The sequence below is a fragment of the Sphingobacterium haloxyli genome (assembly GCF_002980525.1).
Taxonomy (GTDB): domain Bacteria; phylum Bacteroidota; class Bacteroidia; order Sphingobacteriales; family Sphingobacteriaceae; genus Sphingobacterium; species Sphingobacterium haloxyli.
Genome location: NZ_PVBQ01000006.1, coordinates 115343 through 173013, shown reverse-complemented (window position 1 = coordinate 173013; position 57671 = coordinate 115343). Strand labels below are relative to the sequence as shown.

Here is a 57671-nt window from a genome sequence, read left to right as displayed (position 1 = left end):
TTGTGATGAAAATGGAAGCCTCAACACTTCACTCCCACGAAATAAATGGGAAAATAATTTTCAAGACAAGGGAGACGAAACCATTGTCAATGTTCTGTTAAGCTTCGACTCTTTAGAAGACCTTGAGAAGGTTATTGAAATGGGCTTCAAGGAGGGATTTACTGCAGGCCTTGAAAACCTTGACCAATACATAGAGTCACAATTCAGATTACGTAAACAGAATAAAACAAACAATATGGCACGAGTATCAAGCTATCTTAACTTCCCGGGCAATACGGAAGAAGCATTTAACTTTTACAAAAACGTTTTCAAATCAGAGTTTATTAATGGCATTCAGCGATTTGAAGAGGTCCCCGCTGACCCCAGTCAACCACCTATGGCCGAATCAGTAAAAAAGATGGTTCTCCATGTAGAGTTACCTATTCTTGGTGGACATGTCCTTATGGGAACAGATGCCCCCAAAGAATTTGGAATGACTGTAAATAAAGGCAATAATATGCACATTAACCTGGAACCCGAATCAAGGGAAGAAGCAAAACGACTGTTTGACGAACTATCCGAAGGTGGTAAGGTGGAAATGCCGATTCAGGATATGTTTTGGGGAGCCTATTACGGAAGCTGTCAGGATAAATATGGCATCAATTGGATGATTAACTTTCAAAGCAAATAATTGTGAACACTCAAATTGGGTGATGGTAGCTGCGTCTGTTTTGGAAAAAGCGCGTCGCCCGCTAGTTGCAAATAATCTTAACTTAAAGAATATGTCATTTCAAGCTTATATAGACAACATTAAAAAGAAGACAGGTAAATCACCAGAGGACTTCAGAAAATTGGCTGAAGAAAAAGGATTTCTGCTAAACGGAGAACTGACCGTAAAGGCGACTCAAATTACTGATTGGTTAAAAGAAGAATTTGAGTTGGGACACGGACACGCAATGGCGATTTATGCGTCACTCAAAGGAAAAACGGCGTAAAAAAAATCCTCGACTGTTCTAAAAAATCCTCGAAACATCTTTCGGGGATTTCTTTTTAGAGAAGCTTTTTTGGATACAGATAAGGAGTCATGAAGCTGTTTGAGATGGCTGCAATAAGTTTTGCTTCTAACTTTAAAATTTTGCTCTCCATAACTGCTTTTTTATATTTGATCCTGCTAAAAGTATAAAATTATCTTCAAATCCCCTCATGAAACCGGAAGCTGTGACAGGCGTTTTGTGCCGCTGACAAAACAGCATGCCGAAGTCTGCATTTTTGTCGTACAATGTGCAGTCATGACAGCTAAAACGGCTTATGCAAGATCTATTTGGCGAAAGGAATGCCGATAGGAGTTATCGAAGTTTAAAAAAGTCATCCGTTTGTCAATATGTGTTGATTGGACACTAAGTACTGCAAATGGTATGCGAATTGATATAATATTGGTACTTCATAATTTAGGTTTATAATTGGTTAGTTAGTTAAAATCCTGAGGTTCCCCGCCTCAGGATTTTTTTATGACGCGTATTTTCATTACCTTTTTTGCCGATATATGCTAGCAAAAAGGCGAAGAAGTCATACTACCGACGGTACTTTTGTATTTATGCGTAGATTATTTGTTAATATATGTTAAAGTAATGTTATGCACAGAAGAAGGGCACATGAATTGATTGTATTTTAGTAATTCATAATTTAGGTTAATAATTGGTTAGTTAGTAAAAATCCTGAGGCTCCCCGCTTCAGGATTTTTTTCTAGTGCTGGATTACAAGGTATCCAAGAATTCGATGTAAAGTGGCACGCTCTCTTCAATTCGCTCAGCCGTTGCTTTGTATTCCATACCGTAATAAGCAAAAAAAGGCTGATAATCTGCTCGAACATATTCCCAGGTCAATTCAAATGGGCGGGTCAACTCTTTTAGGGTGTATTTATATTTTTCGTCTGCCGCATATTCGTGTTCTTCGACACCGGCGGACATGGCCAAAGCTATTTTCTTTCCTGAAACCTGATAACCGCTTGTGCTGCCGTATGCCCATCCATAAATTAATACCTCATCAATCCACTTTTTTAAAAGTGGTGGACAGCTGTGCCAGTAGACCGGGAATTGAAAAACAATTTTCTCATATTGTTTTAGTAGCTTTTGTTCGGCTAATACATCAACCTTCTCATCCGGATAAAGCTTGTAAAGTTGATGGACGGTGTATTTTTCTGGTGCTTTTTCCAGTTCTTCAACCCATCTTTTATTAATCTTAGAATTTTCTATTTCGGGATGTGTAACAACAATTAATGTTTTCATTTTGCTAAAGTTTTAGATCTAACAAGACAAAATTAAGGCTAATACATTTATTTTTGTATCCTGGCAACGAATTGTATGGTACTATAAAAAATGTAAGTAATGTCTGGAATCAAGGAAACATCTACTAATTACGCAAATAAACAAGCTTTGGCCGACGAATGTGCGGAAGTATATGCTGCAAACATAATTGGAGGTCAATGGTCCCTGGTTATCTGTTCTTGGCTATTGAACGGCAAACTCCGTTTCGGCGAACTTAGGCAGTTACTACCTAACATAACAGAACGTATGCTTACGCTGCAATTGCGCAAACTCGAAGCTAGTCATATCGTGAAAAGAACGGTTTATGCAGAGGTTCCTCCGCGGGTTGAATACGAATTGACGGCCATCGGTTATGAGCTCAAGCCCATCATTAAGAGGCTTGAAGAATGGGGTGAAAAACACAAACTAATGGCTACTAGGACCTTAACCGACAACGAATAGCGAAGGAATATCGAAATCGTAATAGCATTCGTTTATCTTTATATATTGTCAAGGATATCTTTAATTTGCCAGGAGGTATTCCTGAAAGCCAACAAATGTATACAATAAGACCGCGAAAGCATCTACGCAATGCTATCATAGGATGTCTACGACAGGTTTTTTATTTCCGGAAAATCCGTAGCTTTATAAACACCGACATTGAACACCATAAAGTGCTGTTATTTGGATAAAGTGATATACATAGAGCATGCGACAAAAGATCTGCTTTTTCAAGAGTTGAAAGAACCGTACTATTTTATTTTATTGATCGGAGAAGACGCTTCGTTTTCTTTAGACTTTAATGAGTATCGATGTCGAGGAAAAAGCTTATTATTTCTTTCTCCCTATCAATTACTAAAGTGGAATGGTAATGCTACATCTATTGAAAGCACGCTTAGATTCCATGGTGATTTTTATTGTATAGAATATCACAAAATGGAAGTCGCCTGTAATGGCATACTTTTTAACAATATCTATGAATCCCCGTTGGTCTCGGTCCCCCCAGTGGTTTACCAAGAAATAAAAAGTACCTTCGAAAAGATCTTGAGTCTTGATATTTCCGATAATAGTTGTGACCTTCCCCTTGCAAAGACATATCTCCAACTAATTCTGGCATTAAGTAGCCGGGAGAAGCAAATACAAATTTCAGAACGGACGTTGTCTCTTCAAAAGGAACAGGTAGCCGATTTCAGAGCCGTTCTGGAGAATCACTTTATCGGTTCCCGATCTGTCTCATTTTATGCCTCACATTATGGATTATCGGTAGACGTATTTAGTAAAAAAATTAAGCGACATTTTAATAAATCTCCTTCGGTACTTATTCAGGAAAGATTAATCTTGGAAGCAAAAAAGCTATTGCATCTTACATACAAGAATATCAAGGAAATTGCTACCGAATTACGCTTTGAAGATGAGTTCTACTTCAGCCGATATTTCAAGAAACAAGTAGGGCTTTCTCCTAAAGCTTTTCGTGAGCAGGTAGGTATTTCCATAGTTGCAAAATAGTCTATGGATAACACGTAATTGTCCATTGTTTTCAAAACTCTGTTCTTTTACTTTTGTATAAAAGAAACAGCAGAACTTTAAAAGAAATGGATAAGTTATTGATATTGGTTGCCTCGAAGCAACACCTGTGGATTAACTTTATGCGAATGGCTATTTTTATCGTAATGGCTTGGATAGGTGGTTTAAAGGCATTCCAATATGAGGCAGACGGAATTGTTCCTTTTGTCATCAATAGTCCGGTGATGAGTTTCTTTTATAATAAAGCTGATGAGACTGTTGTCAATGATGAGGGGAAGAAGGTTCGGGAATACACTATTTATAAAAATCCCGAAGGTAAAGTGGTTCAAAGGAACATAGCGTGGCATAAAGAAAACGGCACCTATCTTTTTGCATACGGGTTGGGTGCGGTTATCATTTGCATAGGCGTTTTGGTTCTTCTGGGGATATGGTTTCCCCGAATTGGTTTCTGGGGTGGTATGCTAACTTTTGGTATGTCTATCGTCACGCTTTCTTTTCTAATTACGACGCCAGAAGTTTACGTGCCTAACTTAGGTGGAGATTTTGCTACGCCAGCTTACGGATTTCCATATTTATCCGGAGCTGGGCGATTGGTACTGAAAGACATCATCATGATGGCTGCTGGACTCATTGTAGCATCAGACTGTGCAACACGTTGCTTGTCTAAGCGGAGGTCAACGCGTTTGTCATAAGGCACGGCATAGAATCTGCCGCGAGATATTTTCGGAAAAATTGGTGAGTGTGGTGGAACCGGGGTCGTAATTAGGGACGGATGCCTTTGTTGTCTTCACCCCAAGCTGACATCAAGTTTAATATCGTCTCCAATGATTTTCCTTTTTTTGAAAGTTTGTATTCTACTCTGGGTGGCACCTCGGGGTGTGCTTTACGTTCGATTAAGCCGTCGGCCTCTAGGTCCTTTAATTGGGCAATTAGCATTCTTTCGGATATCCCAGCTGCCTTCCGTTTTAATTCATTGTATCTTAATGTTCCTCCATCTAATAAAAACCCAAGGATGCTTAATTTCCATCGACCGCTTAACACAGAAATGGTATAGGCCATTCCGCACATTGATTCAATTTGCTCTTTATTGAGTGCATTTGTTGACGTTTCTTTTCTCATTTCTGACATTTTTGTCAGTACCATACAATTTTGTAGGTACTTGCATCGCGCTAATATAGCGCTTAGTTTTGTCGAAAAATAAAATTGACATGAAAAAAAATTTAACAACAATCATTCATTGGATAACTTATATCTACTTTGTCTATTTATTTGGCTACGCTAGTCTGTTTAAAGTATTCCAAAAGAAAACGATGATGGACGGAATGATGTCTTTTGGTTTTGATAAAACGTGGACCTTGCTTATAGGGTATGGCGAATTAGCTGGCGTATTGGCGCTGATCGCCGGACTTTGGTTCCATCGAATCAAGAATATCGCTATTATATATCTTTTGTTTTTCGCAGTGGGGGCCTTAATGGTTCATTTTGCACACAGAGAATATCAAGAGTTCTATGGTGCATTATTTGGATGTATTGCGGCATTCGTACTTTTAACGACTGACAAACATTTCAAATTGGTTTTATAATTATCTTATAACTCTACAGCGATAAAAAGGCTATCCGGTTTGCCGGACATGCCTTTTTTACTAATATGTTAAATGGTGTTAAATTTCATGTTAAGACAATACGAAAAGCATTATATCGGCGTTATAGTAGTAATTCATAATTTAGGTTAATAATTGGTTAGTTAGTTAAAAATCCTGAAGCTCCCCGCTTCAGGATTTTTTGTTTGTACTTTCTTTGAAACATGTTTTGTCCTATTGACTCGATAAACTAACTCGTACTAGGCTCAATGCGAACTAACGGATCGTCATGTTTTCGTGGAGACTCTCTAGGCTCTGGCATTGGCGGTACATAACCACTACCACCATCGTTATCCGTGTCATTGCGTTCATCATCTCGTTTCACTTCTTCTTTCTCCAGTTCGTCTTTCCGCTTAGGATTATTTTCTTTTTCTGGCATGCTCATAATAGTATACGTTTAAAAATTTACAATTCTGTTCTCTATTTTAGAACCGATTACTAGGTATTTTGTTTATAAAAAGATGATATCGCTTAAGGTGGGCAGAAGCGGAAAAAGAAAAGTAACTAATCGCAACCTTTTCGGGTGTTTAGCTGTTCATATATCTGGAAAGGGTGATTGCACTGGCAGGATACCTTCCTTTTAAAATTTAACGAATATGAGTTTTTTCAGAAATATAGTACCCGCACTGGCGGGCTCGATAGCGCTTAACATTATCCATGAGTTGGCCCGAAAACGGTCAAATGACGTACCGCGAGTCAATGAGATTGCTGAAGAGGGTATAGAAAAAGCTTGGCTGGCTACAGGCAATAAACCGCCCAAGAGGAACAATTTATACGGTATAGCACTGACGAGTGATATCGTGGCCAACACCGCTTTTTTCCGGACAATTAGTGGTAATACTCCAAAAGAGACCTGGACGAAAGGATTATTACTGGGGGCAGCCGCCGGCATTGGAACGCTGACGATGACCGAGCCTCTGGGACTCGACGACAAACCCGTTAATCGGAACCCGAAAGTGCAGGCACTAACTATATTGTATTATGTAGTTGGCGGACTGGTGACTGCGGGGGTGTACAACGCCATAAACCGTGATGAAAAAACTGAAATCAGTGATTGAGGGAGAGGGCGGTAGGTACAGCCCTCTATCTGTTAAGAAATGTTAAACGAGCTTAGTGGCTTTAAGAGAGGCACAGAAATTGAAGTAATTTTAATAATTCATAATTTAGGTTAATAATTGGTTAGTTAGTGAAAATCCTGAAGCTCCCCGCTTCAGGATTTTTTGATAGTGTGTATCCAGCATCGCCACAATGCTGACGTCTTCCATGTCATTGCGGTATGTTAAAAAATAGCAGTACGAACAGATAATGGAGAGAGAGTCTTTTTTGCGCTAGTACTTTCTTTAATGTAGCAACGGCCTTGGATCGTGCAAAATATACGGTGTTAGCTGTAGTTCCTAATTCGTCACAGATCTCTTGAATATTTTTACCCTCTACAACAGATAGTTGCAACACTCTGGCTTGTTGCCGAGGAAGCTTTTTAACTTCCTGTACAACTAATTCTACGAGTTCGGTGTAAATTATTTTTCTGAGAATATCTTGATCTGTTGCCTCCAGCTCGAGGAGATCAGCATCTTCATACCTGTGTTTATTCCGGCTGTGTTTAAGATGGTCAAGACAAGCATTCTTAACGACAAGATAAAGAAAAGATTTTATCGGCTCAATGGCTTCGAAATGTTCTTTTCTTTCCCAAAGTTTTATGAAAGCGTCGGATACGATTTCTGACGAAGTCTGTTTATCTTTTATCAGCTTATAGGCGAAAAAGTGTAGTGCACGCGCATACTGATCCATCAGAAAGCTTAGGGCTGTTTCTTTCCCTATGCGTAAATCAGAAATCTGCTTATTAAGTTCGTCCATCATCGACAGGCTTATACTATGTGGTTACATACAAACTTAATGTATTTTACGCGAAATTAAAAGTGCATAATTAAGGTATATCCTCCGTTGTCAGACAAAGGATATACCTTTTGGTACAGACAGCTATTTATTGCGACCGGAACACCCAAAACCATGCTGTATCCCAAGCGCCCGCACCGGGCTCGGGATAGGCTAAAACCATCTCCTCACCATCCAGCACGAGGATATCATATTCATACACCGCCGCATTTCCTTCGTTAGGGGAGATTCCACACAAAACCGTCACGTTGTTCGTGGTGAGCTTACCTTTAGCCCAGACAGTGCCGTCCTCCGTGGTGACTCGCTTTGTCATGTCGAAAGCAAAAGTCCCTGTTATGCTTTCTCCGTTAGATTTTACTTTTGTCAATTGAGCACCCCGCAGGGAAAAGGTCATTTTGGCTCCTGTGCCTTCTCCGGGAGCCTGCCCATCGATTGCAGATTCCTCCAGTTTCCACCAAGCTGGAGCGAAATCTCCCATATACCCACCATTTCCCCAGACAGCCGGTTTGCTGGTATCCCATACCCAGTCTTTTTCGCTTCCGTCGGTTAAAAAACCCCATTCGGGCGGAACAGGGAAGGTTAGTTCACCTACTTCCACCTGCAGTGTTTTACTGATTTTGCTCCCATCGGGGTTCAATCCCGTGAAAATAATATCGTTCTCGCCGGTAGAAACCAACAATACGGTATCCGTTTTTCGTTGTGTCACGCCCACACCAAAATCCCACGAGGAAAGCACGGGGCTTTTATTGTCTAACACAACCTTATTACTTCGTTTTCCATCGACGATTATTTGGGTCGCCGTGATGTTCAGTTGATCCGCAGTTATTGCTGATCCGGGTCCCATCCTATCTTCGATAGGCTCGCATCCTACAAGTAAGAATCCAAGGATGGATAAGATATAAAATATTGTTTTCATCGTATATACAGTTTAAAGTTACCAACCAGGGAATTCGTGCGTAGACTCGCCCCAACCTTTATTTTGAGTAAGTACGCCATCAGAAAGTGCAATCTGGGATAGGGGGATAGGCCAGAATCCGCCTGTGGCTTCGAACCGACTGCGGTATCCACCACCAAACGCTCTCATTTGCGTATCGGCTCCTTTATTTTTGATGGCCACACCTTCTTGTTGAGCCAAGGCATCCCCTGCCTCATGCCAACGCATCAGATCAAAATAACGTAATCCTTCAAAGGCAAGCTCCCAACGGCGCTCTCGCTTTAGTGCGGCGAGCGAATAGGTTACCTCTGGGAGCTCGACACGTCTTCGAACGCGATTTAAGTTTGTATTAGTTTCCGTTAACTCCGCATGCATAAGCAATACGTCAGCAAAACGGATAAGGACCAAATCCTGCGTGTGGGCCAATTGATAGTCTGCCTGCGCGGCATCCGCCAAGATAGCATAGGAAGGAATAAGCTCTCCTTCGTTATACGCCGTAACAGCAATATATTTCTTTTGCCAAAAGCCGGTTTCCTCCATTTGGTTGTCCGCGCCGTATATGTAGCTATCTAAGTCGGTTTCGACATTGATAATCGATCCAGTTCTTCGGATATCAGTTGGTTCCGCTTGTTGCCACGCATTCCACAGGTTGCTGTTTACCGGACCGGCCCCCCAACCCTGTCCAAATGGAAATGTTCCTGCCTGCCCGTTATTTGATCGTAGGCCGGAATGGAGATTCATTTGGTTGGTATAGCCAAGTTTATACGTGTCTCCCCAATCGGCTAACGTACCAAATTTAATCGCAAATACAATTTCTTTATTACCGTCGCCAGCGTATTCCAGATTATTGTCCTGTGCATAAGGATAGTCTGCTTTGGTAAATCTATTGGAATAAGGCCAAAGATTTCTAAAATCATCCACTAGATCGTGACCGCTGTCGTCAACACAATCTTCCAGCCACTGTACGACCTGTGCCTTGGTGACAGCACCGCCAGACACCAAAGGCAGTTCTGTTTTATTGTAATAACCGGTGTAAAAAAGGAAAACACGAGCCATCAATGCTTGTGCCGCCCATTTGCTAGCATGCCCCGAGACAACACTTGTATAGGGGGTGGAGGGCATTATTTCAATAGCCGTTTTGAGATCCTCGGCAATAACTGCATAGGTTTCATCCGCTGGGGATTTTGGGACATTGGTGACAAGCGTGGACGTAAGCAGTGGAACCTCACCGAATAGTTGAGATAACTCAAAATAATAAAGTGCACGCAGAAAATAGACCTCGCCCAACCATTGCTGCTTTTGCGCATCGTCGGTCCACCCGCTTACGTTATCAATCGATTCAATGGCCATATTGGCTCTAAAAATCCCTTGATACCTCGCGCTCCAAAATGACAGGAAGCGATCGGGCTGGGTATTCATTAAATGGTCAAGGCCCTGCATATCACGATCATTTTCGCCACCGCCCCCAAAACGGTCGTCGGAGGCTAGCTCCGCCATATAAAAATGGGAATGCTGCGGATTAGACATTGCCGTATTGAGGCTAGTGTATATACCAGTCAGCATACTATTGGCATCGGCGACTGTAACCGGAAAGTTCCCTGTATTTTTTTTATCGAAACTTTCCGTATCCAGAAATTTTTCGCAGGAACTTAGGAATCCTATAGTGAATACAAATAAAATTATCTTTTTCATGTCTTTACATTAAAATTTGAGATTTAAACCAAACATTACTGTTCGTGGTTGTGGATAGAATCCTAAGTCTATCCCCGAAACCCATGGTTCGTCATACCCGTATCCAATCTCGGGATCCATCCCACTATAGTTGGTAAAAGTGAATAGGTTTTGAACGGTGGCGTAAATGCGGGTTTGGCTGAAAGGAGATTTCTTCCATATCTGCTTGAGGTCGTATCCTAAGGTGACGTTTTGTATCTTCACGAAATCACCATTTTCAATATAAATATCGGATATGTACTGGTTATTGGTATGGCTCCCACTGGTCAACCTCGGCAGGCTGTTGGACGTACCCTCGCCATGCCATCTTCCAAATATTTCGGTGGTATAATTTTGTAAAGGGCTATCCGCAAAGGAACGGTAGGACTTCGCAATTTGATGTCCAAAAGACCCGATAGCAGTGACCGCCAAATCGATTCCCTTGTAACCAACAGTAAGGTTTAATCCGCCACTGAAATCGGGGTGGGGATTTCCTATTATCGTTTTGTCGCCGTCCGTGATGGCGCCGTCCCGGTTGTTGTCTACGAAAATTACATCGCCAGGCTGGGCGTTAGGCAGGACGCCATGACCGCTCTGGCGTAAGGCCTCGATCTGCTCTTGGGTTTGAAAGATACCGTCGGTTTGAAAGCCGTAGAAATAGCCGATAGGATAGTTAACTTGAGCCCGGTACATTGGTTGGGTTCCCTGACTAAGTACATCGGGTTCGCCGTGTATAATCCCCTCATCGTTGTCGATCCGGAGCACTCGGTTTTTGTTGTAGGCGCCATTAATGCCAATGCCATAACGAAAGTCTCCTTTGGTATCGCTCCAATCCAATCCGATCTCTATCCCTTTGTTTTCTACGTCTCCACCATTCACAAAACGTCCCGATGTGCCGTAGGTTGCCAGAACGGGTACAAACACCAGCCAATCTTTAGTCGTTTTTTTATACCAATCGAAAACGAAAGCTAGTCTATTGTTTAAGAATCGGGAGTCAAAACCTATATTAAGCTGCTCAGACGTTTCCCAAGAAATATCAGGATTTGGCGACACATCTGGGTATGCTCCCCGAATCAACGTATTCTTGTTGTTTCCGAAATAATAACCGTTTCTGACATCGATGGCGATCGTGGGTAAATATTGAAATGGGGGGATATCTGCGTTTCCGTTTTGCCCCCAGCTGGCACGTAACTTCATGAAATCCATAAAACCGTTGTCCTCTAAGAAATCTTCATTGGTCATGATCCAGCCCGCCGAGGCAGATGGAAAGTAACCCCAACGATGACCTCGCGAAAAATTAGAAGAACCATCAGCTCTTAAAACTAAGGATGCCATATAGGTCTCATTGATGTTATAATTCACTCGACCAAAATAAGAGGAGATTTTGAATTCGGGGAGGTGTGCGCCTCCTACAGTGGGGATAAAACCATCATACCCTTGTCCGTTGCCCACCCAGGCTTTGTCCCACTGCCCGGGAAATGAGGAATTTGCTGTTGTTACACTCAGGTTCTCGCCAATACCATTTTTCTCGATCGACTGGCCCACCACCATATCCATCTGATGTCCTTCTAAGGGGCTGAAGTTATAACTTAGCGTGTTCTCTAATAAAATCTTATACCCTAACTCCTGGTTTTGGGAAATATCATCCACGGGGTTAGTCAGGGTAGTTGAAAGCGCGTACGCGGGTGTATATTGTCGGTAGGAAGAGGCATTTAACCGATATCCAAAATTCGATTTAAAAACCAAGTTTCTGATGGGTTGAATTTCCAGATAGGCGTTTGCAGAAAGACTGTGGCTCTTGCTCAAGTTTTGTCCGCGGCGATAGTCCATCTCGGCTACCGGATTAGCTGTCGCGCCATCGAAGGCCCATCCGTCGGCAACCTTGCTCGCTTGATCATAGTAGTCACCATTTTCGTTTCTAACAGGCAACAACGGATTACCAACCAACATGTTGTGTATATCGTTCCAATAGATATTTCCGATTCCGATTCCTGAACGATTATTGAACCCGTAATTCACGTTTTCGCCAAATTTAAGGATCGTAAAATCGTCATTCTGGAGCAGGATATGTTCAGAATTGATACGTGCCGTATGACGTTGGAAGTTTGGCTCTACTGGCACACCCATAATGCCTTGTCGATCGGTGATAGAATATCCAATCGAAAAGCGAGATTGTTCGTTACCGCCCATTATGTTAAGGGATGTATTATGCAGTAGTGCGTTGTCATTATGTATTTCTTTAAGCCAGTCAGTGCCATTCCACGTGCCGCTAGTAATCTGCTCATACTGCTTGGGGATAAGTGTCGCCCAATCGAAAGGACTTGCTCCCTCATTAAATCGCCGCTCATCCTGTATGGCCATATATTCTTGGGCATTTAACAGTGATGGAAGTTTATATGCATTTTGGAAGCCAACATAGCTATCCAGGTGTATTGTCGTGCGTCCTTCTTTGCCCTGCTTGGTTGTGACCAGTACAACGCCATTGGCGGCCCGGGAACCATAGATGGCGGCAGAGGCCGCATCTTTTAACACATCAATTGTTTCAATGTCGGATGGATTAAGCATGTTAATATCGCCGCCCGGTACGCCATCGATAACGTAAAGTGGGGCAGAATTGCCGGTCGTTCCTATACCACGGATGGTCACCTTAAAGCTTTCGCCTGGCATACCTGAATTTTGCGTAATTTGAACCCCTGGAGATTGACTTTGTAACGCTTCTAATATACTTGGCGTGCTCAGTTTCTGTAGATCCTCTCCTTTGACTTGGATGCTAGCTCCGGTAATCAATTTTTTCTTCTGCGTACCGTAGCCTACTACGACAACCTCATCTAAATCACCAAAACTGGCTTTCAACGTTACGTTGATGGTTTGTTGATTGCCGATGGTGATCTCCGATTTGATAAAGCCAACATACGAAACTTGAAGAACACTATTGGGAGCGTTCACAGCGATGGAAAAGTTCCCTTGTTCGTCTGTACTTGTCCCGTCATTCGTACCAGCAACTTGTATCGACGCACCTTGGATGGGTCTGCCTTGCTCGTCTGTGACGCGCCCGTTTATGATACGCTCTTGTTTGATCGGCGCAGCGGATGGCGGGAAGTTCATTTTATTGGAACGACGGAGGATAATCGTTCCGTCAGATATCTCCCACGCGATGGGTTGACCGGCGAATAGCGTGGTTAGTGCTTTTTCTAAGGGCACATGCTTGATATCTATCGTGATCTTCGTATCTGCAAGATCTTTTCCGTTTAATAAAAATGGCATGCCGCTTTGTTTTTGAACGGTCTGCATAATATGAATAAGTGGAGCGTTTACGGCCTTCAGTGATACTTGTTGCGCGAATCCACTAGCTGTGAGTTTAAAAACACTCAATAACGTAAGCAAAATAGTTAATTTCATAAGGACTATCCAGCGTTTTAGTTTAGAAGAGGCAGGTTCCCTGCCATAATCATTATGTTGCAAAAAAATCATATTTTTGTACAATTAGGATTTGGTAATGAATAAGAGTTTATAATCTGTATCGACGCTTTTCAGCAAATCGTAATGACCGAACTCGGGTGTACGAGACCCGATTCGGTTTTTGCTCACATTAGGTATTTGATGCCTGTTCTTTCCATAGTTCGTTCGTTTAGTGTTTATTCTTTAATTATTATTAAATTCGATGTTTTTCCGCTTTTTCGAAGCGTAAATTTGACGCCACTTTTTTCGATAATACGCAGGGCCTCGGCAAGGTTTTTATCTCTGTCTATTTCCCCATAGAAATAGGTTGGCGAAATCTGATCTTGATAGCTGACGTCAATGGCATACCAACGGCTGATTGACTTCATTAAATCGCGTAGTTCTGTTTCGTAAAACAGGAATTTATTATCTTTCCAGGCTACGAAAGGTTGCACATCTACTTCTTTTTTAATGATGTTTCCGGCAGTGCTGCTTATGACTTGTTGATTGGGCACTAAATGTACCTTTTGATGTCCGGATTCTATACTAACCGACCCTTCGACTAGCGTAGTTACAGTACGGATATCATCAGCATAAGCGGATACGTTAAACGCTGTACCCGTGACGAGAATTTTCTGATTTCTACAAATGACTTCAAACGGTACGACTTGATCGTCATCGGTAACGGGTGCAACTTCAAAATAAGCTTCGCCCTCTAAGGTAACTTTACGATGCCGGCTATCGAATTGGAGTGGATATACTAATGTTGATTGGGCGTTCAACCATACCTTGCTTCCGTCTGATAAGGTGACTTTATATTTGCCTCCTTTGGGAACATGAATTGTGGCTTTAATATGAGAAATCCTGTTCTTATCTATTACCAATAAAGGTGTACCATCAGCATAGGATAACTGGTTGTCAAGGATAATCCCATCTTTGTCGCTCCTCAAGTTTATCTCCTTACCATCGGACAGAACGAGCTTTGCTTTATTGGTTCCAGCCTGTATACTGGAAAGGCTTACCTCCTCCCCGACCACGGGAGCGCTAAGTCGAAAATAACTAAAAAAACCTGCTATCAACAGAACAGCTGCAGCGGCAAAATAGATAAAGTATAACCTTCTTGAACGGTTTCCCGTATTTGCAGCTGTACTGGCTCTTTTCAAGGTTCGCTCCTTCAGTTTGCGTAGCCAGTCTTCGCCTTCCTCCTGCTCAAGCTGAATCCAAGATAGCCCATCTTCAAAGATTTCATCGCCTTCGGTAAGGGATTTAAAAAAAGCTTCATTTTCTGGCGTTTCCCCTCGCCATTGTTCCAAGACTATGCGTTCTTCTGGAGTAAGTTCTCCGTCCATGTATCGTTTAATGAGCCTGGCTATTTTTGATATAGCTTTCATGTTTATAGTGGTTGTGTACTTCCTATAACGACATCTATATGGGAATCTTAGTAAGATTTTTCACTTTTTTTGCTGTAATAGTTCGCGAAGTTGTAATATGTTAATATGATGTGCGTCTGGGTGATGTTCTCTTTCTTGCTAACACGAATTCCTTGGTTGATTTTATATGACGATGACGATATGGTTTGTAAGTTCTGTGGATTAAACGATAAATATTTGTTTATCTTTACGACCATGTTGGAAATAAAACGAAATACAGAAAACTTGAGGCACATCTTATTGATGTGGTTTGTTTTATTTTCCCTTAGTCCTTGCGTTGTTAAGGAAGTACTGACTAGCGCGGCAAATATTGACTATGTCAAACCGCTCAACACAACTAAGGCTTCTACTCGATCAAATCTTTGCTCCTATTCTTTGAATATGGGCTTGCGGATTTCAACTGTAAGGAAATCAAAAATTAACCAACAAATTGATCCGGTTGATTTATCGCGTGATCAGCTTTTAGATCTCCTGTCTGCTAAGGTTCTCCGTCATTATACGGCAACCTTTCGTGGTAATAGCCCGCCCAAATATATTTTATATAAACGTATGAAGATTGATGTAGTCTGAGCCTAGGACATACAAACATCTACAATTTTTTACGTTTAATAAAATATCAATTCAATGAAACATCATCATATTGACGGTACGGCAAACCTTGCCGGACTGTTTACGTTGTCTCTACGTTGGGTCATCGGTTGGACCTACTTTTCCGCTTTTTGGAGACGTTTGATCTTAGAGAACAAGCTTATTCCCGAAGAAGCAGGATATATAGGAGAAAAATCCAATCATTTCCTCCCTAACGCACTGGGTATTAAGCCGATTATTGAATACCTGGTTTCTAACCCCGAAGCATTACAAACTTCCATGGTTATATTCACGATTATAGAAGCTATCGTGGGATTGTTCATCATCCTAGGTCTATTTACAAGATTGATGAGCATAGGTGTATTTTTCCTTGCATTGGGTATCTTGTTGGGATCTGGCTGGATTGGAACCACCTGTCTGGACGAATGGCAGATAGGCGTATTGGGCATTGCATCTGGTTTTACCTTATTCTTGAGCGGGAGTGGCGCATATTCTCTCGATAAATACATTATGGATAGGCCGTACATTTTTACTAGTAGGATCTGGTTCAGGTGGTTGGGGTCGGGCACTCTCCCGATCAAAAGTCCGCAGACGAAAATTTTGATAATGTCGGTATTCATCTTTGGACTTACCTTGTTTACCAATCAGTATTTTCATGGTGGCGTTTTCGGTACACTCCATAATAAATCGGTGAAACCGAAAATTGAAATCTCGAACATTCGACAGGAGGGTTCTGACCTAACCTTTCAGCTTTTCCGGGTTGAAGGCGCGGATGTGTATGGGTCATTTTTGATCAGGATAGAGATTTTGGATAAAAATAATGAGGTCGTTAAATTCATCGGTCAGGATAAATTGGCGCGATTCCCAAACGACAGGATTCACAATCACTATGTGGCAAAAATCAAACCTGGAAAACATAGTTTGGTTATACCTCTTGGGGCAAAAGCTGATGTCTCTATAGATATGGGGGAAATACTACTGAAGGATGGTTATTACTTAAAACTGACCGACATCAGTGGAACGGTATGGACAGCGAAAATAAAAGCATCGACAGCTGAGGTGTAATACGTCCTATTCGCAGACATAAGCCCTGGAGCAAAGTGCTTCAGGGTTGTTTATTGTATGCAAACTTTGGATCGAAGAATCCAATGTTATACCTGAACAATTTAAATAGACGGTGTAAAGTTCCGTAGTTAATCGGCAGGAAGTCCCCACACAGTAACCACCAAGCGCCTAGGTCCTCCATGATCACGGTGTTCGCAGAGATAAATACCCTGCCAAGTCCCTAGGTTGAGCCGACCATCTGTGACGGGAATTGTAATTGAATTCCCTAACAACGAACTTTTCAAATGAGCGGGCATGTCATCCGACCCTTCGTAATCGTGGCGATAGTCCGGATCGTTCTCGGGTACTGATTTATTAAAAAAGGTTTCAAAATCTAATCGCACAGTAGGATCGGCATTTTCATTGATTGTCAATGATGCGGATGTATGTTGAATAAAGACCTGGCAGATTCCCGTTTTGATAGTGGCTATTTCAGGTAATGATCGGATGATGTCTGAGGTGATTAGGTGGAAGCCTCTTGTTTTAGGCGTAATGTCCAGTGAAGTTTGAAAAATGCGCATAGGAGATATCTGTTTTACAACACCAATATAGCATTTTTAGGTTCAATTACAGGAAATATTTACAGTACACACGAGCAGACCTTTTTGTTAAGATGTGTTAAACCGGCATCGAGATTATACGAAATGTATAAGAATTGCTGTTATAATAGTACTTCATAATTTTAGGTTTATAATTGGTTAGTTAGTTAAAGATCCTGAGGTTCCCCGCCTCAGGATTTTTTTGCTTGTTAGTGGACATTCAACTGGGTGAAGGTAAACTAAACTAACACGTAGTGTGGGCTTATTTTCTTATTTTAGCAAATAATTAAATCCGTTGTGGAATATGAAGAGAATAGGCTTTTTATCTTTTGGTCATTGGGACAACCATCCGGCATATGCTGCTCGCACTGCAAGCGACACTTTGCTTCAATCCATTGATTTAGCAATAGCAGCTGAAGAAATTGGTTTAGACGGTGCATATTTTCGTGTACATCATTTTGCTAAACAACTAGCTTCGCCCTTCCCTCTGTTGGCGGCGATAGGCGCTAGAACCCGTAAAATCGAAATTGGCACGGGTGTAATTGACATGCGCTACGAGAACCCTCTATACATGATCGAAGATGCCGGAGCGGCTGATCTAATTTCTGGAGGTCGCTTACAATTAGGTATCAGTAGAGGGTCTCCCGAACAGGTAATTGACGGATGGCGTTATTTCGGATATGAGCCCGCCGAAGATAAGACGGATGCCGACATGGGACGCCAAAAAGGGTTGGAGTTCTTAGAAAAACTAAATGGCATTGGGTTTGCCGAACCTAATCCTAACCCCATGTTCCCGAATCCACCCGGCTTATTACGTTTAGAACCACACGCGGAAGGATTGCGCGACCGTATATGGTGGGGCGCGGGTTCCAACGCTACTGCTATCTGGGCAGCTCAACAAGGGATGAACCTTCAAAGTTCTACACTTAAAGACGACGAAAGTGGAAAGCCATTTCATATACAGCAGGCAGAACAGATCAGATTATTTAAAAAAGCTTGGAGAGAGACCGGACATACACGAGAACCGAGGGTGTCCGTAAGCCGCTCAATCTTCGCATTGGTGAATGACCAGGACCGATATTATTTTGGGCACGAAGCTAGCAGAGAAGACAAAGTCGGTATGATTGAACCCAATAAACGTGCTATCTTCGGACGTAGCTATGCCGCGGAGCCGGATCAACTCATTGAAGAACTAGCTGCGGATGAAGCTATTAAGGAAGCTGACACCTTGCTCCTGACCATACCAAACACGCTGGGCGTCGATTACAACGTGCACGTTCTTACCGCTATCTTACAACACGTGGCTCCTGGATTAGGTTGGCGATAAGGCGGTAGAAGCAATACTTAGAATACTAAACTGGCACGACTATCGTATAGCATTAGGTAGCAAATTACATACCGATGAAAAAACGAAGTACGCATATCCTTACCATAGTAGGTTGTGGAGATGCTTTTTCCAGTGGTGGGAATGCCCAGACTTGCTTTCATGTCGAATCGCCGGAGGGGACATTCTTGATTGACTGTGGCGCCGGAACACTTGCCGGCATAAAAAAACACGGCTTATCTGTAGCAGAAATCGATACGATTATTATTTCGCATTTTCATGGTGACCATTATGGCGGTTTGCCCTTTATACTGCTGGATGCAGCCAAAGAAAAACGAGAAGAACCGCTTACCATTGTGAGTCCTCCTGGCGGTAAAGAAAAGATCCAACAGTTGGTCGAACTTCTTTATCCAGGAAGCAACGTGTTGGATAACTTAAATCTGAACTATGTGTACTACCGACAGGAGAAGGAAATTACATTGTCGTATGTCACCGTAACGCCAATACCGGTAGCACATAAGCCAGAAAGTCGCCCTCATGGCATCCGAATACGTACAGCACAGAAAACGATTGGGTATTCTGGAGACACTGGCTGGACCGACCAACTGATAAAGATTGCTGCGGATACCGACTTATTTATTTGCGAATGTTGCTTTTACGCGACGGCGGTTGATGGACATCTCCATTACCTACAATTGTGTGAGAAAACAAACCATTTTCGTACAAAACAAATCCTACTGACTCATTTTGATGAAGAAATGTTAGCAAATCTCGACAAAGTCGAGTTACGCCATGCGTATGATGGTTTGCAGTTAATCATATAAAATTGTACAGAATAGAAGACATACTGCCATCGTGCTGACGTCACTTTTCTTGCCCTGTGCTAAGTCTATTATAACGCGTAATAAATAATTTTGATAATTAAAATACATGTATTATGGCACCGAGACCTTCTAAAATTTGGGCAGATTACCCTGTAAAAGATATAAACAGGTCTAAAGAATTCTACCGTGCTTTGGGCTTTACGGTACGGCAACTGACCCATGACGGAGATGATTTCATTTCGCTCTCAATTGGTGACAACGGCTTTGTTCTTAACCTTTTTTCCACGGAGCGATTTGAGAGGGGCGTGAGGACGAAAGCTTTGGATACTTGGGGAACAAACGAAGTAAATTTCAGTATTTCGGCCGACACCAAAGATGAAGTACTAGCGTGGGAACAAGCGCTTCTCGATATCGATGCGGATATCATCAGTCCGCCTGAGGAGATGAAAGAAGGTTGGTGGGTAATGCGTTTTGCTGACCCCGACGGCCATCGCTGGGTAATATTGAATATGGAGAAGTAAAAATCGTATTCATAAATACAAAGCATTTTACTTAAGTTTGTACTAAACAATTTAGTAAAATGAAACAATCAGGAACAGCGGATCTTCCCTTACATTACGGTAAAGTTCCCCCTTGGTTATATGAGCGCATGTCTTCTTTGGGATTATCAATAATTGAGGCCATCTTAAGCGATTATGGTAAAGCGGAGGTTTTGCGAAGGTTAGCTGATCCGTTTTGGTTTCAAAGCTTTGGCGCAGTGCTGGGGATGGACTGGCATTCCTCGGGAATTACCACATCAGTCATGGGTGCCTTAAAGCGTACGATCAATCCGGCATCCTCATCATTGGGAATCTATATATGTGGAGGAAAGGGTAAACTGTCGCGAGAGACGCCAATTGAGCTGTTGCGAGTTGCCGAACGAACTGGTCTTGCTGGCGACCAACTCGTTAGGGCATCCAAGCTCTCTGCTAAAGTGGACAACACAGCGATACAGGATGGCTATCAATTATATTTGCACAACTTTGTTGTGGCTGACAACGGTAGTTGGACGGTGGTCCAACAGGGCATGCATGGTCGAGATGGTACCGCTAGAAGATATCACTGGCATTCGGAAAACCTGAGATCGTTTATCGAAGAGCCGCATACGGGAATCAATGGTATCCCGCAGGGATACATCTTAAACCTCACGGCCGCTAGTGCAGCTAACAATCGGAACGGCATTTTAGCTATTTCCCGCGAGGATTCGTCAAAAGTTACACGGGATTTTGCTCGCTTGATGATGCCAGGGCATCATGATGTTCGTTCATCGGATGTAGATCTAAAAAGATTAGGGGCATTGTTATATGTAACGCGTGAATCGCATCCTGACAACTTCGAAGACCTCTTGCTACTGCAAGGCGTGGGACCGCGCACTATGCAGTCCCTAGCGCTGGTAAGTGAAGTAATACATGGCGCTCCTTCCAGATTTAAGGATCCTGCCCGTTTCTCGTTTGCACATGGAGGCAAAGATGGACATCCCTTTCCGGTACCGATCGATATCTACGACGATAGTATACAGATACTACAGAAAGGTATTGAAAAATCGAAACTTGGGAATGCGGACAAATTAAAGACAATCAATAAACTGCACGAAGTCGTGCTCCAAGCAGAAGCAAATTTTACTCCGAAATTTGATATGCGGCAGGTTATTGAGCAAGAGCGTAGAGATTCTTGGAAACATGACGGGAGAACTGTTTTTGGGAAAGCTCAAAAGCATTCTCCTTATGCGCCGGGCTGCCAGCTCTCATTATTTTAACTAAACGTTTAACCTTTTAATACTGCTGTTCAATTAACATAGATTAAAAACATATATTGCCCTAACCCTGTTATATTTTTTGTTCGTATAAGTCTTCGAATTTGTTTTCTTTCTACAAAATTTTTATACCTTTGCGAATCTTGGTTAAGTATTATTAAGCTAAATCGTAAGTAAGATTATATAAACTACAAACAAATACACGAAGACAGACAATGCAGAGTAAAGGGCTGATTAAATTTTTGGTAGTAGTGGTGTCAATAGCATGCCTCTATTCCCTATCATTCACATTTGTTACACGAAAAGTAGAACGAGACGCTGCGGAATATGCGAAAGGCGATATGGCCAAAGAGAAGGCATATCTGGATTCCATAGCTGGTGAGGAAGTTTACAATTTAGGTGTAGCTAAATTCACCTACAGGGAGGCGAAAGCGCACGAATTAGCGCTGGGCTTAGACCTTAAGGGTGGAATGAACGTCACAATGGAAATATCATTAGACGAACTCATTAAAAATTTGGCGAACAACCCTAAAGACGACAACTTTAACAAGGCCATCGAATCTGCTCTTCAAAAGAGTAAATCGGTAAATAGAGGCCTCGTCGAGCTTTTCGTAGAAGAATATAAGGCTTTAGGAGCAGGAACGCCCCTGGCAACTTTCTTCGCAACGACAGATAATGCCTCGCTTATTAAGGCAACTAGCTCTGATAATGAGGTACGGAGTTTTTTAGATAAAGAAGCTGATAATGCTATAGAAAACTCTTTCAAGGTATTACGTACGCGCATCGATAAATTTGGTGTAGCCTCGCCAAATATCCAAATCCAACAAGGTACAAACCGTATTCTAATAGAGCTTCCTGGTGTAAATGACGAAGAACGTGTTCGCAATCTCTTACAGGGATCAGCTAAGTTGGAATTCTATGAAACACACGATAACTATCAGGTGTACCCACTACTGGAGAACCTCAACAACATTTTAGCCAGTTCGTTAAAATCCGCTGCACCTTCGGCTCCGTCCGCAGCAGTTGCGGAAGATTCGGATGCAACAGACAGCGTTTCTAATGATGATAATCTGTTAGCTAATTTAGGAGCGGCCTCGAAAGATAGTACCGACACCGCTGGAGTTTCTGCGGACTTAACTGCAAGCAATCCGTTGTTTGCCGTTTTAAATCCAGCCACTTATATGGAGCAAAACGGTCAGCCAAACCTAACACCGGGTGCGATGATTGGTATTGCTAACCTAAAAGATACTGCTCGTGTTAATGAATACTTAAATCGTCCGGAAGTAAGGTCCAATATTCCTGGGAATTTAAAATTCTTATGGTCCGTTAAACCGGAACAGAGAACGCCTAACTTTCTCTCCTTATACGCAATCAAGACATCAGGTCCTGAAAATGGAGCTGTCTTGACGGGCGACGTCATTACCGACGCGCGCGACGATTTTAATGAGAAGAACCAGCCAGTTGTTTCGATGTCGATGAATTCCGAAGGAGCTCGTCAATGGCGTAGAATTACAGCCCAAGCGGCACAGAACAATAATGCTGCCATCGCTATTGTATTAGACGGTGTTGTGTACTCTGCTCCCGGCGTAAACGAGGAAATTCCTAATGGTAACTCTTCTATATCTGGTAACTTCACTATTGAAGATACGAAAGACTTAGCTAATGTATTAAAGGCAGGTCGTCTTCCAACGACGGCAAAGATTGTGGAGGAAGCAATTGTTGGTCCATCGTTAGGACAAGCTGCCATTGACGCGGGTATCAATTCTTCCGTTATCGCTCTTGTCGTAGTAATGCTATTTATGATTGCTTACTACAACCGTGCTGGCATAGCAGCGAACATTGCGGTATTGTTTAATGTGTTCTTCTTAATGGGAATTTTGGCGTCCCTAAACGCCGTACTTACTTTACCTGGTATTGCGGGCATTGTATTAACGATGGGAACCGCAGTGGACGCTAACGTCCTGATATACGAACGTATTCGAGAAGAATTAGGCCTGGGAAAATCCATTCGACAAGCGATTGCCGACGGTTATAAAAATGCTATGCCTTCCATTTTGGACTCGCAGATAACAACGTTCTTGGTTGGTCTAGTATTGTTTTTCTTTGGCAGCGGACCGATTTTAGGATTTGCTACTACATTGATGATCGGTATCATTACTTCATTATTTACGTCTATCTTTATTTCGCGTCTGATTTTCGAGTACATGCTATCGAAAGACTGGAAAGTATCTGTATCGTTTCCTTGGTCTGCAAATACTTTAAAAAATGCAAATTTCCAATTTATCAAAAAACGGAAAGTATTTTACGGTATTTCCATCATTGCTTCTATTATTGCTTTAGCGGCTATATTCACCAAAGGTTTCACACTAGGGGTAGATTTCAGTGGCGGACGCAGCTATACGGTCGCTTATGAAAAAGCTGTCGATTTAGAAGAGGTACGTAAAAACCTTGACGATGTATTTGGCTTAACAACTGAAGTAAAAACTTTTGGTAGTGAAAACCAGGTACGCGTTACAACAACGTATCATGTGCAGGAAACTAGCGACGAGGCAGATGGGGAAGTATTAGGTAAATTAAACGAAGGATTATCTAAAATCGAAGGTAATGGGTACGAGATCCTTTCTTCTCAGAAAGTTGGTCCTAGTATCGCAACCGATATAAAAGATAGGGCGATATGGTCCGCCATATTTGCGATTGTGATTATCGCGGGGTATATTTTGGTGCGTTTCCGCAAATGGCAATACTCAATGGGAGCAGCAGTATCAACTATTCACGATGCGATTATCTTGTTGGGGCTATTCTGCATTCTAGATGGCATTGTTCCGTTCTCGTTAGACCTCGACCAACACTTCGTGGCAGCTATTTTAACCGTGATCGCGTACTCTGTGAACGACACGGTGGTTGTATTTGACCGTTTGAGAGAATATTTAGGTAGATCACATAAAGATGGTTTCGGAGATACCATCAACAAAGCTATCAACTCTACGTTGAGCCGAACCATTATTACTTCACTGACATTGGTCTTCGTCTTAGCTGTTTTATTCCTATTTGGCGGCGAAGTAATCCGAGGATTTTCATTTGCTATATTAGTGGGTATTGTTGTAGCTACCTATTCTTCGATTTTTCTTGCCGCACCGTCGGTCTACGACCTGAGAAAAGGGAAAAGTATTGTCGAAGAAAAACCAGAAAAGGCAAAAGTTGTTACCCCGTAGACACGGTTAACTATGATAAAAAAGAAAAGGTCTCCGAGAAATCAGAGACCTTTTCTTTTTCATCATCATTTTTTCATCATTTAATCGTTTGCGTTAGTTGATTGCTATAATTTTTCCTAGTTTTGGACTTCAAAAAGTTCATCTGATGAAATATATATTCACTAGTCTGGCTATTGGTTCACTGACTTTTTTCAGCGCCTGCCAATCCGAAAGCAATGGTAAAACGAAGGTAGTTATGCAACAACAAACTGCCGAACATCACCATTCTTCTACTACTGCACAGCCATCAATACCTATGGCGAAAGAGGCTGCAAAGCAATTGCCAGACTTTAAATTTTATAAGGTCAAATCAGGTATAGCATTCACGAATAAAGATATACCTGCCAATCGCAACACGATATTTATCCTATTTGATCCAAGCTGTGGTCATTGTCAACAGGAAACCGGGCTTTTAGCGAAAAACTATGAAAAGCTGAAAAACGTCAATCTTTATTTTATTTCTATGAATGACCCTGCACTCATGGCGTCTTTTTTGGAAACTTTTGGTAAAGAACTTGTCAACAAGCCGAATGTGGAAATGTTGTATGACAAAAACCAAGAATTTATTCAAAAATTCCACGTACCGGCACAGTTTCCGGCAAATTATGTATATGGAGCGAATGGAGCTTTGAAAAATAATTGGGACGGAGAAAAAGCTATTGATTTTGTCATCGCTGAGTTTACAAAATAATGAATGTTGCAATCAATGGCTTTGGAAGGATTGGACGCAATACTTTACGCAACATCTATCGGCGAGGCCTTCAAAAGGAAATCAGGATTGTTGCTATCAACGATTTGGCGGATACGACTACTTTAGCGCATTTACTGAAATATGATTCTGTCCATGGGCCATTCCCGTTTATGGTCCATAATGATGCAGAGCATCTTTTTATCGAAGGACAATCTATTAACGTGTTAAATGAAAAAAGCCCTCTGCTACTTCCTTGGGAGACGTTAAACGTCGACGTAGTAATCGAATCAACCGGTATCTTCACCAGTAGGGAAAAAGCTGCTTTACATCTGAAAGCGGGGGCAAAACAAACCATTATATCGGCCCCGTCGCCAGACAAAGAAGTCCCTACGGTTGTTTTGGGCATTAATGATAAGGTTTTTGACTGGCAGACATCCCTGTTTTCAAATGCTTCCTGTACGACCAATAATGTTGCTCCTTTAGTTAAGATATTAGATGAAAATTGGGGTATTAATGATGGTTATATCACTACCGTGCATTCAATGACCGGAGACCAAAACCTGCATGATGCCCCCCACCGAGATTTGCGTAGGGCTCGCGCAGCATCGTCTTCGATTATACCAACTACAACAGGTGCTGCAAAAGCCATTACCAATGTTTTTCCGCATCTGGATGGACGGCTCGGTGGTGCAGGTATACGTGTTCCGGTACTTAATGGTTCGTTAACTGATTTTACTTGCACGCTAAAGCAACAGACGACGGTGGAAGAAATCAACACCAAATTTAGAGAAGCGGCAGAAGGAATCTTAAAAGATATTCTGTATTATACGGAGGATCCTATCGTCTCCGTTGATATTATCAATAATCCTTATTCTTGCGTTTTTGACGCTCAACTCACATCCATCGTTGGTGGCTTGGTAAAAGTGGTCGGATGGTACGATAATGAATTTGGTTATTCTAACAGATTGGTAGATTTGCTGGTTAAAGTTCACCAATTACCCCAATACCAAAAAGTGCAAAATCATATTTAACAGGATCTTCCGGATCGAAGCGTTTTAAATTTTCTGTCAGCTCTACAGCGGTTTTCCAATTAACTTTATCTGACGTAATTAATCCGAACTTACGAGCAACGCGTTCTACATGAACGTCGCAGGGACAGATAAGATCATGTGGCTTTATTCTATCCCATATACCAAAATCCACGCCTTGACGATCTCTGCGGACCATCCAACGCAGAAACATATTTATACGCTTACAGCTGGATTTTTGTAAAGGAGAGCTGATATGTTTTCGGGTACGGATGGGATAGTCAGGCAAGGAGAAAAAATATGCTTTAAATTCGTTTAAACTTTCCTCCATCGAAAAGGACACTGTCGACTGATCGCCGAGCATAAAAGCATCTTCCAATGAACTAAATCGACCATAATGGAAACGTAAAAAGGAAATAAAATATAAGAGGTCAGTATCATTAAAAGTACGGTGTTTGAATCCTAAAAGATTTCTCAAATCCACCTCTTCATGCCTCATTATGAAGTCTGCAGGTTGTCCGTCAAAACGTTCAATCAATTCTTTACACTTGTTGATGATGGTTTTCCGCTGCCCCCAAGCCAAAATAGCAGCAAAGAAGCCCATTATCTCTATGTCCTGTTTCTTAGTAAACAGATGAGGAATACATATCGGATCGTTTTCAATAAACGTATGTTGGTTAAACGATGCTACTTTATCGTCTAAAAACTGCTTCATGTCGAAGTCTGCCATGTAATCGTTGGTATTTTACAATTTCGGTATAAAGATACCCAATTCGTAAATACCCACAATATTTATAATACCTTTGCATTAAATTAAGCGCTTATGGATCTCAAGAAAAAAAAGAATGTATTGCATCCTAGAAACATCCACCGATCGGGCTATGACTTCCCCAAATTGGGAGATGCAAATCCAGCATTGAAAGATTATATCATCGAGACCTCTTTTGGCACCGTGTCTATCGACTTCGCGAATCCTAAAGCGGTTGTTGAACTTAATAAGGCACTCCTAAAAGCCTATTATAATGTACAAAACTGGTCCATTCTGAAAAATAGCCTCTGCCCTCCTATTCCAAGCCGAGCAGACTATATACATTATGTTGCAGACCTGCTAGCGGCTGACAACGACGGTGTTGTTCCAACGGGGTCGGGAATAAATGTTTTAGATATCGGAACAGGCTCATCCCTCATTTACCCGATTTTAGGTGATCGGATTTATGATTGGAACTTCCTGGGGACAGACATTGATATTACGGTGTTAAATCATGCTAGATCTCTGATCAAAACGAATAGTGGATTGCCTAAAAAGATTACCGTGCGATTACAGGAGCATAAAGAACGTATCTTTGATGGTGTCCTTGACAAGGACGCTTACTTTGATTTGGTTATATGTAATCCTCCCTTCTATAAATCAAGAGAGGAAAATTGGCAGAAGACAACTAAAAAATTCCATAATCTAAATCAGGATAAAGAAGCGCTTCCTGTACAGAACTTCGGCGGATATCCCAATGAACTGTGGTGCGAGGGCGGAGAACGGAAGTTTGTCCGCGATATGATTAACGAAAGTATGCGATTCAAAAAACAATTAGGGTGGATCACCAGCTTGGTTTCCAATAAAGAAAACCTAAAACCCCTTATCGCCTCGCTAGAATATAATAAAGCTTCCAAAATCGAAATTCTTAATATGACTCAGGGACAAAAGGCTATCCGTATTTTAGCTTGGAAATGGTAGTATAAGGTGATCAACACCTTATACATCATTCTTTACTGGCTTATCTCTCAACTTACGTACAAAAAGATTGTAGTTCTCGTGTTTTTCAACATAGATTTCTTCTCCTGCATCGATAAATCCATCTAACGCAACGGCATCATACCACACTCCATCAATTTCAATTTTACCTCCCGGTCTTAGAACCGTTCGGGCAATACCGTTTTTATAAAGCAGATTTGTTTTCTGCGGAGATGAAGTATATCCGACGTCGGCTTTCTGTTCATCTTGGAGAACTAATCGCTTAAAGGCGGAGGATCTTAGGATATTCTTCCCGAAAATAACCATTAAGACAATAGAGAGCACCATTGCTCCCGTTACAATTAAAAATGATTCCATCAATAATCCTGGTTTGGCTAGTTTAAAATCAAAATAGTTATTGTCGACCATAGAAAAAGCAAGGCCGCAAAGTACACACATAATTCCCAATATACCGGCGATACCGAATCCCGGTATAACGAAAACCTCCAACAACAGCAGTGCAACTCCCACAATAAATAGGACGATTTCCCAGTGGTCTGCCAACCCCTGCAAATACAGCGGTGCAAAAAATAAAACACCACATATAATTGCTACCGCTAGCGCAAAACCGATACCAGGTGTCTGCAATTCAAAATAAATACCGCCGATAAGGCCTAGAATCAAAAAACCACTAACCATCGGATTAATCAAAAGAGCGATGATGCGATCGACTGCCGTAATGCGATGCTGCACGACCTCCAGATTACCTTTTTCAACTTGTTTATAGACTTCTCCTATATCAGTTACTACGGCTTGAACAATACCTGAGGTTACTCCTTCGGAAGCTGTTAATGTCAATAGCTTACCGTCAGGTTTCAATTGTGGAACAGAAACTTCAGGATCTACGAATGCTTCCGCGATTTTGGGATCCCGTCCCTTTGCTTCGGCTGTAGCGCGCATCAATCCTCTCATATAAGATTGATACTTTTCTGGCATAATTTCCCCACTTTGATTGACAACGCTCGCCGCACCCATACTCCCGCCCTTTTGCATAAAAATTTTGTCCGAAGCCAACGAAATCAACGCTCCTGCGGAAGCCGCATTGTTGTTTATATATACCACTGTATGCATGGTAGAGCCTAAAAGTTTCGAACGTATAGAATCTGCAAAATTTACTGCTCCGCCAAATGTGTTTAACTCTATCAAAAACGTTTCGGCTTGGAGCTCTGTTGCTTTCTGATGCGCCAAATTCACGGTTCGCCATGCATTTGGACCGATATCTTCTTTAATGTCTACTTTGTATATTTTTTGTGCCGATGCTGACGAAAGCATTACGCAAAAAGTACAAAGAAAAGCAAAAAAGGATTTTGTAATTTTGTTCTTCATAGATTAATGTTCCTGCTATAGTAATGACTAAATATACAACATTTAAAGCATTCGAGAAAAACTTTCCTTATCAAATATGGAAAATCGTCGTAGATGCATCCACCAGACAGATTGCTGTAGAACTCCGCGATGCGAAGTCTACATGCGCCATACTCTATATCATTGATTTTGAAGGAAAAGAGATACTAAAACATAAGCAAATGGATGAGAAAGAATGGACATTGGAGGCCATCCAACATCATACCGTTGTGCTAAAACGTGTAGGTGATACACAGCCGGTGAAAGAGGGAATCCTGTTTTTAGATATCCAAGGTGAGCCCCGTCATCTATGGCAGGAATACACTTGGATAGACACGTACTGTGATGTCGTCAAGGTGCGACATCGTAATTTCCAAAGCGGTTTTGAAGAATATATCGATATAGAGACGCTAAAAAAAACATCCAGTCCAGGAAAGACACATGAATATTGTAGCGTCATAAAAATGCCAATTCCTTATAGCGGTGTCTTACCCACATATCTGCAAAATGCGGATATACAAGATTTACCTTGGATTAGCCGCGCAGCAGATCGTATACTTTGGTCGTACCACACCAAAGAGAATGAACTTTATTATTTAAACCTTTCCGTCGCCAATAAATCTGACTTATTATGGACACAATCTTTATTATCGGATATGCCAAAAATGATTCCGCAGCCGTATTTTCAGATAGAAAACCAACTATTTTTAATGTCATATAATAAACGGGAAATTGTTTCGTATTTAGTATAATTGTAAATATATGAGAAAAACAAAAGCTTTTTCGACTGCAATAAAATTAGGACTCGTGGGTGCATCATGCTTCCCTCTTTTTCTGAAAGCCAAACCCGTTGATTATAACGCTAGTAAACTTTCTTCTGTTACTATCGCTCCTGATTCAATAGGCGTGGAGGTCGTAAACGGTGAAATAAATGTCATTCACCGTATCGAGCGTAAAGAAACATATTATGCTTTAAGTCGCCGATATAACATCCCCGTAAACCGCATTATGGAGGTTAACAAAAAAAAGAATCTGAAGCCAGGCGAAACGGTGAAAATCCCTACGGGTAGGCAAGAGGACCCAGCAACAATAGTTCCATCTACTCCGACTGTGAGAACTCAACGGCAGGATCAGCCGAAAGTTTTAACCGAATACAAAGTGGGAAAGAGCGAAACCCTATACGCGATTTCCAGACGATTTGGCACAACGATAGAAGCTATAAAGAAAATGAATAATCTTCGATCGGATTCCCTCAGAGAGGGCACTACCCTGAAAATTCCAAATGCTGATTATCGTGAACCGCTTCCTGAAGTGCGGCAACAACCCATTGTTATCGACACATCGTCGGCATCGGAATTAACGCCCGAACAAATCATCGCTGCAAACCGTTATGGTATTCGCGAAAAACAAGAGAAGGGTATTGGCGTGTGGATTTCCAATTTGGAAACCGACGGTAAAAGCAATCTCGCGCTTCACAAAACGGCGCCGATAGGCACTATCTTAAAAATAACTAATCCCATGACACAGAATGTTACGTATGCGAAGGTCGTCGGAAAATTTACGGACACGGCTGAAACGAAAGATGCGATCGTTGTCTTATCAAAGTCGGCAGCAGCCTATATTGGTGCACTTGACAGAAAATTCTTGATCGAAATAGCGTACGGCGTACCCCTGCAGTAACTATTTTTAAGACGACTTTAGATGGACAAACCATACGTTATCGGTATTGCAGGCAGTAGCGGATCAGGAAAGACTTTCTTTTTGAGGCGATTTCTCAACTATTTTCAACCTGATCAGGTAACACTTATTTCGCAGGACGATTATTATATTCCGGCAAACACCAAAACAAAAGAGGAAAACCGTTTATATAACTTTGACTTGCCCTCCGCAATCAACAGGGAATCGTTTTTTTACGACATAAGCCAACTTTTCGGTGGGCATACCGTTTATCGGCAAGAATACACATTTAACAACCCCGATATTACACCTAAAATGCTCGAAATTAAACCTGCTCCAATTCTTATTGTAGAGGGCTTGTTTATTTTCCACTATGAGGAGGTTAATAAGCTGTTGGATTATCGGGTTTTCCTTGACGCAGAAGAATCGGTTGCGCTAGAGAGGAGATTGCAGAGGGACCTCATTGAAAGAGGATATGACCATGACGACGTCATGTACAAGTGGATAAACCATGTGGTGCCAGCTTATGAACGATATTTGGTTCCATTTAAACCAATATGTGATTTGGTAATTATTAACAATACCAATGATCCCAAAATTATTGATGGGGCGGCCCGTGAAATTTCGATCGGACTGAAGATTATTTAAATTCAATCTAAACAGTTATCTTTGTACACGAATGGAAAAGATAATAGATCCGCTATTTCCTATTGAAGATGGGAGCCCCTTTCTTGACGAAGTCAAAAAAGGGATAAACTACAATCCTGATTTGGGATGTTGTGTCTTTAAAAAATGTTGTAAAAAGTACAAACGGGGTAAACGCTGCAAGAAGTGTCCCAAAAGTTAATCTTGCCTCTTATTCTATCAGGCATACCAATATTTTAAATGATTGTATTTGCATCATGAAAAAAAACCATAAACACCTACAAAACAGTCTTTTCCTTTTATTACAAGAATTAAACAATCATAATCCGATTAAATATCAGGGGAGTCCTATATTTGCAATATCGAACACCAACAATAAAAAACGAATATGATGAAAAAGTATACTTTAGGCACTCTAGCATTGGGCATATTGGCTACGAGTGCCTGTCAAAACACTAGCGGACAGAACGAAGAAGCAGAAAAACTAGCAACGGAGGCCATAGAAATACATGATGAGATCATGCCTCAAATCTCGACTTTCAGCAAACATGAGATTTTAATCGACTCATTGTTACAAAACCTTTCTTTATTAAAGACTGTAGATTCTAATTTGGACACGGCAGAAACTAACAAAAAGTTCTCTACCCTAAAAGGAGATCTGGAATCAGCTACCGATAAAATGATGGTCTGGATGAAAGAATATGTAGCGGACAGTACCGACGTAAATTATCAAAAAGCTGAAGTGAACCGTATTTCGGAATTGAAAACCGAATTTGAACAGGTAACCTATGAAGCAGAAAGTTTATTAGCCCCTTTTAAAAAGTGATCATGAAACTTAAACTTACAACATACGTAAGTGCAATTGTATTTTCGTCCGTTTTCGTGGGCTGCACGGAAACAAGCGAAACGAAATTGCCTATCATTGGTGAGCGAGCAACAGAAGAACGAGTTGTCGATGGTAGAACAGTCGTTGACACCATTTACCATCAGATACCTCCATTTGCCTTTCTTAACCAAGACAGCGTCGAAATCACAGACAGAGATTTTGACGATAAGGTTTATGTTGCAAATTTCTTTTTTACACATTGCCCGAGTATCTGTCCAACCATGCAACGCAATTTGCTGAAGGTATATGAAAAATATAAAGATGATGAACGTATTGCCTTTTTATCGCACAGTATTGACTTCAAGTACGATTCGCCGAGTGTGCTAAAATCTTATGCAGAAAAATTGGGTGTTACAAATGACCAATGGCAATTTGTGACAGGCGAAAAAAAGAAAATCTACGGCATCGCCGATAAATATTTGGTCTATACAAAAGAGGATCAGGATGCTCCTGGGGGATACGATCACCAAAGTTATCTGGTATTGATAGATCCGCACAAACGTATCCGGGGTGCTTATGACGGAACAAATGATGAGCAAGTAGCCCAACTATTTGATGACCTAAAGACTTTGTTGAAAGAACAATAGATCACGAATGCGAAATACGCTATTTTCATTGGCAGGAATAAGCGTGCTTACCGGTATGCTTATTTTCTCTTGCCAACCTAATGTTAGTATCGAAACTGCACAATATGCCATAAACGGCCAAAAGCTTTACGTCACACACTGCCAAAGCTGCCATGGCTCGAAGGGTGAAGGATTAGGGATGCTTTATCCGCCGCTGACTGATACGACATATCTAAAGGAAAACCGCGGGATGCTGCCACGTATCATCAAGAGTGGTATGAACGGTCTTATTAAAATTAATGGAAAAGACTACGAGGGTAATATGCCCGGCAACCCTGAATTGACTAACGTGGATATAGCTTATATTTTAACGTACATCACAACCACATTTGGCAACAGCACAGATACCTATACCCAAGAAGAAGTAAAAAATAATCTTGTTAATTACCGGTAACACGATTTTCTAGAATCTTCAGGCGTTCATTGTCTGAAGGATTATCACAGTCCAAAAAAGAAAAAGGTTTCCAAACGGGGAGAATGGAAACCTTTCTAAACTAACCAATTATAAACCTAAATTATGATACTACAAATATACGGCAGATTTCCCGATTCTGCAAGTAAAACGTCTCTAAAAACGCAGATTTAACAGAATATTAACATTAGTGTAGTTTTTACACTTAGTATCGCGGTTATATAACAAATATTTGACATTTCCGGCGTTGTTTTTTTGTTACATTTGCAACCGAATGAACGTTCAATTACTAAATAAAAAAGAGGCCATTTTCGAAAGCACGCTTAAACTCATTAACGAGCACGGTTTTCATGGTACTCCAATGAGTCAGATTGCTGCTCATGCCAATGTGGCTACAGGTACAATCTACCATTATTTCAATTCCAAGGATGAATTGATTCTAGAGCTTTTTAAATACTGTCGAGAAAAAACAAACGAGCATATTTTCAACTTTGATGAAGACTTGGTTTATAAAGATAGATTCTTTTACATTTGGAATCGTTTGGTCGACTATTATTTAACCCATAAAGAAACTTTCTGGTTTATAGAACAATTTTACTCATCTCCATACTATGAGCTTATAAAGCAGAAGAAGACTACCTATTATGGCGTTGATAAAATGTATTTATTTTTTGAAGAAGGTATAAAATCGGGAATCATTCGAAACGTGAGTTTCTATACCTTAATATCTGTTTATATCGGGTCAGCGACGTCCCATGTTAAAATGGTCACTTATGGTTTTTGCAAAATGCAGAGCAAAAGTCGCGAGGATTTAATCGAAATAATTTGGAATGGTGTTAAAAATCAATAATATGAAGTTCAAAAAAATTGCTTTATCGTTATTTCTGGCATGTTACTTCACGGGATATGTGCAAGCGCAATCTACCGCTAATAACGCAGAAGCTGAGAAACTTAATAGCGACGCGACGTTGGATGAGCTTATCGACTACGCGCTGCGCAATAAAATTGAGCTAAGACAGGCTCATATCGATCAAGAAATTGGGGAAAGAGAAATTGCTTCGGCTTTGTCAGGCTGGTTTCCGCAAATCAACGCCTCAGCATCCTTGGTACACAACATTCAATTACCCGCCATGGTGATCGGGGGGGAAACTATAAGAATGGGGCAGAATAACACCAGTGCTATTGGTTTCCAAGCGGATCAGGCTATCCTTAATCCGGAGTTGTTTCAAGCATCCCGCGCTGCCAAATATATACGTCAGCAGAACAGTCTGAACCTGGAAGATACAAGGATCAATACAGTGGTGGATGTCAGCAAAGCTTACTATGACATTCTCACATCAGAAGAGACTATTAAGATCATTAACGAGAATATTGTCCGTCTAAAACGCCAGTACACGGAAGCCAATGCGCGTTATGAAACTGGTTTGGTAGATAAAATAGATTATAAAAGGGCGCAAATTTCCTTGAACAACGCCAATGCGCAGTTAAAATCAGCCAACGAAGCGCGAAAGTACAAATATGACTACCTGAAGTCTCTTTTAAACATCCCTACGGCGGAAGAGATATCACTGTCTTTTATTAATCAGTCGTTGGAAGCCAACATCTTGCTGGATACGACCGAACTACTTAATATTGCTAATCGAGTAGAGTTCAAGCAACTGGAAACGTTGAGAGATATTCAAAAATTAAACACCCAGTACCAAAAGTGGAGCTTTATGCCTCGACTCGGCGCGTATGCCAACTATAATATGAACTATTTCAACAACGAATTTAGTCAGTTATATAGAAACAACATCCCAAGTTCATCCGTAGGTCTATCCTTATCCCTTCCGATCTTTACAGGTACAAAACGTATACAAGAGATCCGCAGATCAGAATTGGAAGAAGAAAGAATTGAATGGGATTTGAAAAATTTGGAAAATATGATCAGTGCAGAATATTCCGCAGCAATGGCAAGCTATCGTTCTAATATGAATGAGTGGAGAAATGCAAAAGAAAATATGGACTTGTCAGAAGAAGTTTATAATACCATCAAGCTACAGTATGATGCAGGGGTGAAAACCTATTTAGAGCTAATGACCGCCGAAAGCGATCTCCGAACCACACAATTAAATTACCTTAATGCTTTATACGCTGTTCTGTCCAGTAAGTTAGATATACAAAAAGCGCTAGGGACAGTAGAAACAACACTATAAAACAAACCTTATCTTTCAACCACGAAATACACGAAAACATGAATAAGAACTATTTATTTTCTGCACTAATTATAGGTTCTGCAATATTCTGGCAATCTTGCAGCTCCAAGGATGGAGCACAGCAAAAACAAGGGGCGACTCCGGGAGAAATGGCTATCCCCGTGACAACGGCAACCGTTGAAAAACAGATTGTTTCTGGTATTAAGAACTATCCTGCTAGCGTTGTTCCGCTACAAGAAGCCGATCTTTTAGCGGAAGTATCAGGCTATGTAACTAAAATATATGTATCGGATGGCGCCATGGTAAAACGTGGACAGCCGTTGTATGAAATTGACCGCATCCGTTATCAAGCAGCTGTAGATCAGGCAAAGGCCAACTTGGAGATTGCAAAAGCAAACCTTCAACGTGTTGAGAAAGATTTGACACGCTACCAGACACTAGCTGACCAGGATGCGATAGCAAAACAAACGTTGGATTACGCGTTTACAGACGTAAACAACCAAAAAGCGCAGGTACAAGCTGCGCAAGCTGCCTTGACGACCGCACAAACAAACTTAGAACGTTCTATCATACGGGCACCGTTTAGCGGTGCGGTCGGCATTTCGCAAGTACGTATCGGTGCCTTAGTTTCTCCAGGCACGACCCTTTTGAACACCGTCAGTGCTATCGACCCTATTGCCGTCGAATTTCAAATTAGTGAGAGGGAGATTTCTGAGTTTGCTGCTTATGAGTCAGGCAGGTCATCTACGGAAATCAGTGTTTCCTTGCCCGATAGAAGCACATACGCACTTGCTGGAAAAATTGCGACTATGGATAGAGCTGTTGACCCTACCACCGGACGCTTGAAAGTACGGGCGTCGTTCAGCAATCCGCAAAACGATTTGCGCGCGGGCATGAATCTTACGATGAATGTGAAGAGCACATCGGCTACGGAGCAATTGGTTATCCCATTTAAAGCCGTTCAGGATCAGCTAGGTGTTTACAATGTGTACGTAGTAAACGATAGTAGCCAAGCAGATATACGTCCTGTAGAACTGGGTTTGAAGCTGGGTGACAAAGTGGTAGTAAACTCAGGCATAGACGTAGGAGACAAAATCATTGTCGACGGCATTTTGAATGTACGAAGTGGAGCAAAAGTTATTGAAAAAGAAGAAAGTAAATAAGAAATGATATCAGAAGTTTTTATAAGAAGGCCCGTTACGGCAATCGTTATCTCTATATTGATCATGATTATAGGTACGATTTCCATCATGACGTTGCCCATCAGTCAATACCCATCCATCGCTCCTCCGACCGTTACAGTGACGGCAAATTATACCGGTGCGGACGCGCAAACCGTTGAACAGACGGTTACAACGCCTATAGAAAGTCAGATTAACGGTACGCCGGGTATGATCTACATGTCTTCTAATAGTACGTCAAATGGGCAGTCCAGCATAACGGTAACTTTTGAAGTGGGGACAGACATCGATATCGCTACGCTCGACGTACAAAACCGTGTGGGTATTGCCGAGCCGGCTTTACCCGAGGCTGTACGTCGTTTAGGAGTAACAACGCGTAAAGCTAATACGGATATCTTGATGCTTGTATCGTTGGTGTCGCCAAATGGGACACGTGATGATAAATTTCTAGCAAACTACGCTAACCTATACGTTAGAGATGCCATCATGCGGGTAAACGGTGTGGGTGACGTGACCGCCTTCGGCCAGCCTTTCTCTATGCGAATATGGCTTGACGCCAATAAGCTGGCTGCGCTAAATTTGACCCCTGCAGATGTTTCCAGCGCAATCGCAGAGCAAAACTTGCGTATGCCTGGGGGGTCAGTAGGTGCGCCCCCTCAACATAACTCACAGGTATTCGAATATCCGGTTATTACCGACTCTGATCTATCTTCCGAGGAGGACTTCGAAGAAATTATTGTCAAAACCAATCCCATTGACGGCTCTATCGTACAACTTAAAGACGTGGCAAGAGTGGAATTGGGCTCTTTCGCTTATTCAACCACTACACGAGTGGATGGTATGGTTTCGACTGGGATGATGGTTGCCCAAACACCCGGTGGGAATGCCGTGGAAACAGCTGAGGGCATATATAGCGCATTGGAAGGGCTAAAAAAATCATTTCCGGAGGACGTTGACTACGTTGTGGGTTATGAAACGGTTTCGGTGGTCAAGGCGTCCATTTCTTCGGTTATTCACACATTGGTGGAAGCATTGATATTAGTTACCATAGTGGTATTCTTCTTCCTGCAATCTTGGAGAGCTACTTTGATCCCGGTGCTGGCAATTCCAGTTTCCATCGTTGGAACATTTATTTTCTTCACGCTGTTCGGATTTTCAATCAACAACCTTACGCTATTGGCTTTCGTATTGGCCATCGGTATCGTGGTGGATGATGCCATCGTCGTGGTAGAAGCTGTGCAGCACTATATTGACCATTATAAAATGGATGCCAAAGAAGCAACCCGACACGCTATGCGAGATATTACAGCTCCCGTTATAGCCATTGGTTTTATTCTGGCCGCCGTATTTGTACCGGTAGGTTTTATACCCGGAATGGTCGGACAACTCTATCAGCAGTTCGCTATTACAATTGCTGTTTCTGTCCTCTTATCTGCCTTTATCGCATTATCTTTGACACCGGCATTGTGTTCCATTATGATGAGACCTACTGCGGTAAACAAAGATGCCAAAGGTTTAAATAAGTTCTTTTACAAATACAATCTTTGGTTCGATCGCGTAACGCATAAATATTCTAGGGGTGTAAAAGCGATTATACGCAAAGCGCCGTTAGCGCTTATTATTTTAGTATGTGTATACGTAGGCACAGGATATATGTTCACCGTGAAACCAACTGGGTTTATTCCTACGGAAGATAATGGGATGTTTTTTGCTGGAGTAACTTTACCAGAGGGAGCTTCCGCAAGCCGTACAGCAGAGGTACTTGACGAAATTGAAGCCGATTTACGGAAAGACTTTCCCGAAATCAAGCATATGACACTTATCTCCGGCATTAATCTTTTGAATCGATCGTTTAAGTCAAATGGAGCAACATTGTTCGTCTCCTTAAAACCTTGGGCAGAGCGAACACGTACCGCTGCCGATGTTGCGGGCGGTATTATGGCTAAATATGCCGGATACGACAAAGCTCGTGTCTTGGCGGTAACTCCACCAGCTATTCCAGGATTAGGAACATCGGGAGGATTCTCGATGATGGTACAAGATCATCAAACGGTCGATATAAAACAGTTTGAAGGAGTTGTCGGGCAGTTTTTAGCCGCGGCGAACCAACGCCCAGAGATAGGTATGGCCTATACGCTTTTTAGTTCAAACTCCCCTAATTTCAAGATTACGGTGGACAGGGAGCAAGCTAAAAGAATGTCGGTTCCGATATCATCTGTTTACAGTACGATATCGGCTTACCTCGGATCTGCTTATGTAAACGATTTTACGCGCTATGGTCGTAACTTCCGTGTTGTGACACAAGCTGACCAAGATTATCGGATGAACATAGAGGATCTGAATAAATTATATGTCAACAATGTGAAAGGGGAATCGGTTCCGTTAGGCGCCCTCATTAACTGGGAACTCGTTCAAAACCCATCGATTATCAACCACTATAATATTTTTAGGAGTATTGAGGTCACTGGATCCGCCGCTCCCGGATATAGTTCTGGGGATGCCCTTCGGGCTTTGGAGGAAGTCGCCGCGCAAACTTTACCTGACGGGTATGGGTATGACTTCTCAGGTCTATCGCTACAAGAAAAGCAATCGGGCAACATGACGATCATGATTTTCGGATTATGTATTGTATTTGTGTTCTTATTATTGGCTTCGTTATATGAAAGCTGGTCTGTTCCGTTCTCAATTCTATTATCTGTACCTATTGGCGTATTCGGGGCTATTCTGACCTTGTTGTTTATCCCTGCATTGGATAACAATATTTACGCACAGATTGGTTTGGTGACCATTATCGGTCTTGCGTCAAAAAATGCAATTCTTATTGTAGAGTTTGCAAAAGAACGGGTCGATATCGGGATGCCGCTGATGGAAGCGACTTTGGATGCCGTTAAGTTGAGATTAAGACCTATCATCATGACATCCTTCGCTTTTATTTTAGGTATTATACCGTTGATGTTATCAACCGGAGCAGGTGCCTTTTCTCGCCAAACAATCGGCTGGACTGTGTTTGGCGGTATGAGTGTTGCCACTTTGCTCGGTATATTTATAATTCCCGTGTTATTTTACGTGATTACTAAAATGGCTTATGGAAAGAAAAAACTTGCCGAACTGGAAGCTAATTTTGATCCTGAGAAGGCAAAGAATTTGAGTTCGCATTGATAATACGAAATGATAATAATAAAGGACGCCCAGGTGGCGTCCTTTATTATTATTGATGCTCGCCTATTGTATTCAAAGGAGATCTCCATCGACTCTGCTTGTCGTTTCTTCTGCACAAACGGGTATTCATATAGACGAACGGATGGACTAATCTCTAGTACGTCATAGAATAACTACGTCGCCTAAAATATAAGTACACAATCCATGGAGAAACAGATTTGATTTCTTACCTTTATTTGTGTAACAAAATCGCAACAACATGATTGACAAACTGCAGCAAATAATCCAGCAGGCAACAACTAAAGAGATTAGCAATAATAAAGATATTTCTGATAATTTAGCAGGAAATGTGGCTAAGGAAACTGGCTCGTCGTTGATTGAAGGTTTAAAATCAGCCGTTTCGGGTGGAAATTTAGGCGAGCTGAGCCATATGCTTGGTAATAGCGACACTAGTACGTTGACCTCTAATCCGGTAGTAAAAAACATAATATCTTCACTCACCACAAAATTGGGTACCAACGTAGGATTGGATAGTAGTACTGCTGGTGGCTTTGCTAGTTCTATTATACCACAAATCATCAGCATGGTTTCCAATAAAGTACAAAATGGTGATTTCAATATCAGTGATATCATAGGTTCTCTCACTAGTGATGGCGCGGGCTCTGCCCTAGACCAAAACGGTGATGGGAAAGTGGGGATCGACGACGCTATAAGTGTAGTCACCAAAGGAAAACTAGGTGATGCGCTAGGCGGCTTTTTCAAAAAGTAAATACAGGTAGTCGCTACGTTTAAATATGCTACCGTTTTTATAGATGAGAAATTTAAACTTGCATGAAATTATACACCATTGACACTGGATTCTTTAAGTTAGACGGCGGCTCGATGTTTGGTGTAGTGCCAAAATCATTGTGGCAACGCACCAATCCCGCCGATGAACGGAATCTATGTACTTGGACAAATAGATTACTACTCATTGAGGACGGCAGACAGTTGATTTTAATAGACACGGCAATCGGGGATAAACAGGACGAAAAGTTTTTCAGCCATTATTTTCTACACGGTGATGCCACGCTCGATGGTTCATTAGCAAAATACGGATTCCACCGCGATGATATTACGGATATCATCCTAACACATCTCCATTTTGATCATTGTGGAGGTGCTATAAAGCGAGACGGTGAACGCCTTCTTCCCGCTTTCAAAAACGCGCGCTTCTGGAGTAATGAAAAACATTGGGAGTGGGCCATAAACCCCAATCCTCGAGAGAAAGCTTCATTTCTCCGAGAGAACATTCTCCCCATCCAGGAAAGCGGCCAGCTGCATTTTGTGAAGGAAGGAGAATCTTTTTCGCCTAACATTGATATTCGTTATGCGCACGGGCACACCGAATCCATGATGCTTCCACAAATCCAGTATCGGGGAAAAACAATTCTTTACATGGCGGACTTATTACCTTCCGTAGGGCATATTCCCCTCCCCTATGTGATGGGCTATGACGTCAGGCCCCTAACCACTATGGATGAGCGACAGCACTACTGGAACGAAATTGTTGAAAATGAATACATACTGTTCCTCGAACACGATCCAACGAATGCATGCTGTACTTTGGATTATACAGAAAAAGGCGTAAGGCTAAAGGAGGCGTTCAGCCTAGAAGACATGTTTGGCTAAGGCTTACGGCATTATATTATTATACGAGTTCTACATGTTGCGCGTAGCAATATCCCTCGGTATCATCTGTGCGGATCAGCCACCAGTAGACGTTGGCACGACTAATTAGAGTGATTACTTCTCCTTTTCGTACACGATCTATAATAGGGAGTTCGACCCCAGGACCTTTATGGATGTTTAAGATCGATTCGTCTGCCATGAATCTGGCTTTACAACCCTTTACAGCAGACAACACATCCACATCTAATAAAACTTCTCCTGAAATAAAATTAGGATCAATCTGGCTATAGATGTCCCATAGCTTATTTTTTACTTCGGCATTGGGAGCCACGCATCGGATAATTAGAACACGATCTTGTTCTATAACTTGCAGGCCCTCGATGATTGCATCCGCTGCTGCATCTAAAAGTGTTTTATATTTATCGAATAGCGTCATCGTAAGAAATTATTAAAGACTGAACAATGCTTTGAGTGCTGTAAACCTTACAGGATAGACTTTTACAATGGAACAATAAAGCCTATATGATTGTTTGGTATATCCTGCCGCTCCTTTAATAGATAGCTATTATTTGTTGCTTCGTACCGTTAAAGAAAATCTCGTTACCCACTTTATGCCCCAATAACAACTTACCTATAGGTGACGAAGGTGAAATCACCATAAAGCGCATCCCATCAACCTGTTGCTCGCCCAAACTGATAGCAACGAAATAGGTTACTTGCTCCGTCGCGACTACCGCACCTATTTCTGCCTTTTCTTTTACACCAGTATTTATTTTTTGCAACAAAGCCCAATCTTTCTTTGCCTGCGACAACTGCATGTGGTAACGGTTTAAGTCTTGTTGTATCATCTCTCGTGATGTCTCGTACTTGTCGCCGGCGCTACTCTTGGTGTCGCCTTCTATCGCTTCTTGGGCTTGCTGCAGCGCAAACGTGATTTCCGTCACTCGACCTTCAACTCGCTTAAAGCAATGGTCTAATAATTGCTTTTTTATTTTAATATCCATATACTGGTATAAAACTTATAAAAAACCTCCTGAATAATCAGGAGGTTCAAAGATATATCCTATAGCTACGCTAGCTAACGCTTAAATAAACAGAAAAATCTTTTTGCTAGCGATTCTTTAAATCATTTAATTTCTTTTCAGCGTCGTCGGCAACCTTGTTTGCTTTCTCTCCGGTTTTTTCTACCGCGTTATCTATTGCCTTTCCTGTAGCGTCCGCTGCATCCTTTGTCGCATCGACCGTCTTATCATATGCCCTATCTAACGCATTTCCCGTGGATTTAGCGGCATCCTTAGTTGCATCGATAGCGTTATTTGTACCCTCTTCTATTTTGAGGCCAGCTTCACGTGCCGTTGCTTTTGTCTTGTCCCAAAAAGTGTTCGCCTCATCCAACGCTTCGCGAGCATCCTCTTCGGCACGTTTATCACCTTTGCGAACAGCTTCATCCAAATTAGCTTTTGCTTTATTCACCCTGTCTTCTGCCTTCGCTAACTCTTCTTTTAAAACAGCTTTTGCATGATCTTGATTCTCCTCGAGTGTTTCCAATGTTTGATCAAGTTTTTGACCGGCCGTCATTTCACTATCAGTATCATTGTTTTTGGTATTGTTACATGATGTAGCCAAGGAAATACTGGCGACTGCTGCTATTAACAATAATGTCTTCATATCGTTTTTCTTTATATTATATTAGTTAATAACAGATATAAACAATTATTATACCAAACCCGACCATACTATTTCGAATAGACCGTACCTTTTGCAGCTTCTAGCGTGTTCTTTAATAGGCCTACGATTGTCATCAGCCCCACTCCGCCGGGAACGGGTGTTATCCAAGATGCTTTCTTTGACACTTCTTCAAAGTCAACGTCTCCGTATAGCTTAAAACCGGATTTCGTTTCTGAAGATTCTTCCCGATTAATACCTACATCGATGACAACGGCACCTTCTTTTACCATATCCGCCGTAACAAAATGCTTACGACCAATAGCTGCTACGACGATATCTCCAGCGAGTACCTCGTCTTTTAAGTTTGCTGTACGACTGTGAGTCAAGGTCACTGTACAGTTTCCTGGATTACTATTGCGAGCCAATAAGATACTCATCGGTGAACCTACAATATTACTACGACCAACCACGACCGCTTTCTTACCTGCAGTATCGATATTATAATACTCCAGCATGAGCATAATACCGTAAGGTGTAGCCGGCACAAAACAAGATAGATTACGTTGCATCCTTCCTAAATTTATAGGATGAAAGCCGTCTACATCCTTACGATAATCAATCGCTTCTGTAATTTTTTCTGGATCAATATGTTTAGGCAAAGGCAATTGTACAATTAGTCCATCAATACTGGTATCCTGATTAATTTCCTTAATCTTTGCAATGAGCTCCTCTTCGGAAATATTCACATCATAGCGGATATTTGTCGATTCAAAACCTACTAGTTCGCAATTACGCATCTTGCTGGCTACGTAAGTCTCACTCCCGCCATCATTGCCAACCAAGATAGCTACTAAATGCGGTCTACGTCCGGATTGTCTCGTAAATGCTTCCGCTTCTTTTTTAATATCTTCTTTTATTTTTGCTGATACCAGCTTTCCGTCTAATAAATTCATTTGTATGCGTATTATCTACTTCTTAATCCAATTTTAAAACAGCCATAAATGCTGATTGTGGAATTTCTACGTTTCCAACTTGGCGCATTCTCTTTTTCCCTTTCTTCTGTTTTTCCAACAACTTACGTTTCCGGGAAATATCCCCTCCGTAACATTTCGCCGTCACGTCTTTACGTAAAGCCGAAATTGTTTCACGCGCAATAATTTTTGCGCCGATAGAGGCTTGTATACGGATTTCAAATTGCTGACGAGGTAGAAGCTCTTTTAATTTCTCACAAATTTTCTTCCCAAAATCATAGGCATTGCTTCGGTGGATAAGTGAAGACAAAGCATCTACAGGCTCATCATTCAACCGAATATCCAATTTTACCAAATCTGATTGTCGGTATCCTATCTGATGATAATCAAATGATGCATAGCCTTTAGATATGGTCTTCAACTTATCGTAAAAATCAAAGACGATTTCGCCCATGGGCATTTCAAAGGTCAGTTCCACCCTATCGGAGGTCAGATAAGACTGATTGATAATAGTCCCACGCTTTTGAATACATAAGGACATCACTGGACCTACGAAGTCTGACTTTGTGATAACATTTGCCTTTATATAGGGTTCTTCGATAAAATCCAATTTACTAGGATCGGGCAAATCCGACGGGTTATGTACAACCACCTCTTCTTTATCTTTTGTAAGAAATGCGCGATAGGAAACGTTTGGCACTGTGGTAATCACCGTCATATTGAACTCACGCTCCAGACGCTCTTGAATAATTTCCATATGAAGCATCCCCAAAAAGCCACATCGGAACCCAAACCCCAACGCCGCAGATGATTCGGGTTCGAAAACTAAGGAAGCGTCGTTGAGCTGCAACCGGTGCATAGATTCACGGAGCTCTTCATAGTCTTCTGTGTCGACCGGATAGATTCCCGCGAAAACCATCGGCTTGACCTCTTCAAAGCCCCGTATCGCCTGTGTACAAGGACGATCACGATGAGTAATAGTATCTCCTACTTTCACTTCGCGAGCTTCTTTGATGCCTGAAATAATATACCCTACGTCACCTGTTTTTATAACATCTTTGGCAACTTGATTAAGTTTAAGCGTCCCGATTTCGTCTGCGAAATATTCCTTTCCAGTGGCTACAAATTTAACCCTGTCGCCTTTTCGAATCTCACCGTTTTCCACTTTAAAATAGGCCATAATTCCCCGAAAAGAGTTAAAAACAGAATCAAAGATCAACGCTTGTAATGGTGCATTTGGATCGCCAACCGGCGGTGGAACACGCTCTACAATAGCACTGAGAATATCCGACACGCCCATCCCGGTTTTACCCGACGCGGGTATGATCTCTTCTCGCTTGCCTCCGATTAAATCGATAATCTGATCTTTTACTTCTTCGGGCATTGCACCCGGCAAATCCATTTTATTAAGTACAGGAATGATTTCTAGATCATGTTCCAAAGCTAGATATAGATTGGATATGGTTTGTGCTTGGATACCTTGCGAGGCATCCACGATCAGCAGCGCCCCTTCACATGCCGCAATGGAGCGCGAGACCTCATAAGAGAAATCAACGTGTCCCGGAGTATCAATCAAGTTCAAAATATAGTGCTCGCCATCCTTGGTGTATTCCATTTGAATAGCGTGCGATTTAATCGTTATCCCACGTTCACGTTCCAGATCCATATTATCCAACAGCTGCGCTTGAGCCTCCCGTTGCGAAATGGTCTTCGTAAACTCCAACAGTCGATCGGCCAATGTGCTTTTTCCGTGGTCGATATGGGCGATAATACAAAAATTACGTATATGCTTCATACAGGTCCTTATCCAATAATTCTAATTGGCAAATATAAATTTTTTAAAGGAGATATTGGGGGTAAAAGTACGGTACAACAAAAAAACAGCGAAACCAAACAATACGCTTAAACAAAAAAAGACCGATTTCCATCGGCCTCTTTCATTGTTTAGTTAGTAACTAGTATTTGTTAATTGTGGACATCATAAGAGAGTCGTTCACCATGCTGTGACAAATCGAGTCCCTCTTCCTCTTCCTGATCACTGACACGTAAGGGTGTTATCACATCTGTCACTTTCAGAAGAATGAATGCGACAACTATAATAAAGATGCTTGCCCCCACAAGACCAATTAGGTGCGCAACGAACAAGTCCGTTTCTCCATAATAGAGCCCGTTTGCTTCTACGGCTCCGTTGATAGCGGAGTGCGCGAATACGCCCGTTAATACCATGCCTACCATCCCACCCACACCGTGGCTAGGGAACACATCCAAGGTGTCATCAATATTCGATCGGCTGCGCCAGTCTATCAACAACCGGCTAACAATCGCTGCCACCGATCCGATAACGATAGAATGTGGAATGCTCACGAATCCTGCCGCAGGTGTTATGGCAACTAAACCGACAACAACTCCGATACAGGTTCCCGTAGCAGAAGGTTTAATGCCTCGAGCCGCATCAAATAAGATGTACATAATAGCCGCAGCACCGGATGCAGCTGTTGTCGTCGCTAAAGCTGTCGCAGCTAATGCATCAGCCGCAAAAGCTGATCCGGCATTGAAGCCAAACCAACCGAACCACAATAACCCCGTCCCTAATAACACATACGTTATCCTCGCCGGAGTGTGCACTTTAGCCGTTTTACCTTGTTTCAAATAAATTGCAGAAGCCAGTGCCGTTAACCCGGCAGACATATGAACTACCGTTCCACCAGCAAAATCTAGAACACCCATTTGGAGTAAAATACCATCTGGATGCCAGGTAGCATGTGCTAAAGGCGCATAAATAAAAATGAAGAACAAACAAATGAACAGAATGTACGATATAAAACGGATGCGCTCAGCAAAGGCGCCAGTAATTAGTGCAGGTGTGATAATCGCAAATTTTAACTGAAACATAGCAAACAGCACAAACGGAATAGTAGGGGCACCATCCCACGGCTCGTGGTCGAGTACGCCGTTGAACATAAAGAAAGTAGTCGGGTCTCCTATAACTCCTCCAATGGAATCGCCAAATACCAAGCTAAAGCCGAAAGCGACCCACATCACGGCCACGACCGCCATGCAGATAAAACTTTGGAGCATAGTAGAAATAACATTTCTTTTTTTGACCATTCCGCCATAAAAGTAGGCTAAACCAGGCGTCATGATTAAAACAAGCGCAGTTGAAGTCAACATCCAGGCAACATCAGCGGAATTATACTCATGCTCAACCGCACCAACCGGTAGTGCTGGATTGAAAAACGCCACAACAACTAAAACAACCATCAATAAAAATGGAAGAAACGATTTTTTTTGATAAATAGACATATTTCATAACTTTTATAGTGCAATTATATGTAAAATATTTATAAAAAACACAATTTGACATAAAAAATTGAATTTTTTAATATTTCTACAGCACAAAAACAATAAAAAAAAACCAAACACACAAAAAAAAATGTCATAAATTCAAAAAAAATCACCAAAAACAAGAAAGGGCGAACACAAATGCTCGCCCTTTATAATCATAATATCCTCAGCTACGCTTCCGGCGCTTCGATTCGACGTATATTTGCCCCCAATGCCCTTAATCTTTCTTCAATATCTTGATACCCACGCTCGATCTGGTCTATATTATATATAATGGATCGTCCTTGTGCCGACAATGCAGCAATCAAAAGGGAAACACCCGCTCGAATGTCGGGTGAGGTCATCTCAATACCTCGCAATCTTACTTGTTTATTTAATCCGATGACAGTTGCACGGTGCGGGTCACAAAGGATAATCTGCGCCCCCATATCAATCAGTTTATCCACAAAAAACAGGCGACTTTCGAACATCTTTTGATGAATCAATACGTTGCCCTTTGCTTGGATGGCTGTTACCAGGACAATGCTCAACAAATCAGGGGTAAAGCCTGGCCATGGCGCGTCGGCGACCGTCAATATTGAACCATCAATAAAGGTTTCGACCTCATAGGAGTCTTGCGCTGGAATAAAAATATCATCACCACGCAAATCAAACTTTATTCCTAGCTTCGCAAAGACGGTCGGGATAATACCTAATTCTGAAAAACAAACATTCTTAATTGTGATTTCCGACCCAGTCATCGCAGCCATACCGATAAAAGACCCAATTTCAATCATATCCGGCAACATACGATGACTTGTTCCATGCAATCGTTCGACCCCCTCTATCGTTAGTAAATTAGACCCGATACCTGATATTTTCGCCCCCATACGGTTCAACATCTTACAAAGCTGCTGTAAATAAGGTTCACAAGCAGCATTGTAAATAGTGGTTACCCCTTTAGCTAATACGGCTGCCATTACAATATTCGCCGTACCGGTTACCGACGCCTCATCCATTAAAATATAAGCGCCTTTTAACTGCGATGCGTCCACATTAAAGAAATTATTTTCCGCGTCGTAAACGAATTTTGCGCCTAATTTCTCAAATCCAAGAAAATGCGTATCCAATCGGCGTCGACCTATTTTATCCCCTCCTGGTTTGGGAATCGCCGCCTTCCCGAAGCGAGCTAGCAATGGGCCGACAATCATTATAGAGCCCCGCAGCCCCCCACCTTTGTGCTTAAAATCTTCCGATTGAAAATACTCTATATTAATGTTTTTTGCTTCAAACGAATAGGTATCTTTGTTGACCCGATTGACATTAACGCCCAATGCAATTAGGAGATCAATCAATTTATTCACATCTTTAATATCGGGAATATTACTTACCACTATTTTCTCTTCAGTTAGCAACACAGCAGATAGAATCTGTAATGCTTCGTTTTTTGCTCCCTGGGGAATAATCTCACCTTTTAATCTCTTTCCACCTATTATTTCAAATGCGTTCATACTTAGTATAGTATTATTTAATTAAATAAAACAAGTATCTCCATTGCCATGCCATCTTAAGAAGCATAAGCACGATCACTCACTTCCCTTCTTTCAAAACACAGAGAGCAACTGGATAACGATTCTCGCCACACAATTGCCCTCTTATTTAACCTGTATAAATAGGCCTACTTTCTATACGAACCTTTTTTGGGTCCATTTTTTTTCTTGACCAAATTCTTTTTACCGTTATTTTTTTGATTATTATTTTTTTGCGTATTACTACTGGCTGCCATAGTTCCGCTTTTAGTGCGGCTTCCCGGAGGCGGTGTCTTAAAATCAAGTTTAGTCAGTACAGTATCGGCAGGTAATACTAATTTCCCATTGGAAAGTTCGGCTAAATTTTGGATAATGTGCTCATCTTGCACCGTATCCTTATTCCAAGTCATATACGCCATCTTCATAAAATTAGCAATAGACAAAGCCATACGTTCCCGGTTTTCTGGAGCAGACATAGACAAAGCCTTTTCAATCATACGCTCCACAGTATGGCCATAATGTTTGTAACGAATAGCGTGTTGGGGGTAATCGAGTAGTTCGGGTTTCTTGTGAATTGCGTCGCGTGCCGGTACAGGATATGGCGAATCTACGTCAATTTTAAAATCAGATATGATATGCAAATGATCCCATAATTTGTGTTTGAAATCCGAAACATCCCGCAAATGCGGGTTCAATACACCCATCATGTCGATAACGACCTGTGCATATCGGTTTCTCTCCTCTTTCGTTGGAAGGGTGCATATATAATCTACCATGTTTTGCACATTTCTTCCATATTCTGCCAAAATCAAATTTGGCCGGGTACTGTTGTAGTCGAAATCCATAAAGTGTAGTTTTACGCTTAAAAACGTTACATAAGCGTAGTTTATTATTTTATCTTGTTATTGTACTATTCTTAGCTTCGCAAATTTAAGCAACAATTGTTTCTGTCCCAACTCTTTAAAGAAAATAGTTGCTTTTATATCCGGCCGATTACCGTCCAAATTCACAACTTTTCCAAATCCGAACCGTTCGTGCTCCACTTCCATTCCCACTTGTAGCGTAGACGTATCTGAGGGGGCAAAGCCCGGCGTAGGCACGTGCGCCTTAGGCAATATCGAAGTTGTTTTAACTATTTTTGGTTTAGGTTTCGAAAACGATTCCGTATCCTTCTGTCGCCAGGCCATACGCTCCGATTGAAAACTGCCCCCTGTATCCATAATGCTACTCCGTGGCTTAAAGTCAAGCTCCAAACAAGCCGGATTCAATTCATCCAAAAAACGGCTGGGTTCACAGTTATTAAGTGTCCCCCATCGATAACGTGAAGTAGCATAAGATAAATGTAGTTTTTTCTCCGCACGTGTCACAGCTACGTAGAAGAGTCGTCTTTCTTCCTCTAATTCTGAGCGGGAGTTGAGGGAGAGTTGTGAAGGGAATAAGTTTTCTTCTAAACCCACGATGTAAACCACAGGGAATTCTAGTCCTTTCGACGCATGTATTGTCATCAAAGACACGGTATCTGCATTGGGATCCTTGTCATTATCATCGTTAGTTAACAACGCAATGTCCTGCATGAATATATCCAGACCTTTTTCTTCAATATCCTCACGTTCGGAAAACTCTTTGATACCATTTAATAATTCCTGAATATTTTCATAACGACTAAGCCCTTCTACTGATTTATCCTCGTAAAGATCTTTTAATATACCCGAATGTTGTGCGATATGCATCGCTGTATCAAACGCCGAGCTGGTCTTTGCCATAGCTTGGAAACTCTGAATCATCAGGCCAAAACTGCCTACCGCATTTGCACTTCGCCCGTCGAGAAACAACTGCGCATTAACGACCACATCCCACAATCGATGCTGTTGCTGATCCGCAGCTACCAAAATTCGCTCCAGCGTGGTGTCCCCTATCCCCCTGCGTGGATAGTTGATAACCCGCTTCAACGCCTCTTCGTCGTTAGGGTTGAATGTCAAACGAAAATAAGCAATCAAATCTTTGATTTCCTTACGTTGATAGAAAGACGTTCCTCCGTACAATTTATAAGGGACACTGATCTTTCGCAATGCCTCTTCCATAGCCCGGGACTGGGCATTTGTGCGGTATAAGATAGCAAAATCTTTATATCGCAGATTTTTCAGTGCACGCTCCTGCGTAATGGATTCCGCTACAATTTTCCCTTCCTCGTTATCAGAAAATGCACGAGCAACCTTTATCTTTTCACCATCCTCATTTTCAGAGAAAACATTCTTCTCCAATTGATTCTGATTCTTTTCAATTACACTGTTCGCCGCGTTGACAATCATTTTCGTAGAACGATAGTTCTGTTCAAGTTTAAAAACTTGAACGTCCGGATAATCCTTTTGAAAATTCAGGATATTTTGAATATTCGCACCGCGAAACGCATAAATACTCTGCGCATCATCTCCTACTACACAAATGTTTTCATTGACTGCAGCAAGCCTTTTCACGATAAGATATTGAGAAAAGTTGGTATCCTGATACTCATCCACCATTAGGTATCTAAATTGATGTTGGTATTTATGCAGCACTTCTGGATGCTTATTCAGTAATACATTTGTTTTGAATAAAAGGTCGTCAAAGTCCATTGCTCCCGCCCGATAACAACGTTGCGCATAGGTCATATAAATCTGTCCCATCTGCGGACGACCATTTGCAACATCCTCCGCTACAATGGCTTCGTTTTTATTATATTCCTGCGGTGATATCAGATTATTTTTGGCGGAGGATATACGTCCGTACACATGATTGGCATTATACAGCTTATCGTCGAGATTCATTTCCTTTAGAATCGCACGAATTAAGCTTTTTGTATCGTCTGTATCGTATATTGTAAAATTTTTGGGATACCCGATCAACTCAGCCTCCACGCGAAGGATACGGGCAAATACGGAATGGAAAGTGCCCATCCAAATATTTTTTGCTTCTTGTCCTACAACGCTCATAATACGTTCTCGCATCTCCTTCGCCGCTTTATTAGTAAAGGTTAGCACCAAAACATTAAAGGGGTCTATACCCTTCCGAATCAAATGTGCTACACGGTAGGTAATGACGCGCGTCTTCCCCGAACCTGCACCGGCTACGATCATTACCGGTCCTTCCGTTTGCTCCACAGCTGCACGTTGCGAAGAGTTTAATCCTGCTAAATAATCCAAAACTTTCTCCTAATTTTTTATGACAAGCACTAACAAAAAGTAGCGGTAAAATTAAGAAAAATAATTGATATGCCACTGATGTTTCCGATATTCCACCGCGCTGCAACCTGTTTTTCTGAAGAACTAGCGGCAAAGGCAATTAGAGTGATACCAATAACCGAACACCTGTATTGTGGACATAGCACATCATCGATAAGTGAGACAGCCTCCACAATAAGTGATAAAAATAAAGGTTTCTACCCGGGCGGATAGAAACCTTTGTAAAACCAATTATAACTTACCGCCATGCTCTAGCGGCCTGAATTATGAACCACTAATATAAGGAGGACTTCGTATTTTTGCAAGAGTTTTTTTATATTTTTAAAAAAAATCGAATCGACAGGTAATTGATATATTGTATGAATTGTATGAAACCTACTATCACAATTTTATATTGCCCCAAATGCGGATGGATGCTCCGGTCTGCTTACATAGCGCAAGAACCATTGACAACGTTCGTAAATGACATTTATGGCGTTACCCTGGTCCCTAGTGAAATCAGTGGCCGTTTTTCAGTAGCCATCGACGGAGAGATTATTTTTGACCGGAAAAAAGAAGGACGATTTCCGGAGACTAAAGAACTAAAGCAGTTAGTTCGTGACAAGGTTAATCCGGACAAAGATTTAGGGCATTCGGATAAGAAATAGGAAGATAGTATTAATTTTTTATTAATTTTAATCCCCAAAATGCAGCACGGGATGAAGATATTACATACGAGCGACTGGCACTTAGGCAAACGGTTGGATTATTTCTCGAGATTGGAAGAACAGCGCGCGGTATTAGCGGAAATATGTGAAATAGCGGACGCAGAACGTGTAGACGCCGTCATCGTAGCGGGCGATCTATTTGACACATTCAATCCTCCCGTAGAAGCAGTAGAACTACTTTATAAAACATTACGACGACTTAGTCATGAAGGACGGCGTCCCGTTATTGCGATTGCCGGAAATCATGATAGTGCTGACCGTATCGACGCGCCGGACGCACTCGCTCGTGAATGTGGCATTATCTTCATCGGATACCCGCAGGCAACCATTCGACCCTTTCGTACAAATAACGGATTTTCCATTAACATAGCAACGGCTGGATTTCTGGAAATATCCTTGCCTCAATATAACTACCCCCTACGTATTATACACACCCCATTTGCCAATGAACTCCGATTAAAGCAGTTCTTAGGATTGGACGATAAAGGGCAACAACTCAACGAGCTTTTAAGGAAACATTGGCTTGCCATCGGAAATATGCATTGCGATAATCACGGTGTAAACCTGTTGACCACACATTTGTATATGTTACAACGAGGAGGAGAAATACTGGAAGAACCCGATGGAGAAAAACCCATTAAGGTGGGCCATGCGGATTTGGTGTACGCTGATGCTATCCCGCCACAAATTCAATACGCAGCTTTAGGACATCTCCATCGGTTTCAGAATATAGGAGATCAGCAACGCCCTGTGGTTTATCCGAGCAGTCCGCTTGCTTACTCCTTTTTGGAGGCCGGACAGGCGAAAGGGGTTGTCATCGTAGAGCTTGCTCCAACGCAACTAGCGCAATATCGATTTGCACACCTTTCTTCTGGACGGAAACTACACCGAAAACGCTTTGAAGATATTGATGCTGCTGTGCTGTGGTTACACGAAAATCCGGAAACGTTGGTTGAGCTCACACTGATAAGTGATACTTTTCTGAGCTCCGCAGACATGAAGCGAATACATGAAGCACACGACGGTATTATTCATATTATCCCGATAGTACAACACGCAGCATCTAGTCCGACACATACACCGGTGAACCTTGACCAAGATATTGATGTACTTTTTAAGGATTATTTTCAGCATCGGCTCGGACAAGAGCCTAATCCGGAATTGATGGATTTATTAAATGAAGTAATTAATTGTGAAACGCGACCGGAGGATTAAAACATGCTACCAATTTATTTAAGTATAGAAGGATTATATTCGTATCAGGATAAACAAGTAATTGATTTCACTCATTTAACAGAGGCCGGGTTATTTGGTATATTTGGGAAAGTGGGATCTGGCAAATCCAGTATACTCGAAGCCATTAGCTTTGCATTGTATGGAGAGACTGAAAGACTCAACAAACAGGAGAAAAGGGCTTATAACATGCTTAATCTTCGCTCAGACACTGCTAATATCGTATTCGAATTTCTGAACTACGAAGGGCGAAAACTCAGATTTACAGCGCATTGGAAACGACGAAAAAAATTTGAGGACACCACGTCGTTGGAACGCTATGCCTACGAATGGAAAGACAATGCATGGGCTCCATTAGATTCAAACGATGGCGCAATTGTAACACGACTCACCTACCCCAACTTTCGACGTACTATCATTATCCCACAGGGACAGTTCAAAGAATTCCTAGAACTACGCGGTAAAGATAGATCAGAGATGATGAAAGACATCTTTAGCCTAGATCGTTTTGATTTGGGATCCAAGGTGGCAATACTCCAACGAAAGAATAATAACAAACTAGAACAACTAAGCGGAGCACTTTCCGGTTTTAATGCTGTCAGTACGGAAACATTGAACAGTAAGCAACACGAACTCGAAACTGCGCGCCAACATTTAACTTCAGTAAAAGAGGAAACAGCATTGTTGGAAAAAGAAGTCAGCCGGCTTATGGAAAGCAAAAAGACACGGGATGAATTGATGCAGAAAAAAGAGGAGGTACAGGCGTACCTGCTAGAGCATCCACGAATCACCCAGTTGGAAAAAGAACTACAGACATATGAAACCACCCGATCGGCTTTTAAGGAGATCCTCAATACCACACATAACTTAAACAAAGAAAAAGAACAACTCACACATAAAATCGAACAGCTTACAATTCGAAAGAGTGAAATTTTAAGCCGTTTGGAAAAAGAGGAGAGTGCATGGGAAGAGATAGCTCCTGATTATAAGCAACTGGATTTATTCAAAGCAAAAACTGAAGATCTAAATATACTTATCAATATATTTCAAAACAAGAAGCAACAGGAAAAGCTTAATAAGCGTCTACAAGATGGAAAACCTCATCTTGTAGACGCTCAGGAAGGTGAAAGAAAACTCTCAGCATCTATAGAAAATGAGGACAAGAGACTAGATGAGCTTAAAAATACCCGCGTGGATACGTCAGTATTGCTGGCACTGGAGTCCTGGTATCAAACCGATAACAATATCAATGCCGCGATTGCGGAACTGAAAACGCACGAGCAACAACTGCAAAACGAATTATCGCAAACAGCAAAAATTTTTGATGATCGATCAACGTCAATTGACAAGTGGGAAGCCGATCTTCTCCAACAAGAAACAAATTTAAACAGCGAGCTCGCTTCGTTACAGCAGGAGGAAACCCACTTGCAGGTGCAAGCGAAGCTATCGGAGTTTGCCGACAACCTTGCTGACGGACAACCTTGCCCGTTATGCGGTGCATTAGCCCACCCGTACCCGATGAAAAACCATGATGTGGCAATTAAAATAAAGGAGATACTCGCAAAGCAAACCGAGATCAAACAGCGTTTGCAGCAGCTTAAAGCAAACTACCAAGTGCTGACAGCTGCTTCCACACGTTGGTACGACAAGAAAGCACTACGGACCCAATGTGAAACCAGCCTCCAACAAATGGAGGAGAAACTAAACATCCATCGCAAACAATTTCGATGGGAAGCATTTTCTCCCGCTGACAAAACAGCCTTTAGAGCGTATAAAGATAAGAACCATCTAACAGAGAGCCATATCAAATCAGGTGAAGCCAATTTGAAAAACCTCCGCGCACAGTGGCAAGCCTGCCAATTGAAAATAGAAAAATATAAAAACTCCCTTGCAGCATTTGAACAAAACATTATCGTATTAGATCAGTTAAACCAACAAAACAAACTGCAGATCAAAAGGTTGAAAACAGAAGACTATGAACAATTTGACGAAACGCAACTTCTAAATAAAAAGCAGGAAACGGAAAATAAAATTACGTTTTTGGAAGAAAGTCATAGACGACTCTCCGAATCTATTCAATCTTTGAGAACGGAGTTCGCGCATATCAATGGTGAACGTGCGGCCTCAAAAGAACAATTCCAACAGCTCTATCAACAACTTAACAGTAAGCAAGCTGAAATTTCCACTTTATTGAAGGACCATGGTTACAACGATATTATACAGGTACAACATATACTGCAAAAAAACATAGATGTGGATAGTAATCGGAAAACCATACAAGAGTTTAATTTAAATCTACAGATCCTTTTACGCAACATTGCTGATTTAGAGCATCGTACCGCCCACGATGCCTACGAAGAATCCATCTTCGAAGAAAAAACAATGCTCTACGCTTTAAAACGTGAGGAGCTTGAATTACAGATTCGTGTAACTGGAGCTTTAGAAAAAGAATATGCTCACTTACGTATCGAATTTGAGAGGAAGGAAAAATTATTGGAAGAATACGAGCGGTTGACGCTTCGAAAAAGCAATTTGACCACACTGGAAAACCTCTTCCGTGGCTCTGGTTTCGTCAACTATGTATCTAGTATACACTTACAACGTTTATGTGAAATTGCTAATCAGCGCTTTCACCGATTGACAAAAAATAATTTAAGCCTCACAATTAATGAAAATAATGAATTTGAGGTCGTAGATTTCTTGAACAACGGCTTTAAACGCTCTGTGAAAACACTTTCTGGCGGACAAGCATTTCAGGCTTCACTCTGTCTTGCTCTCGCATTAGCGGAAAACATTCAGTCGATGAATAAAGCAGACAAGAATTTTTTCTTCATCGACGAAGGTTTCGGTACGCAAGACCCCGAAAGTATGAATACCGTATTTGAAACATTGCAATATCTGAATAGGGATAACCGTATCGTCGGTATTATTTCCCATGTAGAGGAGCTGAAAGAGCGTATTCCGCGGGCTATTACCGTAGTGAACGATATAGAAAAGGGAAGTCAGTTGCATTAATTTCCCTTTTTTGTCCGCAAAAAAGGGAGAAAAAACTCGCCACTTTAAAATTTTGAATAGAGGGATATTGCATACATTGTATTTTTACATATTTCAAAATTTTACATGTGGCATTCAGAGGTTAAGGAGGGGATAGTACAATTGCAGAATCCCTTCCTTAACATTAACAGTCGCATCCGAATGTTTTACAACTGTACAAATTCATCATTAGTACTATCCCAAATGTAAAACATTCGAAGCGACGAGGTTTATGGATAAGTGTTTATTTTAGTATCCATGAGCTCACTTTGTTCGGTTTTGCTTCTTTTTCACGGGGAAAAAGAAGAAACAATTTAATTAAAAAAATGAAAAAAAGATACGCCATTATTGTTGCGGGAGGATCGGGTAGCCGAATGAAAAGTGATTTGCCAAAGCAGTTTATGCTTCTTGATG

General features: G+C 41.6%; 52 protein-coding genes (2 of these 52 running past the window's edge). 32 read left to right on the top strand and 20 right to left on the bottom strand.

Translation table 11 applies throughout. From position 1 onward, the window contains the following. Both C5745_RS20610 and C5745_RS09600 read left to right on the top strand, forming a co-directional pair. Positions 1-670, top strand: the 3' portion of a protein-coding gene (locus C5745_RS20610) for an SRPBCC domain-containing protein (protein WP_105716784.1). 293 nt of this gene lie to the left of the window's left edge; 670 of the gene's 963 nt are visible here — the last part of the coding sequence; the start codon falls outside the window, past its left edge; the stop codon is at positions 668-670. Between the two features lie 91 nt (positions 671-761). Further along, the gene (locus tag C5745_RS09600) at positions 762-974 is read left to right on the top strand and encodes a DUF4287 domain-containing protein (RefSeq protein WP_105716922.1); all 213 of its coding nucleotides are present in this window, start codon (positions 762-764) and stop codon (positions 972-974) included. A gap of 759 nt (positions 975-1733) precedes the next feature. Here C5745_RS09600 and C5745_RS09595 read toward each other — a convergent pair. Further along, entirely contained in the window at positions 1734-2264 is a 531-nt protein-coding gene (locus C5745_RS09595; protein ID WP_105716783.1) for an NAD(P)H-dependent oxidoreductase, read from the bottom strand. A 99-nt stretch (positions 2265-2363) separates the two neighbouring features. On the opposite strand from C5745_RS09595, the gene C5745_RS09590 reads away from it, so the two are divergent. The 3 genes from C5745_RS09590 to C5745_RS09580 all read left to right on the top strand — a co-directional run bounded on the left by C5745_RS09590 (position 2364) and on the right by C5745_RS09580 (position 4498). After that, the gene (locus C5745_RS09590; protein WP_105716782.1) at positions 2364-2744 is read left to right on the top strand and encodes a winged helix-turn-helix transcriptional regulator; all 381 of its coding nucleotides are present in this window, start codon (positions 2364-2366) and stop codon (positions 2742-2744) included. A 231-nt stretch (positions 2745-2975) separates the two neighbouring features. Then, on the top strand, positions 2976-3788 hold the full coding sequence (locus C5745_RS09585; RefSeq protein ID WP_243403310.1) for a helix-turn-helix domain-containing protein: 813 nt from the start codon (positions 2976-2978) through the stop codon (positions 3786-3788). Between the two features lie 86 nt (positions 3789-3874). Continuing rightward, positions 3875-4498: a DUF417 family protein gene (locus tag C5745_RS09580; RefSeq protein ID WP_105716780.1), complete on the top strand. Its 624-nt coding sequence runs from the start codon at positions 3875-3877 to the stop codon at positions 4496-4498. A 70-nt stretch (positions 4499-4568) separates the two neighbouring features. Here the strand turns inward: C5745_RS09580 and C5745_RS09575 are convergent, their stop codons facing one another. After that, the gene (locus C5745_RS09575) at positions 4569-4925 is read right to left on the bottom strand and encodes a winged helix-turn-helix transcriptional regulator (protein WP_105716779.1); all 357 of its coding nucleotides are present in this window, start codon (positions 4923-4925) and stop codon (positions 4569-4571) included. Positions 4926-5014: 89 nt separating this feature from the next. On the opposite strand from C5745_RS09575, the gene C5745_RS09570 reads away from it, so the two are divergent. Then, the gene (locus tag C5745_RS09570; RefSeq protein ID WP_105716778.1) at positions 5015-5389 is read left to right on the top strand and encodes a DoxX family protein; all 375 of its coding nucleotides are present in this window, start codon (positions 5015-5017) and stop codon (positions 5387-5389) included. A 247-nt stretch (positions 5390-5636) separates the two neighbouring features. On the opposite strand, the gene C5745_RS09565 is transcribed toward C5745_RS09570, so the two are convergent. Then, entirely contained in the window at positions 5637-5831 is a 195-nt protein-coding gene (locus C5745_RS09565) for a hypothetical protein (protein WP_133166331.1), read from the bottom strand. Between the two features lie 211 nt (positions 5832-6042). Between C5745_RS09565 and C5745_RS09560 the strand changes: the two genes are divergently transcribed. After that, positions 6043-6504, top strand: a complete 462-nt coding sequence (locus tag C5745_RS09560) for a hypothetical protein (RefSeq protein WP_105716776.1) — start codon at positions 6043-6045, stop codon at positions 6502-6504. A 208-nt stretch (positions 6505-6712) separates the two neighbouring features. On the opposite strand, the gene C5745_RS09555 is transcribed toward C5745_RS09560, so the two are convergent. The 5 genes from C5745_RS09555 to C5745_RS09535 form a co-directional block, all read right to left on the bottom strand. Continuing rightward, entirely contained in the window at positions 6713-7303 is a 591-nt protein-coding gene (locus C5745_RS09555; RefSeq protein ID WP_105716775.1) for an RNA polymerase sigma factor, read from the bottom strand. 124 nt (positions 7304-7427) lie between these two features. Further along, positions 7428-8255, bottom strand: a complete 828-nt coding sequence (locus tag C5745_RS09550) for a hypothetical protein (RefSeq protein ID WP_105716774.1) — start codon at positions 8253-8255, stop codon at positions 7428-7430. An 18-nt stretch (positions 8256-8273) separates the two neighbouring features. Continuing rightward, positions 8274-9965: a RagB/SusD family nutrient uptake outer membrane protein gene (locus C5745_RS09545; RefSeq protein WP_105716773.1), complete on the bottom strand. Its 1692-nt coding sequence runs from the start codon at positions 9963-9965 to the stop codon at positions 8274-8276. A 9-nt stretch (positions 9966-9974) separates the two neighbouring features. Next, complete coding sequence (locus C5745_RS09540) at positions 9975-13382, bottom strand: TonB-dependent receptor (protein WP_105716921.1); 3408 nt, start codon at positions 13380-13382, stop codon at positions 9975-9977. A gap of 236 nt (positions 13383-13618) precedes the next feature. After that, on the bottom strand, positions 13619-14812 hold the full coding sequence (locus C5745_RS09535; RefSeq protein ID WP_105716772.1) for a FecR family protein: 1194 nt from the start codon (positions 14810-14812) through the stop codon (positions 13619-13621). A 663-nt stretch (positions 14813-15475) separates the two neighbouring features. On the opposite strand from C5745_RS09535, the gene C5745_RS09525 reads away from it, so the two are divergent. Further along, positions 15476-16504 carry a TQO small subunit DoxD gene (locus tag C5745_RS09525; protein WP_105716770.1) on the top strand — a complete coding sequence of 343 codons (1029 nt, stop codon included), beginning with the start codon at positions 15476-15478 and terminating at the stop codon, positions 16502-16504. A 128-nt stretch (positions 16505-16632) separates the two neighbouring features. Here the strand turns inward: C5745_RS09525 and C5745_RS09520 are convergent, their stop codons facing one another. After that, entirely contained in the window at positions 16633-17064 is a 432-nt protein-coding gene (locus C5745_RS09520; RefSeq protein WP_105716769.1) for a secondary thiamine-phosphate synthase enzyme YjbQ, read from the bottom strand. A 322-nt stretch (positions 17065-17386) separates the two neighbouring features. On the opposite strand from C5745_RS09520, the gene C5745_RS09515 reads away from it, so the two are divergent. From C5745_RS09515 to gap, 7 genes are all read left to right on the top strand, one after another. Further along, a complete protein-coding gene (locus C5745_RS09515) occupies positions 17387-18409 on the top strand; it encodes an LLM class flavin-dependent oxidoreductase (protein ID WP_105716768.1) in 1023 nt (340 codons plus the stop codon). A gap of 74 nt (positions 18410-18483) precedes the next feature. Further along, entirely contained in the window at positions 18484-19230 is a 747-nt protein-coding gene (locus tag C5745_RS09510; protein WP_105716767.1) for an MBL fold metallo-hydrolase, read from the top strand. 113 nt (positions 19231-19343) lie between these two features. Then, complete coding sequence (locus C5745_RS09505) at positions 19344-19751, top strand: VOC family protein (RefSeq protein ID WP_105716766.1); 408 nt, start codon at positions 19344-19346, stop codon at positions 19749-19751. Between the two features lie 59 nt (positions 19752-19810). Then, a complete protein-coding gene (locus tag C5745_RS09500) occupies positions 19811-21025 on the top strand; it encodes a DUF763 domain-containing protein (RefSeq protein ID WP_105716765.1) in 1215 nt (404 codons plus the stop codon). Positions 21026-21237: 212 nt separating this feature from the next. Then, positions 21238-24234, top strand: coding sequence for a protein translocase subunit SecDF (gene secDF / locus C5745_RS09495; protein ID WP_105716764.1), 2997 nt, complete (start codon positions 21238-21240; stop codon positions 24232-24234). A 145-nt stretch (positions 24235-24379) separates the two neighbouring features. Then, positions 24380-24964: a peroxiredoxin family protein gene (locus C5745_RS09490; protein ID WP_105716763.1), complete on the top strand. Its 585-nt coding sequence runs from the start codon at positions 24380-24382 to the stop codon at positions 24962-24964. Beyond that, entirely contained in the window at positions 24964-25995 is a 1032-nt protein-coding gene (gene gap / locus C5745_RS09485) for a type I glyceraldehyde-3-phosphate dehydrogenase (RefSeq protein WP_207795762.1), read from the top strand. The genes C5745_RS09490 and gap overlap by 1 nt, the downstream gene beginning before the upstream one ends. Here the strand turns inward: gap and C5745_RS09480 are convergent. Further along, positions 25946-26722 (bottom strand): TIGR02757 family protein, encoded by a 777-nt coding sequence (locus C5745_RS09480; protein WP_105716761.1) that lies wholly within the window; start codon positions 26720-26722, stop codon positions 25946-25948. The two genes, gap and C5745_RS09480, sit on opposite strands and share 50 nt — an antisense overlap. Positions 26723-26815: 93 nt before the next feature. On the opposite strand from C5745_RS09480, the gene rlmF reads away from it, so the two are divergent. Then, complete coding sequence (rlmF, locus tag C5745_RS09475) at positions 26816-27721, top strand: 23S rRNA (adenine(1618)-N(6))-methyltransferase RlmF (protein ID WP_105716760.1); 906 nt, start codon at positions 26816-26818, stop codon at positions 27719-27721. An 18-nt stretch (positions 27722-27739) separates the two neighbouring features. Here the strand turns inward: rlmF and C5745_RS09470 are convergent, their stop codons facing one another. Continuing rightward, positions 27740-29104 carry an NfeD family protein gene (locus C5745_RS09470; protein ID WP_105716759.1) on the bottom strand — a complete coding sequence of 455 codons (1365 nt, stop codon included), beginning with the start codon at positions 29102-29104 and terminating at the stop codon, positions 27740-27742. 23 nt (positions 29105-29127) lie between these two features. Here C5745_RS09470 and C5745_RS09465 point away from each other — a divergent pair, with 23 nt between their 5' ends. The 12 genes from C5745_RS09465 to C5745_RS09410 all read left to right on the top strand — a co-directional run bounded on the left by C5745_RS09465 (position 29128) and on the right by C5745_RS09410 (position 41574). Further along, a complete protein-coding gene (locus C5745_RS09465) occupies positions 29128-29874 on the top strand; it encodes a hypothetical protein (protein WP_105716758.1) in 747 nt (248 codons plus the stop codon). A gap of 10 nt (positions 29875-29884) precedes the next feature. After that, a complete protein-coding gene (locus tag C5745_RS09460; protein ID WP_105716757.1) occupies positions 29885-30802 on the top strand; it encodes a DPBB and LysM peptidoglycan-binding domain-containing protein in 918 nt (305 codons plus the stop codon). 21 nt (positions 30803-30823) lie between these two features. Beyond that, complete coding sequence (locus tag C5745_RS09455; protein ID WP_105716756.1) at positions 30824-31447, top strand: uridine kinase family protein; 624 nt, start codon at positions 30824-30826, stop codon at positions 31445-31447. 385 nt (positions 31448-31832) lie between these two features. Continuing rightward, positions 31833-32270: a transposase gene (locus C5745_RS09450; protein ID WP_133166330.1), complete on the top strand. Its 438-nt coding sequence runs from the start codon at positions 31833-31835 to the stop codon at positions 32268-32270. Positions 32271-32272: 2 nt separating this feature from the next. Beyond that, a complete protein-coding gene (locus C5745_RS09445; protein ID WP_105716754.1) occupies positions 32273-32917 on the top strand; it encodes an SCO family protein in 645 nt (214 codons plus the stop codon). Between the two features lie 7 nt (positions 32918-32924). Continuing rightward, positions 32925-33350, top strand: a complete 426-nt coding sequence (locus C5745_RS09440; RefSeq protein WP_105716753.1) for a c-type cytochrome — start codon at positions 32925-32927, stop codon at positions 33348-33350. A 292-nt stretch (positions 33351-33642) separates the two neighbouring features. Further along, on the top strand, positions 33643-34218 hold the full coding sequence (locus tag C5745_RS09435; protein ID WP_105716752.1) for a TetR/AcrR family transcriptional regulator: 576 nt from the start codon (positions 33643-33645) through the stop codon (positions 34216-34218). 1 nt (position 34219) lies between these two features. Further along, complete coding sequence (locus C5745_RS09430) at positions 34220-35563, top strand: TolC family protein (protein ID WP_207795761.1); 1344 nt, start codon at positions 34220-34222, stop codon at positions 35561-35563. A gap of 38 nt (positions 35564-35601) precedes the next feature. Then, positions 35602-36726: an efflux RND transporter periplasmic adaptor subunit gene (locus tag C5745_RS09425; protein WP_105716750.1), complete on the top strand. Its 1125-nt coding sequence runs from the start codon at positions 35602-35604 to the stop codon at positions 36724-36726. Between the two features lie 3 nt (positions 36727-36729). Then, positions 36730-39903, top strand: a complete 3174-nt coding sequence (locus C5745_RS09420) for an efflux RND transporter permease subunit (RefSeq protein ID WP_105716749.1) — start codon at positions 36730-36732, stop codon at positions 39901-39903. A gap of 259 nt (positions 39904-40162) precedes the next feature. Further along, positions 40163-40672 carry a hypothetical protein gene (locus tag C5745_RS09415; RefSeq protein ID WP_105716748.1) on the top strand — a complete coding sequence of 170 codons (510 nt, stop codon included), beginning with the start codon at positions 40163-40165 and terminating at the stop codon, positions 40670-40672. Positions 40673-40734: 62 nt separating this feature from the next. Continuing rightward, entirely contained in the window at positions 40735-41574 is an 840-nt protein-coding gene (locus C5745_RS09410) for an MBL fold metallo-hydrolase (RefSeq protein ID WP_105716747.1), read from the top strand. Positions 41575-41593: 19 nt separating this feature from the next. Here the strand turns inward: C5745_RS09410 and C5745_RS09405 are convergent, their stop codons facing one another. The 9 genes from C5745_RS09405 to C5745_RS09365 form a co-directional block, all read right to left on the bottom strand. After that, positions 41594-42010: an SH3 domain-containing protein gene (locus C5745_RS09405; RefSeq protein WP_105716746.1), complete on the bottom strand. Its 417-nt coding sequence runs from the start codon at positions 42008-42010 to the stop codon at positions 41594-41596. Positions 42011-42125: 115 nt separating this feature from the next. Next, positions 42126-42578 (bottom strand): GreA/GreB family elongation factor, encoded by a 453-nt coding sequence (locus tag C5745_RS09400; RefSeq protein WP_105716745.1) that lies wholly within the window; start codon positions 42576-42578, stop codon positions 42126-42128. 106 nt (positions 42579-42684) lie between these two features. Then, on the bottom strand, positions 42685-43242 hold the full coding sequence (locus tag C5745_RS09395; protein WP_105716744.1) for a hypothetical protein: 558 nt from the start codon (positions 43240-43242) through the stop codon (positions 42685-42687). Between the two features lie 68 nt (positions 43243-43310). Then, complete coding sequence (locus tag C5745_RS09390; RefSeq protein ID WP_105716743.1) at positions 43311-44195, bottom strand: bifunctional 5,10-methylenetetrahydrofolate dehydrogenase/5,10-methenyltetrahydrofolate cyclohydrolase; 885 nt, start codon at positions 44193-44195, stop codon at positions 43311-43313. Positions 44196-44217: 22 nt separating this feature from the next. Beyond that, the gene (gene lepA, locus C5745_RS09385; RefSeq protein WP_105716742.1) at positions 44218-46008 is read right to left on the bottom strand and encodes a translation elongation factor 4; all 1791 of its coding nucleotides are present in this window, start codon (positions 46006-46008) and stop codon (positions 44218-44220) included. 170 nt (positions 46009-46178) lie between these two features. After that, positions 46179-47516 carry an ammonium transporter gene (locus C5745_RS09380; protein WP_105716741.1) on the bottom strand — a complete coding sequence of 446 codons (1338 nt, stop codon included), beginning with the start codon at positions 47514-47516 and terminating at the stop codon, positions 46179-46181. A gap of 212 nt (positions 47517-47728) precedes the next feature. Beyond that, positions 47729-49048 carry a UDP-N-acetylglucosamine 1-carboxyvinyltransferase gene (gene murA / locus C5745_RS09375; protein ID WP_105716740.1) on the bottom strand — a complete coding sequence of 440 codons (1320 nt, stop codon included), beginning with the start codon at positions 49046-49048 and terminating at the stop codon, positions 47729-47731. A 167-nt stretch (positions 49049-49215) separates the two neighbouring features. Next, positions 49216-49911, bottom strand: a complete 696-nt coding sequence (locus C5745_RS09370) for a DUF4290 domain-containing protein (RefSeq protein WP_105716739.1) — start codon at positions 49909-49911, stop codon at positions 49216-49218. Between the two features lie 57 nt (positions 49912-49968). Next, positions 49969-52245 carry an ATP-dependent helicase gene (locus C5745_RS09365; RefSeq protein WP_105716738.1) on the bottom strand — a complete coding sequence of 759 codons (2277 nt, stop codon included), beginning with the start codon at positions 52243-52245 and terminating at the stop codon, positions 49969-49971. Positions 52246-52652: 407 nt separating this feature from the next. Between C5745_RS09365 and C5745_RS09360 the strand changes: the two genes are divergently transcribed. The 4 genes from C5745_RS09360 to C5745_RS09345 all read left to right on the top strand — a co-directional run. Then, positions 52653-52931, top strand: coding sequence for a SelT/SelW/SelH family protein (locus tag C5745_RS09360; RefSeq protein WP_105716737.1), 279 nt, complete (start codon positions 52653-52655; stop codon positions 52929-52931). A gap of 51 nt (positions 52932-52982) precedes the next feature. Next, positions 52983-54206, top strand: coding sequence for a metallophosphoesterase family protein (locus tag C5745_RS09355; protein WP_105716920.1), 1224 nt, complete (start codon positions 52983-52985; stop codon positions 54204-54206). Between the two features lie 3 nt (positions 54207-54209). Next, complete coding sequence (locus tag C5745_RS09350; protein WP_105716736.1) at positions 54210-57239, top strand: AAA family ATPase; 3030 nt, start codon at positions 54210-54212, stop codon at positions 57237-57239. Between the two features lie 344 nt (positions 57240-57583). Next, on the top strand, positions 57584-57671 hold the 5' portion of the coding sequence (locus C5745_RS09345) for a 2-C-methyl-D-erythritol 4-phosphate cytidylyltransferase (RefSeq protein ID WP_105716735.1). It continues 605 nt past the right edge of the window; 88 of the gene's 693 nt are visible here — the first part of the coding sequence; the start codon lies at positions 57584-57586; its stop codon lies off the right edge, out of view.

Coding starts and splice junctions, on each gene's coding strand:
- C5745_RS09600 (WP_105716922.1), top strand. CDS start 762: ATGTCATTTCAAGCTTATATAGACAACATTAAAAAGAAGACAGGTAAA.
- C5745_RS09595 (WP_105716783.1), bottom strand. CDS start 2,264: ATGAAAACATTAATTGTTGTTACACATCCCGAAATAGAAAATTCTAAG.
- C5745_RS09590 (WP_105716782.1), top strand. CDS start 2,364: ATGTCTGGAATCAAGGAAACATCTACTAATTACGCAAATAAACAAGCT.
- C5745_RS09580 (WP_105716780.1), top strand. CDS start 3,875: ATGGATAAGTTATTGATATTGGTTGCCTCGAAGCAACACCTGTGGATT.
- C5745_RS09575 (WP_105716779.1), bottom strand. CDS start 4,925: ATGAGAAAAGAAACGTCAACAAATGCACTCAATAAAGAGCAAATTGAA.
- C5745_RS09570 (WP_105716778.1), top strand. CDS start 5,015: ATGAAAAAAAATTTAACAACAATCATTCATTGGATAACTTATATCTAC.
- C5745_RS09565 (WP_133166331.1), bottom strand. CDS start 5,831: ATGAGCATGCCAGAAAAAGAAAATAATCCTAAGCGGAAAGACGAACTG.
- C5745_RS09560 (WP_105716776.1), top strand. CDS start 6,043: ATGAGTTTTTTCAGAAATATAGTACCCGCACTGGCGGGCTCGATAGCG.
- C5745_RS09555 (WP_105716775.1), bottom strand. CDS start 7,303: ATGATGGACGAACTTAATAAGCAGATTTCTGATTTACGCATAGGGAAA.
- C5745_RS09550 (WP_105716774.1), bottom strand. CDS start 8,255: ATGAAAACAATATTTTATATCTTATCCATCCTTGGATTCTTACTTGTA.
- C5745_RS09545 (WP_105716773.1), bottom strand. CDS start 9,965: ATGAAAAAGATAATTTTATTTGTATTCACTATAGGATTCCTAAGTTCC.
- C5745_RS09540 (WP_105716921.1), bottom strand. CDS start 13,382: ATGAAATTAACTATTTTGCTTACGTTATTGAGTGTTTTTAAACTCACA.
- C5745_RS09535 (WP_105716772.1), bottom strand. CDS start 14,812: ATGAAAGCTATATCAAAAATAGCCAGGCTCATTAAACGATACATGGAC.
- C5745_RS09525 (WP_105716770.1), top strand. CDS start 15,476: ATGAAACATCATCATATTGACGGTACGGCAAACCTTGCCGGACTGTTT.
- C5745_RS09520 (WP_105716769.1), bottom strand. CDS start 17,064: ATGCGCATTTTTCAAACTTCACTGGACATTACGCCTAAAACAAGAGGC.
- C5745_RS09515 (WP_105716768.1), top strand. CDS start 17,387: ATGAAGAGAATAGGCTTTTTATCTTTTGGTCATTGGGACAACCATCCG.
- C5745_RS09510 (WP_105716767.1), top strand. CDS start 18,484: ATGAAAAAACGAAGTACGCATATCCTTACCATAGTAGGTTGTGGAGAT.
- C5745_RS09505 (WP_105716766.1), top strand. CDS start 19,344: ATGGCACCGAGACCTTCTAAAATTTGGGCAGATTACCCTGTAAAAGAT.
- C5745_RS09500 (WP_105716765.1), top strand. CDS start 19,811: ATGAAACAATCAGGAACAGCGGATCTTCCCTTACATTACGGTAAAGTT.
- secDF (WP_105716764.1), top strand. CDS start 21,238: ATGCAGAGTAAAGGGCTGATTAAATTTTTGGTAGTAGTGGTGTCAATA.
- C5745_RS09490 (WP_105716763.1), top strand. CDS start 24,380: ATGAAATATATATTCACTAGTCTGGCTATTGGTTCACTGACTTTTTTC.
- gap (WP_207795762.1), top strand. CDS start 24,964: ATGAATGTTGCAATCAATGGCTTTGGAAGGATTGGACGCAATACTTTA.
- C5745_RS09480 (WP_105716761.1), bottom strand. CDS start 26,722: ATGGCAGACTTCGACATGAAGCAGTTTTTAGACGATAAAGTAGCATCG.
- rlmF (WP_105716760.1), top strand. CDS start 26,816: ATGGATCTCAAGAAAAAAAAGAATGTATTGCATCCTAGAAACATCCAC.
- C5745_RS09470 (WP_105716759.1), bottom strand. CDS start 29,104: ATGAAGAACAAAATTACAAAATCCTTTTTTGCTTTTCTTTGTACTTTT.
- C5745_RS09465 (WP_105716758.1), top strand. CDS start 29,128: ATGACTAAATATACAACATTTAAAGCATTCGAGAAAAACTTTCCTTAT.
- C5745_RS09460 (WP_105716757.1), top strand. CDS start 29,885: ATGAGAAAAACAAAAGCTTTTTCGACTGCAATAAAATTAGGACTCGTG.
- C5745_RS09455 (WP_105716756.1), top strand. CDS start 30,824: ATGGACAAACCATACGTTATCGGTATTGCAGGCAGTAGCGGATCAGGA.
- C5745_RS09450 (WP_133166330.1), top strand. CDS start 31,833: ATGATGAAAAAGTATACTTTAGGCACTCTAGCATTGGGCATATTGGCT.
- C5745_RS09445 (WP_105716754.1), top strand. CDS start 32,273: ATGAAACTTAAACTTACAACATACGTAAGTGCAATTGTATTTTCGTCC.
- C5745_RS09440 (WP_105716753.1), top strand. CDS start 32,925: ATGCGAAATACGCTATTTTCATTGGCAGGAATAAGCGTGCTTACCGGT.
- C5745_RS09435 (WP_105716752.1), top strand. CDS start 33,643: ATGAACGTTCAATTACTAAATAAAAAAGAGGCCATTTTCGAAAGCACG.
- C5745_RS09430 (WP_207795761.1), top strand. CDS start 34,220: ATGAAGTTCAAAAAAATTGCTTTATCGTTATTTCTGGCATGTTACTTC.
- C5745_RS09425 (WP_105716750.1), top strand. CDS start 35,602: ATGAATAAGAACTATTTATTTTCTGCACTAATTATAGGTTCTGCAATA.
- C5745_RS09420 (WP_105716749.1), top strand. CDS start 36,730: ATGATATCAGAAGTTTTTATAAGAAGGCCCGTTACGGCAATCGTTATC.
- C5745_RS09415 (WP_105716748.1), top strand. CDS start 40,163: ATGATTGACAAACTGCAGCAAATAATCCAGCAGGCAACAACTAAAGAG.
- C5745_RS09410 (WP_105716747.1), top strand. CDS start 40,735: ATGAAATTATACACCATTGACACTGGATTCTTTAAGTTAGACGGCGGC.
- C5745_RS09405 (WP_105716746.1), bottom strand. CDS start 42,010: ATGACGCTATTCGATAAATATAAAACACTTTTAGATGCAGCAGCGGAT.
- C5745_RS09400 (WP_105716745.1), bottom strand. CDS start 42,578: ATGGATATTAAAATAAAAAAGCAATTATTAGACCATTGCTTTAAGCGA.
- C5745_RS09395 (WP_105716744.1), bottom strand. CDS start 43,242: ATGAAGACATTATTGTTAATAGCAGCAGTCGCCAGTATTTCCTTGGCT.
- C5745_RS09390 (WP_105716743.1), bottom strand. CDS start 44,195: ATGAATTTATTAGACGGAAAGCTGGTATCAGCAAAAATAAAAGAAGAT.
- lepA (WP_105716742.1), bottom strand. CDS start 46,008: ATGAAGCATATACGTAATTTTTGTATTATCGCCCATATCGACCACGGA.
- C5745_RS09380 (WP_105716741.1), bottom strand. CDS start 47,516: ATGTCTATTTATCAAAAAAAATCGTTTCTTCCATTTTTATTGATGGTT.
- murA (WP_105716740.1), bottom strand. CDS start 49,048: ATGAACGCATTTGAAATAATAGGTGGAAAGAGATTAAAAGGTGAGATT.
- C5745_RS09370 (WP_105716739.1), bottom strand. CDS start 49,911: ATGGATTTCGACTACAACAGTACCCGGCCAAATTTGATTTTGGCAGAA.
- C5745_RS09360 (WP_105716737.1), top strand. CDS start 52,653: ATGAAACCTACTATCACAATTTTATATTGCCCCAAATGCGGATGGATG.
- C5745_RS09355 (WP_105716920.1), top strand. CDS start 52,983: ATGAAGATATTACATACGAGCGACTGGCACTTAGGCAAACGGTTGGAT.
- C5745_RS09350 (WP_105716736.1), top strand. CDS start 54,210: ATGCTACCAATTTATTTAAGTATAGAAGGATTATATTCGTATCAGGAT.